This window comes from Streptomyces sp. NPDC045701, assembly GCF_056432045.1.
This window is the reverse complement of sequence record NZ_JBWKJV010000015.1, coordinates 81,226-138,896: the sequence shown is the minus strand read 5'-3', so window position 1 is coordinate 138,896 and position 57,671 is coordinate 81,226. Positions and strand designations below refer to the sequence as shown.

Genomic DNA, 57,671 nt, shown 5'->3' with positions numbered 1-57,671 from the left:
TGTCCGGGCGGTACGACTCCGAGGTGTACGCCATCGACACCGCCACCGGCAGGCAACTGGCCCGCATCCCGGTCGGCGGCGGCCCGCACGGCCTCGCCGTCTATCCCCAGCCGGGCCGCTACTCGCTCGGCCACACCGGCGTCTTCCGCTGACCCCCGGTGGGCCCCCGCGCGCCGAGCCCCGCGCGACCGCCCCCGGTCGCGGCCCCGCGGGCACCCCGGCTGACACGCCGCCGATCGGGTGAAGAAACACCATGCGGCGGGAGGCGGACGCCAGGGTGAGCGCCGTGATCACTTCTCGCCCGCGCCGCCGCGCCGCCGCGCTCGCCCTGTCATTCGCCGCCCTCCTCGTACCCGCCGCCGCCACCGAGGCCGCCCCCGCCGCCGCGACCCCGGCCGCCGCCGCCCCCGCCGCCGCCTTCGTCCCGGGGGCCGCGGCGAGCTGCCCGGTCGTCGAGGACCGGCTGTACCCGGCGGCCGACCGCCGGGTCGACCCCGACCGGATCACGCCCGCCCCCTCCTGGCGGAGCGACTGCAAGCAGCTCTACCGCGCCGACAACCGCCCGCCGTCGGTCGTCTTCGAGCAGGGCTTCCACCCCAGGGCCCCGCTGGACGGCCAGTACGACATCGAGAAGTACGTCATGGTCAACCAGGGCTCGCCGTACGTCTCGACGACGTACGACCACGACCTCTACAAGAAGTGGAAGAGCGGCTTCAACTACTACCTGGACGCCCCCAAGGGCGTGGACGTCAACAGGACCATCGGCGACACCCACAAGTACGCCGACCAGGAGGAGGTCGCCTTCCCCGGCGGCATCGCCCGCAAGCACATCGTCGGCGTCTGCCCGGTCGACCTGGCGAAGAAGATCGAGATCATGGCGGAGTGCGAGGACAACCCGCACTACGAGCCCTGGCGCCGCTGACCCCGCCGCCGCTCGTCCGAGGCGCCCGGAGGCCCCCGGATCCGGGGCACCGTCCCTCCCGATAATCTGACCGCCGTCAGTTATGCACCAAGAAGGGGTGGACCAGTGGCGGACATCGAGGCGGCGCGCAAGGCGTTCGAGCGGTACGACGTGAACGGGGACGGGCTCATCACGGCGGCCGAGTACAAGAGCGTCATGGCGCAGCTGGGCGACTTCAACGTCACGGAGACCGTTGCCCAGGCCGTGATCAACGCGCAGGACGGCAACGGTGACGGGCTGCTCACCTTCGACGAGTTCTGGGCGCACCTGAACAAGGCGTGACCACCCGGATCAACGGCGCCGCCCGGACCACCGGGCGGCGCCGTACGCGTGCCGCGCTCGTCACCGGCGCGCTCGCGGTGCCGGCCGTGGCGGTGCTCGGCGCGAGCCTCGCCGCGCGCGGCACCGGCGAGCTGCGCATCCCCGCACCCGGCACCACCACCGTGCTGCGCGCGGCCGTGTTCGCCGCCCTCGCCGTGCACCTCGGCGAACTCGCCGGTGCCCGGCTCGCCGGACCCGGCCCCGCGCCCCGCCCCTGGGCCCTGTGGGCCGCCCTCGGCGGGGCCGCCGCGTCGGCCGGGCAGATCGTCCTGCTGGCCGGCGTCAGCGACCTGGACATCACCGCCACCTACGGGACGAGGGACGGCGGGCTGCTGCTGGCCATGGCCAACGGGTTCGCCCTGGCCGCCGGGTGCGTGGCGCTCGGCCGCCCCGGGTGGGCGGCCGGCCCGCTCGCGCTGGTGGTGGGGGCGGAGGCGCTGCGGGCGCACCCCGAGCCGTACACCCCCGAGCTGGGGACCGCCCTCACCGTGATCCACCTGACGGCCGCCTCGCTGTGGGTGGGCGGGCTGCTGTACGTGCTGCGCACCACGTGGCTGCGCGGCGGCGGCCAGGAGGCGCTGGCCCGGTACGCCCGGCTCGCCGGGTGGCTGTACGTCGCGCTCGCCGTCACCGGCACCTGCTCGACGCTGCGCCGCCTCCCCACCGACGTGGTGCTCACCACCGCGTACGGCAGGGTGCTGATCGCCAAGCTGGCGCTGCTCGCGGTGGTGAGCGCGCTGGCCGTGGCCGCCCGCCGCGGGCTGCGCCGGGGCGGGGACGCGACGGCCCCCGCCCGTACCGAGCTGGCGGTGCTGGCGGCGGTCGTCGTGGTGTCGGCGGTGCTGACCGTGGTGCCCGACCCGCACTGGCTGAGCCTGCGCTCGGCGGTGCTCAGGTGACCGCCGAGGCCAGCACCGAGGCCGCCCGGGCCACCAGGAGGTCGTCCGCGGCGGCCTCCTGCGCCGGCTTGGTCGTCAGGACCGTGAGGACCACGGGGGTGCCGTCGGGCGTCCAGGCGACACCGGCGTCGTTGTTCGTCCCGTAGGCGCCGCCGCCCGTCTTGTCGGCCAGGCGCCAGTCCTCGGGCAGCCCGGCGCGGAACCGGTGCGTACTGGTGGTGTTGCCCAGCAGCCAGCCGGTCAGCCGCTCGCGGTCGGCGCCGTGCAGCGCGGTGCCCAGGACCAGCTTCTCGTAGGTGGCCGAGAGGGCGGCGGGTGTGGTGGTGTCCTCGACGCGCCAGGGCTCGCAGCTGTTCAGCTCGGGCTCCCAGCGGTCGAGCCGGGTGGCGCCGTCCCCGAGGGACCGGCAGAACCGGGTGACGGCGCCGGGGCCGCCCAGCTCGCGCAGGAGCAGGTTCGCGGCCGTGTTGTCGCTGTAGCGGACGGCCGCGTCGCACAGCTCGGCCACGGTCATGCCGGTGGCCAGGTTCTCCTCGCACTTCCTGGAGTTCGCTACGAGGTCGTCCTCGGTGTAGCGGATGCGCTTCGCCAGCACCTCGCCGTGCCGGTCGAGGTCCCGCAGCACGGCCGCCACCGCGAGGGTCTTGAACGTCGAGCACATGGGGAAGCGCTCCGCGGCCCGGTAGAGCACCGTCGCGCCGGTCACCGTGTTGCGGGCGACCGCGCCCAGCCGGGCCCCGTGCCGCCGCTCCAGCGCCCGCAGCCGCCCCACGGCCGCCGCCCGGCCGGCGGCGGCATCCGGCCGCCCGGCGGGAGGGGGCGCGGCGGAGGCGCCGGCCGCGCCGGTCGTGAGCAGGGCGGCGGCGCCGGCCGCGGCGGTCAGCAGGGCGCGGCGCGTGGTGCCGTCGCGTGACGTCCGTACCGTCTCGTTCTCCGTCATGGGCCGAGCCCATCACGGGCGGGGCGGCGGAGGGAAACGTTCCGGCGGCGTGTCAGCGGCGTGTCGGCGCCGGGCCCGTCAGCACTCGATGATGTTCACCGCGAGCCCGCCCCGCGCGGTCTCCTTGTACTTCACGCTCATGTCGGCGCCCGTCTCCTTCATGGTCTTGATGACCTTGTCCAGGGAGACCTTGTGGCTGCCGTCGCCGCGCATGGCCATGCGCGCCGCCGTGACCGCCTTGACCGCCGCCATGCCGTTGCGCTCGATGCACGGGATCTGCACCAGGCCGCCCACCGGGTCGCAGGTCAGGCCCAGGTTGTGCTCCATGCCGATCTCGGCGGCGTTCTCCACCTGCTCGGGGCTGCCGCCCAGCACCTCGGCGAGCGCGCCCGCCGCCATCGAGCAGGCCGAGCCGACCTCGCCCTGGCAGCCGACCTCGGCACCCGAGATGGAGGCGTTCTCCTTGAAGAGCATGCCGATCGCGCCCGCGGCCAGCAGGAAACGGACCACACCCTCCTCGTCGGCGCCGGGCACGAAGTTCATGTAGTAGTGCAGGACCGCCGGGATGATGCCGGCGGCGCCGTTCGTGGGGGCGGTGACGACCCGCCCGCCGGCGGCGTTCTCCTCGTTCACGGCCATGGCGTAGAGCGTGATCCACTCCATGGACAGGGCCAGCGGGTCACCCTCGCTGCGCAGCTTGCGCGCGGTGTTCGCGGCGCGGCGGCGGACCTTCAGGCCGCCCGGCAGGATGCCCTCGCGGGACATGCCGCGGTCCACGCACGCCTGCATGACGCGCCAGATGTCGAGGAGGCCCTGGCGGATCTCCTCCTCGGTGCGCCACGCCTTCTCGTTCTCCAGCATCAGCGCGGAGATCGACAGCCCGGTCTCCCGGGTCAGGCGCAGCAGCTCGTCACCGGTGCGGAAGGGGTACTTCAGCACGGTGTCGTCGGGGACGATCGGGTTCTCGCCCTGGACGGCGGCCTCGTCGACCACGAACCCGCCACCGACCGAGTAGTACGTCTTCTCCAGCAGGGTGGCGCCGTCGGCGTCGTACGCCCACAGGGTCATGCCGTTGGCGTGGTACGGCAGCGCCTTGCGGCGGTGCAGGACCAGGTCCTCGTCGAAGTCGAAGCCGATCTCGTGCGCGCCGAGCAGGTTGATGCGCTTGTCCGTCTTGATCCGCTCGACCTTGTCGTCGGCGGTCTCCACATCGACCGTGCGGGGCGAGTCGCCCTCCAGGCCGAGGAGGACGGCCTTGGGGGTGCCGTGGCCGTGGCCGGTGGCTCCCAGCGAGCCGTAGAGCTCGGCGCGTATCGAGGCGGTCGGGGCCAGCAGGCCCTCGTTCTTCAGCCGGCGCGCGAACATCCGGGCGGCGCGCATCGGGCCGACCGTGTGGGAGCTGGACGGGCCGATGCCGATCGAGAACAGGTCGAAGACCGAGATGGCCACGGGGGAACTCCTTGGTGGGAAGACGTCGCTGTCTGCCGGGGTGGTGCAGGGACAACGGGGGTGGTGCGGGGACAACGGGGGTGGTGCGGGGACAACGGGGGTGGTGCGGGACAAAGCGGCGTTGCGGGGGCAAGACACGGGGCACCGCACTCACCTCCAGTGTGCGCGGTGCCCCGCAGATCAGTCTGTTACGTACGTAACGCCGTAAGGGCTACAGACCAGGGTAAAGCGGGTGCTTCGCGGCGAGGGCCGACACCCGGGCCTTGAGGGCGTCCGCGTCGTACGCCGGCTTCAGCGCCTCGGCGATGATGTCGGCGACCTCGGCGAAGTCCTCGGCCTGGAAGCCGCGGGTGGCCAGGGCCGGGGTGCCGATCCGCAGGCCCGAGGTGACCATCGGGGGCCGCGGGTCGTTCGGGATCGCGTTGCGGTTGACGGTGATGCCGACCTCGTGGAGCCGGTCCTCGGCCTGCTGGCCGTCCAGCTCGCTGTTGCGCAGGTCCACCAGGACCAGGTGCACGTCGGTGCCCCCGGACAGCACGGACACGCCGTGCTCCCTGACGTCGTCCCTGACCAGGCGCTCGGCCAGGATGCGGGCGCCGTCCAGGGTGCGCTGCTGGCGCTCCTTGAACTCCTCGCTCGCCGCGACCTTGAACGAGACCGCCTTGGCGGCGATCACGTGCTCCAGCGGGCCGCCCTGCTGGCCGGGGAAGACCGCCGAGTTGATCTTCTTGGCGAGCTCGGCCGTGGACAGGATGACGCCGCCGCGCGGGCCGCCCAGCGTCTTGTGGGTCGTGGTGGTGACCACATGGGCGTGCGGCACCGGGTTGGGGTGCAGCCCGGCCGCGACCAGGCCCGCGAAGTGGGCCATGTCGACCATCAGGTACGCGCCGACCTCGTCCGCGATGCGGCGGAAGGCGGCGAAGTCCAGCTGACGGGGGTAGGCGGACCAGCCGGCGACGATCAGCTTCGGCTTGGACTCCTTGGCCAGGCGCTCGACCTCGGCCATGTCGACCTGGCCGGTCGCGTCGTCGACGTGGTACGGGACGACGTTGTAGAGCTTGCCCGAGAAGTTGATCTTCATGCCGTGGGTCAGGTGCCCGCCGTGGGCGAGGTTCAGACCCATGATCGTGTCGCCCGGCTTCAGCAGCGCGAACATCGCGGCGGCGTTGGCCTGGGCGCCCGAGTGCGGCTGGACGTTGGCGTGCTCGGCGCCGAACAGCGCCTTGATGCGGTCGATCGCGATCTGCTCGACGACGTCGACGTGCTCGCAGCCGCCGTAGTACCGGCGGCCGGGGTAGCCCTCGGCGTACTTGTTGGTCAGGACGGAGCCCTGGGCCTCCATGACCGCCACCGGAGCGAAGTTCTCCGAGGCGATCATCTCGAGGGTGGACTGCTGGCGGTGGAGCTCGGCGTCGACGGCGGCGGCGACGTCCGGGTCCAGCTCGTGGAGAGGGGTGTTCAGAAGCGACATCGGGGAGGGTCCTTAGCTGCCGGAGAACTCGGTGTACTCGTCGGCGGAGAGCAGGTCCTTCGGCTCGTCCGCGACGCGTACCTTGAACAGCCAGCCGCCCTCGAACGGGGCGGTGTTCACCAGCGACGGGTCGTCGACGACGTCCTGGTTCGCCTCGACGACCTCACCGGTCACCGGCGAGTACAGGTCGCTGACGGACTTGGTCGACTCCAGCTCACCACAGGTCTCGCCCGCGGTCACCGTGTCGCCGACCGCCGGGAGCTGGACGTACACGACGTCGCCGAGGGCGTTCGCCGCGTGCTCCGTGATGCCGACCGTCGAGACGCCGTCCTCGGCGGCCGACAGCCACTCGTGCTCCTTGCTGTAGCGCAGCTGCTGGGGGTTGCTCATGACTGGAATTCTCCTGTACGCGGGGGAGTGCTGGTGAACGGGGGAGTGCTGGGTGTGGTGCGGGTGGTCACTTCTGGCGCTTGTAGAAGGGCAGCGCCACGACCTCGTACGGCTCATGGGTACCGCGGATGTCGACTCCGACCCCCGCGGAGCCCGGTTCGGCGTGCGCCGCGTCCACGTACGCCATGGCGATCGGCCTGCCCAGCGTCGGCGACGGGGCGCCGGAGGTGATCTCGCCGACGACCTCGCCCCCGGCGACCACGGACATGCCGGCGCGCGGGACGCGGCGGCCCTCGGCGACCAGGCCCACGAGCTTGCGCGGCGGGGCGGTCCCGGCCCGCTCGGCGGCGTCCGTCAGCGCCTCGCGGCCCACGAAGTCGCCTTCCTTCTCGAACTTGACGACCCGGCCCAGGCCCGCGTCGAACGGGGTGAGGGACGTCGTCAGCTCGTGCCCGTACAGCGGCATGCCCGCCTCCAGGCGCAGCGTGTCGCGGCAGGACAGCCCGCACGGGATCAGGCCCACGGGGGCGCCCGCCTCCAGCAGCGCCTGCCACAGCTTCTCCGCGTACCGCGGCTCCACGAACAGCTCGAAGCCGTCCTCGCCCGTGTAGCCGGTACGGGCGATCAGCGCGGGCACGCCCGCGACGGTGCCCGGCAGGCCCGCGTAGTACTTCAGCCCGTCCAGGTCGGCGTCGGTGAGCGACTTCAGGATGCCGGGGGACTCCGGGCCCTGGACGGCGAGCAGCGCGTACGCGTCGCGGTCGTCCCGTACGACGGCGTCGAAACCGGCGGCGCGGGCGGTGAGCGCGTCCAGGACGACCTGCGCGTTGGAGGCGTTGGCGACGACCATGTACTCCCGCTCCTGGAGCCGGTACACGATCAGGTCGTCGAGGATGCCGCCGTCCTCGCGGCAGATCATCGTGTAGCGGGCGCGGCCGACACCGACGCTGCCGATGTTGCCGACGAGCGCGAAGTCCAGGAAGTCCGCGGCCTGCGGACCGGTGACGGTGATCTCACCCATGTGGGAGAGGTCGAACAGTCCGGCCTTGGTACGGACGGCGTTGTGCTCGTCGCGCTCACTCCCGTACCGCAGCGGCATGTCCCAGCCCGCGAAGTCGGTCATGGTCGCGCCCAGCGCGCGATGCGCGGCATCGAGGGCGGTCAGGCGGGGGGCAGTGCTCATGGATGTGACTCCCAGGTCCCAGGACGGGCATGGCTCGAAGACGATCCTCCCCATCTGTCATCGGAACCTGAGAGGTTCACCGTGACCGCGCGGGGACGGCCTTCGGCTTGCACCTTGGGTGGAGCCGCCACGGCGGCCCGCTTTTCAGATCTGCCTCATCCACGCGGTACGGGGCCTGAGAGATTCAAGGGAGGAACTTGCTCCTTCGGCGCCCGGGCGGGACCCGGGACTCTCCCGCGCGGATTCAAGCGGCCGGTATGCGGTTGTGCGCGCAACGGTGTGCGTCGGCGCGCACATCATTGCACGAGGCATCTCCTCGGCAAATCGCTTGTGGCTTATTACCCTTTCTTTACACTTCTTGGGCAAGGGTCGGGTCAGCCGACCCAGGGACCCGACAGGGTCCGAGCAGGGGGAGTAGCGATGACGTTGCAGCGGAGCGGGGCGTACGCGACGACCGCGGGCGTGCCCGCCCAGCCGGGCCTGCCCGCGCGGGGCCGTGCGGCGGCCGGCGCGTTGCCGGTCGTGCGCGACCTGCGGGACAGGCACGGCCGGGTACCCCGGACGCTGACCTTCGCGGCCGGTGACCTGGTGGTGGTCTCGGGGCTGCCGGGCAGCGGCAAGTCCACGCTGATCGCCCGGACGGCCCAGGACCGCGGCATCGACTCGCAGGACGCCCGCGAGCGGTGGGAGCACCGGGTGCCGGGGCCACTGCCGTACGCGGTCTACCGCCCCCTCGTCCGGATCGCGCACTACGCGGGGCTGCGGCGGGCGCTGCGCTCGGGGCGGAGCGTCGTCGTCCACGACTGCGGTACGCAGGCCTGGGTGCGGCGCTGGCTGGCCCGGGAGGCCGCCCGGCGCGGCAGATCCCTGCACCTGCTCCTGCTGGACGTCCCGCCCGGCACCGCGCGGGAGGGCCAGCGCGAGCGGGGCCGCGGCGTGTCCGGGTACGCCTTCGGGCGGCACCGCAGGGCGGTGGGGCGGCTGGTGCGGGACGCGGAGCGGGGCGTGGTGCCGCGCGGGTGCGCGTCCGCCGTGCTGATGGACCGGCCCGCGGCGTCGGCGCTGACCCGGATCACGTTCGGCTGACCCGGAGCACGTTCCGCCGACCGGGATCGCGTCCGCGCCGGCCCCCGCACGTCCGCGCCGGCCCCCGCACGTCCGCGCCGGCCCGGAGCACGTTCCGCCGGTCCGCCGCCCGGGTGCCCCGCGTTAGGGTGCTGCGGGCAGCGACACGCACGCGCGGGAAGGACCAGGAGCACCAGTGGACACTGCATGGCCGGGCAACGAACTGGAAGAGGTGCTCGCCGCCTCGCTCGGCAACCCCGCGGCCGGAGGGCGGATCGTCGAGGTACTGGGCCGCAGCCACGTCTGGGTGCCCCTGCCGGGCGGCGGCTCGCCCGACAGCCCGAACCTGGACCTGCCGACCCTGGAGATCGACGGCCAGGCGTACGTGCCGGTCTTCAGCTCCGAGGCGCAGTTCGCCCAGTGCGTCGGCGCCCACATGGCGTACGCCGTCGCCCCGGCGGTCGAGTTCGCGCGCGGCCTGCCGCCCCAGCTCGGCATCGCGGTGAACCCGGGCGGTGCCGTCGGCGCGCCCCTGCCGCCGCCCGCCGTCGCCGAGCTGTGCCGGACCGGCCGCACCCCGCTGGACGGGCCGGCGAGCGGCGCCCGCGTACGCCTGTTCGAGCCGGACTGGCAGGAGGACCCGGTCGACTTCCTGGCGGCCGCGGCCGCCGAGTTCGACGCGACCGCCACGGTCCTGACCGCCCGCCGCTGCCTGGCCAGCATCGAGGGCGACAGCCCGACCCTGTTCGTCGGCGTACAGCTCTCCTCCTGGGAGGGCGCCGACCGTAACGTACCGATGGACGCCCTCGGCCGGGCGCTCGGCCGGACACCGGTGCCGTGGCCGGTCAACCTGGTCCTGCTCGACATAGCGCAGGACCCGGTGGGCGACTGGATGCTGGAGAAGATACGACCCTTCTACCGGCGCGGGCACGCATAAGCTGGTCGGGTGGACGGAAGAGGGGCGGGACCCAGGGTGAGCGCGTCAGGCACCGCGGCGGCCGGGCAGGTCGAGCACATGCTGAGCCAGGTGACGCCCGGGCGCTACGACGCGTACGAGCGGCTCCTGCACGCCCTCGCCGACGGCCGGCTGTGGATGCTGCTCTGGCACGGCCAGGCCGGCTCGCCCGACGCCCAGTACGGCAACATGGAGGTCGACGGCCTCGGGTACGCCCCGTGCGTCACCTCCGCCCAGGAGCTCGCCGTCTCCGGCTGGAACCGCGCCCACGAGGTCATCGGCGGCCGCGACATCGCCCGCGCCCTCTACCCCGACCGCTGGGGCATCTGGCTCAACCCGCACGCGCCGGGCGGCGGCGTCGGCATCCCGTGGCCCGACCTGCGCCGTATCGCCACCGGCCTCGACCGGATGCCCGCCGGCCCGCTGAAGCTGTCCGAGCCGGGCATCCAGATCCCGCAGTTCTACGCCCTGCTCACCCAGAACGCCCACCGCACCCCCGCCGTCCGCTCGCTGCGCCGCGCCTGGGTCCAGCCGGCCCTCGGCACCCCGTACCTCGCGATCGGCCTGGACCTGTACGACACCGGCCAGGCGTCCGTCGACGCGGTGCGCGCGATGATGCAGCAGTCCATCGCCGCCGTCCCCGACGGCCTGCCCGTCTCCACGGTCGCGATGTCCGACGAGTACGACCCGGTGACGATGTGGCTGCGGGCCAACGCCCGACCCTTCTACGACCGCGAGGCGCACGCCACCGCCCCCGTCGTACCCGCCACCGGCTACGGCTACCCGCCCCGGGCCTGACCGCGGAACTGGTCCGTCCCGCCTGTCCGTTTCGGTGGATTAGCGGCCGAGTTGGTCCGCTGAGGCGATCACCTCGTCCGGATAACGGAAGCCGCCGACCCGCATCACGGTTGCGCAAACATTCCCCGTGAGGTCTGGCGGGTGATCGTGAACCCATTGAAGACTCCCCCCAACCAGGGGTGGTCGCACATGCGTGCAGCGCGTTCGCGCATCCCTGGAACGGACCGTGCCGCAGACCCGGGCGGTCCGTCGAGCACTGTCGGCGACCGTCGGCACGGCGAGCACGAGGGACGATGACCGCACCCATTGAGACCACCGGATCACAGGCCGAGGCGGCGCCTGAGGCCGTACTTGACGGCGTCAAGTCCAAGGAGATCGAAGGTCGTTCACTCGGGCAGATCGCCTGGACCCGCTTCAAGCGGGACAAGCTGGCGGTGACCGGCGGAGTCGTCGTCATCCTGCTCATCCTGATCGCCCTGCTGTCCCGGCCGCTCCAGTCGCTGCTGGGCCTGGACCCGAACGCCTTCCAGCAGGACCTGGTCGACCCCAACACCTCGCTCCCCAAGGGGGGTTTCGGCGGGATGAGCTGGGACCACCCGCTGGGCGTCGACCCCAAGTTCGGCCGCGACATCCTCGCCCGCATCCTCGAAGGCTCCTGGGTCTCGCTGGTCGTCGCCTTCGGCGCGACGATCCTGTCCAACGCCATCGGCGTGGTCCTCGGCCTGATCGCCGGGTACTACGGCGGCCGGGTGGACACCGTCGTCAGCCGGCTGATGGACACGTTCCTGGCGTTCCCGCTGCTGCTGTTCGCCATCGCCATCTCGGCGACGCTCCAGGGTGGTGCCTTCGGCCTGGAGGGCCTGCCCCTGCACATCGGGGTGCTGATCTTCGTCATCGGGTTCTTCAACTGGCCCTACATGGCCCGTATCGTGCGCGGTCAGACCCTGGCCCTGCGGGAGCGGGAGTTCATCGACGCCTCGCGCGGGATGGGAGCCCGGGGTCCGTACATCCTCTTCCGCGAGCTGCTCCCGAACCTCGTGGGGCCGATCACCGTCTACGCGACGCTGCTCATTCCGACCAACATCATCTTCGAGGCGTCGCTCAGCTTCCTCGGCGTCGGAATCCAGCCACCGCAGGCTTCGTGGGGCGGCATGCTGAGGGAGGCGGTCAACTTCTTCCAGGTCGACCCGCAGTTCATGCTCGTCCCCGGCCTCGCGATCTTCATCACCGTACTGGCCTTCAACCTGCTCGGTGATGGCCTTCGGGACGCCCTCGACCCGCGCAGCCGCTGACGTCTGCCACGTCATCCCGGCGGCCGCGCCACCGGTCAGGAACGTACCGACAATTTTCCGAATAAAAAGGGGAGTTCGACGCATATGCGAAGGTCAGCAGTGGCCGCCATCGCGGTCGTCAGCAGTGCCAGCCTGCTCCTCGCGGGCTGCAGCAAGGCGGACGACGGCGACTCGAGTGCCAAGGGCAATGCCAAGGCGAACGCCGCGACGACCGGTGTCGTCAACGTCTCGGACAAGAAGGGCGGCACGGTCACCTACGCGATGGCCGACGCCCCCGAGTCGTTCGACCCGGGCAACACGTACTACTCGTTCCTCTACAACTTCAGCCGCCTGTACGCGCGCCCGCTGACCACCTTCAAGCCGGGCCCCGGCGAGAAGGGCAACGAGCTCGTCGCCGACCTCGCCGAGGGCATGGGTGTCCCCAGCGACGGCGGCAAGACCTGGACGTACAAGATCCGCAAGGGTGTCAAGTACGACGACGGCACGCCGGTCACGGCCAAGGACGTCAAGTACGCCGTCGAGCGCTCCAACTTCGCGCGTGACGTGCTGTCCAACGGTCCGAACTACTTCCAGCAGCTCCTCGCCGACCCGGCCAAGTACAAGGGTCCGTACAAGGACAAGAGCGACAAGGGCCTCGCGTCCATCCAGACGCCGGACGACCACACCATCGTCTTCAAGCTCAACAAGCCGTTCGCGGACTTCGACTACCTGGTCAGCGCCCCGCAGACCGCCCCGGTGCCGAAGGCCAAGGACAAGGGCTCGGACTACACCAAGTCCGTCGCCTCCTCGGGCTCCTACAAGTTCGAGACGTACCAGGACGGCAAGCAGGTCGTCCTCGTCCGCAACGAGCACTGGGACGCCAAGACCGACCCGCTGCGCAAGCAGTACCCGGACAAGATCGTCCTGAACCTGAAGGTCAACCAGGCCACCATCGACAAGGACCTGATGTCCGGCGACATCGTCGCCGACCTCAAGGGCGGTGGCGTCGACGCCCAGACCCAGGCCCAGATCCTGTCCAAGGAAGACCTCAAGGCCAACACCGACAACACCTACGGCGGCCGGCTCGTCTACACGGCGATCAACACCAAGGTGAAGCCGTTCGACAACGTCGAGTGCCGCAAGGCCGTGCAGTACGCCATCGACAAGGTCTCCGTGCAGACCTCGATGGGCGGCCCGATCCGAGGTGACATCGCCAGCACGGTGATGCCGAACGACCTCCCCGGCCACGAGAAGTTCGACCTGTACGCGACCGAGGGCAACAAGGGCGACGTCGCCAAGGCCAAGCAGCACCTGAAGGCCTGCGGCCAGGAGAAGATCTCCACCTTCATCTCCGCGCGCAGCGACCGCCAGACCGAGGTCGACGCCGCCACCGCCGTCGTCGCGTCGCTGAAGAAGGTCGGCATCGACGCCAAGATCAAGCAGTACCCCTCGTCGAAGTACTTCTCCGACTACGCCGGTGTCCCGTCCTTCACCAAGAAGGAGAACATCGGCCTGATGATGATGCAGTGGGGTGCCGACTGGCCGACCGGCTACGGCTTCCTCCAGCAGGTCGTCCACGGCAAGGCCATCGGCCAGTCCGGCAACACCAACCTGTCGGAGCTGAACGACCCGGCGATCAACAAGCTGCTGGACGACGCCATCGCCAACACGGACGAGAGCGCCCGCAAGGCGGCGTACGTCCAGGTCGACAAGAAGGTCATGGAGCAGGCGGCCATCGTCCCGCTGTCGTACTTCAAGGTCCTGAACTACCGCTCGCCGCACGGCACCAACATGACCGCCTCGGCGGCCTGGAGCGGTCAGTACGACTACCTCAACATCGGTACCACGAAGAAGTAGCCCCGGAAGGCAGGTGAAGGCATTGGTGCCCGCGGGCCTCCGCGTTCAGCGCGACGCGGCCCGCGGGCATCGGCGCCGGTCCCCGTGATCTCGTACATCATCCGCCGTCTGATCGCGGCAGTGATCCTGCTGCTGGTCGTCACGGCGGTCACCTTCGGCATCTTCTTCATCCTGCCGAAGCTGGCCGGCCAGACGGTCGATCAGCTGGCCCAGCAGTACATCGGCAAGAACCCCACGCCCGCGGACATCGCAGCGGTCAAGCGGAACCTTGGCCTCGACGAACCGGTATACGTCCAGTACTGGGACTTCATCAGGGGGATCGTCTCCGGCGCCACCTACGAGCGGGGCCCCAGCACCGTCCGGTGCGACATGCCCTGCTTCGGCTACTCCTTCAAGACCAACCTGGAGGTCTGGCCCGAGCTGGTCGACCGTCTGCCGGTCACCATCTCCCTCGCCGTCGGCGCGGCCGTGCTGTGGCTGGTCTCCGGCATCGTCGTCGGTGTCATCTCCGCCCTCAAGCCCGGCTCGTTCTTCGACCGGGCCGCCATGGGCGGCGCGCTCGCCGGCGTCTCGCTGCCGATCTTCTTCACCGCCCAGCTCTTCCTCCTGCTGTTCAGCTACGAGCTGGAGATCTTCGGGCGGACGTACGTCCCGTTCACCGAGAACCCGTCGCAGTGGGCCAACACCCTCTTCCTGCCGTGGTGCTCGCTCGCCCTGCTGTACGCGGCGATCTACGCCCGTCTCACCCGGTCGGGGATGCTGGAGGCGATGAGCGAGGACTTCATCCGCACCGCCCGCGCCAAGGGCATGCGGGAGCGCCGGGTCGTCGCCAAGCACGGCCTGCGGGCCGCGCTCACCCCGATCGTCACCGTCTTCGGCATGGACATCGGCCTGCTGCTCGGCGGCGCCGTCATCACCGAGTCGGTGTACTCGCTGCACGGCATCGGCGAGTACGCGGTGCAGTCGATCGTCGCCAACGACCTGCCGCCGATCCTCGGCGTCACACTCCTCGCGGCGTTCTTCGTCGTCTTCCTCAACCTCGTGGTTGACCTTCTGTACGCCGTCGTCGACCCGCGCGTGAGGGTGTCATGACCGAACTGTCCAAGACCGGCGCCGTGGTGGAGGACCGCCCCGGCTCCTCCGAGCCGCGTGCCTTCCTCGACGTACGCGACCTGAAGGTGCACTTCCCGACCGACGACGGTCTGGTGAAGTCCGTGGACGGGCTCTCCTTCCAGCTGGAGAAGGGCAAGACCCTCGGCGTCGTCGGCGAGTCCGGCTCCGGCAAGTCCGTCACATCGCTCGCCATCATGGGCCTGCACCGGCTCGGCGCGCGCGGCAAGAACGTGCGGATGAGCGGCGAGATCTGGCTCGACGGCAAGGAACTGGTGAGCGCCGACCCCGACGAGGTGCGGCGGCTGCGGGGCCGCGACATGGCGATGATCTTCCAGGACCCGCTGTCCGCGATGCACCCGTACTACACGATCGGCAACCAGATCGTGGAGGCGTACCGCATCCACAACAAGGTGACCAAGAAGGTCGCCCGGGCCCGCGCCATCGAGCTGCTGGACCGCGTCGGCATTCCCGAGCCCGGCAAGCGCGTCGACGCCTACCCGCACGAGTTCTCCGGCGGTATGCGCCAGCGCGCGATGATCGCCATGGCGCTGGTCAACAACCCCGAGCTGCTGATCGCCGACGAGCCGACGACCGCGCTGGACGTCACCGTCCAGGCGCAGATCCTCGACCTCATCCGCGACCTCCAGAAGGAGTTCGGCTCGGCGGTCGTCATCATCACGCACGACCTCGGCGTGGTGGCCGAGATCGCCGACGACATCCTGGTGATGTACGGCGGCCGGTGCGTGGAGCGCGGCCCGGTCGAGAGGATCTTCTACGAGCCGCAGCACCCCTACACCTGGGGCCTCCTCGGCTCGATGCCCCGCATCGACCGCGAGCAGACCGACCGGCTCATCCCGGTCAAGGGTCAGCCGCCGTCCCTGATCAACGTGCCGGGCGGCTGCGCGTTCAACCCGCGCTGTCCGTACGCGGACGTGCCCAAGGACGGGATCACCCGCACCGAGCGTCCGGAACTGCGTGAGGTGGGCTCCGGCCACTTCTCGGCCTGCCACATGGACCAGGCGGAGCGCACGCGGATCTGGACCGAAGAGATTGCGCCGAAGCTGTGACCAACGAACCGACGCGTACCGACTCCGGCCCCCTGCTCAAGGTCGAGGGCCTGGTCAAACACTTCCCCATCAAGAAGGGCCTGCTCCAGCGGCAGGTCGGCGCCGTCAAGGCGGTCGACGGCATCGACTTCGAGGTGCGCCGGGGCGAGACCCTCGGCGTGGTCGGCGAGTCCGGCTGCGGAAAGTCGACGATGGGCCGGCTGATCACCCGGCTGCTGGAGCCCAGCGGCGGGAAGGTCGAGTTCGACGGCACCGACATCACGCACCTGAGCACCGGTGGGATGCGGCCGCTGCGGCGCGACATCCAGATGATCTTCCAGGACCCGTACGGTTCGCTGAACCCCCGGCACACCATCGGCTCGATCGTCTCCGCGCCGTTCCGGCTCCAGGGCGTCGAGCCCGAGGGCGGGGTCAAGAAGGAGGTCCAGGGGCTCCTGGAGCGGGTGGGGCTCAGCCCCGAGCACTACAACCGCTACCCGCACGAGTTCTCCGGCGGTCAGCGCCAGCGCATCGGGATCGCCCGTGCTCTCGCCCTCAAGCCGCGGCTCGTCGTCGCGGACGAGCCGGTCTCGGCGCTGGACGTGTCGATCCAGGCGCAGGTGGTGAACCTGCTGGACGACCTCCAGGACGAGCTGGGCCTCACCTACGTGATCATCGCGCACGACCTGTCGGTCATCCGGCACGTGTCGGACCGGATCGCGGTGATGTACCTGGGCAAGATCGTGGAGCTGGCGGACCGCACCTCGCTGTACGAGGCGCCGATGCACCCGTACACCAAGGCGCTGATGTCGGCGGTTCCGGTGCCGGACCCGAGGCGCCGGGGCGCCAAGAGCGAGCGGATCCTCCTCAAGGGCGACGTGCCGTCGCCGATCTCGCCGCCCAGCGGGTGCCGGTTCCACACCCGGTGCTGGAAGGCGACGCAGGTCTGCACGACGCAGGAGCCGCCGCTGCTGGAGCTGGCCCCGGGCCGCCGGGTGGCGTGCCATCACCCGGAGAACGCCCCGGACCAGGTGCCGGGCGACACCGCGCTGGCCTCGGCGGGCGAGGCGATCGAGATCGTCGCCGCCACGAAGGTCCCGACGGCGGAGCCCGCGGCCGCGGTGGCGGAGCCCGACGCTCCGGTGGCGTCCGTGAAGCCCGAGACTCCGGTGGTCCCGGCCCCGGCGACGGAGCCGTCCACGGAGGACGAGGGCCCGAAGAAGCTCTGACCCGCGCCGGGGTGGCCCGTGGGGGCCACGCCGCCGGGCGTCGGTTGCCGCTGGGGGCCGCTCCGTGAGGGGGTGCCCCGGGCCCCCGCCGCAGGCCCCGCCACCCGGCCCGCACCAGCGGCGCGAGCCCGCACCGGCCAACGCTCACCGGCCAACGCTCACCGGCCAACGCTCACCGGTCCCCGGCGCCGGCCCGCACCACCGGCGCGGCGCCGCCGCCGGGCCCGGCCACCGCCCATCGGCGGGGCGCCGGGCGACGCGCGCGGGGGTAGCCGTCCGGCGGGGGCGGAGCCGCCGGTGGGGAACCGGCACAATTGGGCGGTGCTCCAGGAATTCTTCACCCCCTCCGTGCAACACGCGCTCGACCTCGCCGGCATTTTCGTGTTCGCCATCTCCGGCGCCCTGCTCGCCGTGCGCAAGAACTTCGACGTCTTCGGCATCGCCGTCCTCGCCGAGGTCACCGCGCTGGGCGGAGGGCTGTTCCGGGACCTGGTCATCGGCGCCGTACCGCCCGCCGCGTTCACCGATCTGGGGTACTTCGTCATGCCCCTCGTAGCCACCGTGCTCGTCTTCTTTCTGCACCCGGTGGTCGAGCGGACCCAGGCGGCCGTGAACGTGTTCGACGCCGCCGGGCTGGGGCTCTTCTGCGTCGCGGGCACGACCAAGGCGTACGAGCACGGCCTCGGGCTCACGTTCTCCGCGGTGCTCGGCCTGGCCACCGGCGTCGGCGGGGGCGTCCTGCGCGACGTCCTGGCCAACGAGGTGCCGTCCCTGCTCCGGTGGGACCGCGACCTGTACGCGGTGCCGGCGATCGTGGGCGCCACCATGGTCGCGCTCTGCATCCGCTTCGAGATGCTGAACCCTTTCACCAGCGCGCTCGCCGTCGTGACCACGTTCCTGCTGCGTCTGCTGGCCATGCGCTTCCACTGGCGCGCCCCCCGTGCCTGGAACCGGCGTTCGACGGCCAGGGAGGAGCGGCTCCCCGAGAAAGCTACCGCTTAGTAATTTCCTGTTGTACTGTGCCGCCATGGACAGCGAGTTCGACCGCGACACCGCGGTGACCCTCCGCGAGCCCGGCGTCTACGACGCCGAGCTCTCCGCCGGCTGGACGATCATCCAGGCCGTCAACGGCGGCTACCTCCTCGCGCTGCTCGGCCGCGCCCTCGGTGACGCCCTGCCGCACCCCCACCCGTTCACGATCTCGGCGCACTACCTGACGCCGTCCGTGCCGGGCCCCGCGGTCGTACGGACGGAGACGGTCCGCGCCGGCCGCACCCTCTCCACCGGCCAGGCCTCGCTCTTCCAGTACGCGCAGGACGGCACCGAGGTCGAGCGCATCCGGGTCCTCGCCTCCTACGGCGATCTGGACGCCCTGCCGGACGACGTACGCACGACGGCGAAGCCGCCCGCCATCCCGCCGCGCGAGCACTGCCTGGGCCCGTCCGACGGACCGGCGCCCATCCCCGGCTCCTCCGCCATCACCGAGCGCCTGGACATCAAGCTCGACCCCACCACCCTGGGCTGGGCCGTCGGGGCCCCGTCCGGCAAGGGTGAGATGCGTGCCTGGTTCGGCCTGGCCGACGGCCGCGAGCCCGACCCGCTCTCCCTGTTGCTCACCGTCGACGCCCTGCCCCCGACCTCCTTCGAACTCGGCCTCACCGGCTGGACACCCACCGTCGAGCTCACCACCCACATACGCTGCCGCCCCGCCCCGGGCCCGCTCCGGGTCTCCATCATCACCCGCAACCTCGCCGGCGGCTTCCTGGAGGAGGACGCCGAGGTATGGGACAGCGCCGACCGGCTCGTCGCCCAGTCCCGCCAGCTGGCTCGCGCGCCCCGGGGCTGACGACCCGGGCCGACGCCTCCTCCGATCCCCCGACGCGAAAGCGCCTCGACTTCCCCGTGCCTGCCATCCACCGGGACGTCGAGGCGCTTTGGTGTGGGCGCCCGGAGCGCGTGGCCGGGTGCGCCGCCGGGCTGGCCGCCCGGCGGGTGACGGTCAGTCCAGCCAGTGGCGGCGCCCCAGGCCGACCAGGCGCAGCCGGCGCCGGGCCGTCCGCGCCACCCGGTCCCAGTCGGCCTCTGGTGTGACCAGGAACTCGGAGGCGGTCATCACCATGTGGTCGACGTACAGTCCGGCGAGCATCAGCAGGTCGTCGTGCTCCCACCCCTCGCTCTCGGGGTGCTTGGCCAGCTCGTCGGCCACCTCCCGGACGAACAGCCCGAGTTGGCCGCCGATCGCCTCGCGCACGGCCGCCACGCCGCCGTGTCGTTCGCGCGCGATGAATCGGACGTGAGCGGGGTACCCGCGTACGAGTCCGGCGATCAACTCGACGGTGGCGGCGATCCGTTCGTCGCTGTCGCCGGTGGTCGCCAGGGTCGTACGGATCATGCCGTGCAGGCTGTCCAGGGCCTCGTCGACAAGGGCGACGCCGAGGTCCGCGGTGTCGCGGAAGTGCCGGTAGAAGGCCGCCGGGGCGACGCCGATCGCGCGGGTCACCTCGCGCAGACCGAGGCTGCTCAGGCTCTGCTCCTCCAGCAGGCGGAGGGCGGCGTCCAGGAGCGCCTGACGGGTCTTCTGTTTCTGGGCCTGCCGGATCCCGGAGGTGTGACTCATGCCATTCAGTAAACAACCGTTCTCCGGGGCGTCCAGTGATGAGTCTCGCTAGACTGGGTAGTCAGTGAACAAGTGTTCATCTTTCAACCCCTTCGAGGGAGGTCCACCGATGTTCTTCATCGTCGCCGCCCTGCTGATGCTGGGTGTCGTCCTCGGGACCGTGGCCCACGTGCCCGTCCCGGTCACTCTCGTCGCCGCCACCGTCATCGGCGTCTGGCTTCTGGTATTCGCCGTACGCGAACGACAGCACCGCTGAGGAGGCCGCCATGTCACTCACCGCACACGGATCCCGCACCACCGCCGACGGCGGCACCCGCGCGCGTGGCCGCGTACGCGACCGCGTCCGTGACGCCGACGGGATGGCCGTCGCCGCGTTCGTCCTGGGCCTGATGGGCCTGCTGGTGATGAACATCCTGCTGGGGCCCGTCGCCATCGGCCTCGCCGTCCTCGCCCTCCGGCGCGGCACCACGCGCAGGGGGCGGGCGCTGCTCGGCCTCGGTCTCGGCGTCGCCGACCTCGTGGTGCTCGCCGCGCTGGTCACCCTGGACGGCACCGTGTCCTGGAGCATCGCCTGACGCGACCGAGCGTGACGCGGCGCGGTGGGGCCGGCCGGGCTTCCCGCCGGAGAAGGCCGGTACGGCGCCGACCGCGCGCCGCCGGGCTCGTAGAATCGTCGCACCATGGCTTACCTCGACCACGCCGCGACCACTCCGATGCTGCCGGAGGCGATCGAGGCGATGACCGCCCAGCTCGCCGTGACGGGCAACGCGTCCTCGCTGCACGCCGCCGGCCGCCGGGCCCGCCGTACCGTCGAGGAGGCCCGCGAGGCCCTCGCCGAGGCGCTCGGAGCCCGTCCCAGCGAAGTCGTCCTGACCTCCGGTGGCACGGAGGCGGACAACCTCGCCGTCAAGGGCCTGTACTGGGCCCGCCGGGACGCCGATCCGCGCCGCGTCCGGGTGCTGACCTCACCGGTCGAGCACCACGCCGTGCTCGACGCCGTGCACTGGCTGGGCGAGCACGAGGGCGCCACCGTCGAGTACCTGCCCGTCGACGGACACGGGCGCGTGCACCCCGAGGCGCTCCGCGAGGCCATCGAGCGCGACCCGGCGAGCGTCGCCCTCGCCACCGTGATGTGGGCCAACAACGAGATCGGCACTCTCATGCCGGTACGCGAACTGGCCGCAGTCGCCCGCGAGTTCGACGTCCCGCTGCACTCCGACGCCGTCCAGGCGTTCGGCCAGGTCCCGGTCGGCTTCGCGGACTCCGGTCTCGCCGCCATGACCGTGTCCAGCCACAAGATCGGCGGTCCCTACGGCATCGGGGCGCTGCTCCTCGGCCGCGAGTACAGCCCCGTCCCGGTGCTGCACGGCGGCGGGCAGGAGCGCCACGTCCGCTCCGGCACCCTCGACGTCCCGGCCGTCGCCGCCTTCGCGGTCGCGGGACGGCTGGCGGCCGAGCGCCGCGAGTCGTACGCCCGCGAGATCGGCGCCCTGCGCGACGAACTGGCCGCGGCCGTCCTCGCGGCCGTCCCGGACGCGGTGCTCGGCGGCGACCCGGCACCGGCGGGCCGCCTGCCCGCCAACGCCCACTTCTCCTTCCCCGGCTGCGAGGGCGACTCGCTGCTGCTGCTCCTCGACGCCCAGGGCATCGAGTGCTCCACGGGCTCCGCCTGCACGGCGGGCGTCGCCCAGCCGAGCCACGTCCTGCTGGCCACCGGCACCGACCCGGACCTGGCGCGCGGGACCCTCCGCTTCACGCTCGGCCACACCTCGACCCGCGCCGACGTCGAGGCGGTCGCCAAGGCCATCGGCCCGGCGGTGGACCGGGCCCGCACGGCGGGCCTCAGCTAGCCGCCGTGCGCCGGGCCCCCGAGGCCGCCCGTACCAGCCTCAGGTAACGGTCCCAGTCCCAGTGCGGACCGGGGTCGGTGTGGTCGGTGCCCCGCACCTCCACATGGCCGATGATGTGCTCACGGTCCACCGGTATCCCGTACCGCGCGCATATCCCCGCCGTGAGCCGCGCCGACGACGCGTACATCGCCGCCGTGAAGTCCTGCGGACGGTCCACGAACCCCTCGTGCTCGATGCCGACGCTGCGCTCGTTCATGTCCCGGGCGCCCGCGTGGAAGGCCACGTCCAACTCGCGGATCATCTGCGCGACGTGCCCGTCCTTGCGTACGACGTAATGCGCCGCCGCACCGTGGCCCGGGTCCTTGAACACCTTCAGAGCGGTCGGGAAGCTGCCCTGGACGACATGGATCACGACCCGGTCGATGGTGAAGTCGTCCGGCCGGTCCGCCCGCCGCCAGTTGGCCCGCGACGCCGCCGTCCACTCCGCGCCCGCGTGGTCCAGCTCCCCCTCCACCCGGTCCTTCTCCACCCCGGGCACCCGGTACCAGGCCCGCCGCAGCTCGTCCCGTGCCAGCACCGCCGCGCCCACGACGGCGGCCCCGCCGCCGATCAGCACGGCGCGACGGCCCACCGCGCCCGGCTTCTTCTCTCCCATGTGAGCGTGAACGCATACGCACGCGACCATGGTTCCCGGGGCCCGTACCCTGGTAGGGCTATGACTCAGACTCCCCAGCGTCCCCTCCGCGTGCTCGCCGCCATGTCCGGCGGCGTGGACTCCGCCGTCGCCGCCGCCCGTGCCGCCGAGGCCGGCCACGACGTCACCGGCGTGCACCTCGCCCTGTCCGCGAACCCGCAGTCCTTCCGCACCGGTGCCCGGGGCTGCTGCACCATCGAGGACTCGCGCGACGCCCGCCGCGCGGCCGACGTCATCGGCATCCCGTTCTACGTGTGGGACCTGGCGGAGCGGTTCCGCGAGGACGTCGTCGACGACTTCGTCGCCGAGTACGAGGCCGGCCGCACCCCCAACCCGTGCCTGCGCTGCAACGAGAAGATCAAGTTCGCGGCGCTGCTGGACAAGGCGCTCGCCCTCGGCTTCGACGCGGTCTGCACCGGCCACTACGCCACCGTCGTCACCCGCGAGGACGGCACCCGGGAGCTCCACCGCGCCTCGGACATGGCCAAGGACCAGTCGTACGTCCTCGGCGTCCTGGACGAGAAGCAGCTCGCGCACGCCATGTTCCCGCTGGGCGACACCCTCACCACCAAGGACGAGATCCGCGCCGAGGCGGAGCGGCGGGGCCTGGCCGTGGCGAAGAAGCCCGACAGCCACGACATCTGCTTCATCGCGGACGGCGACACCCAGGGGTTCCTGGCGTCCCGCCTGGGCAAGGCCGAGGGCGACATCGTCGACGAGTCCGGCACCAAGGTCGGCAGCCACGAGGGCGCGTACGGCTTCACCATCGGCCAGCGCAAGGGCCTGCGCATCGGCCGCCCCGCCCCGGACGGCAAGCCCCGTTACGTCCTGGACATCTCGCCCGTGAACAACACCGTGACGGTGGGCCCCGCCGAGGCCCTCGACGTCACCGCCCTGACCGCCATCAAGCCCCGCTGGTGCGGCACGGCCCCCTCGGGTCCCGGCGCCTACACGGCCCAGCTCCGCGCCCACGGCGACGAGACCCCGGTCACGGCGACCCTGGAGGACGGCGAGCTGCGCGTGACGTTCGAGAAGCCCGTCCGGGGTGTCGCCCCCGGCCAGGCGATCGTCCTCTACGACGGCACCCGCGTGGTCGGCTCGGCCACCATCGCCGCCACGACCCGCCGCACGGCGGTCAGCGCCTGACGTACGGGCGTCAACCTCGCCTGACCGGGCTGCCCCGGGCGGCCCCCGACCGTGCCGGGCCTGTCGCGGCCTGCGCTAACGTCGCCGCGCGCACAGCGTGTCGCTGTGCGTGACCATCGACGTGCGGGGGATGGCGTACGTGACGTACACACAGCGCTGGCAGGAACTGCTCGACCTCGCGCCGGGACCCGGCGCGCTCAAGCACAGCGGCGGACCCTGGACCGGCGCGTCCGGCACCGCGGACGAACTGCGCGTACGGGCGGAGGGCGGTCGCCGCTCGCTCGGTACCGGCCACGAGGGCGTCGGGGCCGCGGGGGCGGGGCTGGCGTCCGTGGCCTCGTTACGGGCCGTGCTGACCTCCTGGGAGGAACGCCTCGCCGCCGTACGGGACGAGTGCGCGCTCCTGACCGGCGCCCTGTCGAAGGTCGCCAAGGAGCTGGGCGAGACCGACACGGCGGTCGGGCACTCCTTCGGCGGCGCCCGGACGGACGGGGGGCACCGGTGACCGGCACCACCCTCACATGGCGCGCCCTGCGTGACCTGAGGCCGGCCGCGCTGGAGGGCGCGGGCGACGCGTGGCACGAGGTGTCCGCCCGGTCCGGTGCGGACCGCGTCCGCGTGGACCGCCTGATGGCGGCGCGGCTGCGGGAGACCCAGGACAGCCGGTCCGCCGCGGCGGCCCTCGCCCGCCTCCGGCGGCTGAGCCGCAACTACCAGTACCTGCACACCGAGTGCGGTCTCGTCCGGACCACCCTGAACGCCCTGGCTGCCGATCTGGCGGAGCCGCAGCGGCAGTTGCGGCAGGCGCTGGAGGAGGCCGCCGAACTGCGGTTCACCGTCCACGAGGACGGCTCCGTCAGCTTCCCGCCCGCCACCGCGGCCACCCTTGCGGGTGAGACCCCCACCCCGGGCGGCCACGCCCGCGGCGACGGGCGCCTCCCCCTGGACCGGGCACCGGATCTGGCCGGGCCACCCCCGGCCGTCCGGCCGCTCAACCCGCACGCGGAGAAGGCCCAGGCCATCGCCGACCGCATCGCGCGAGCCGTCCGGGCCGCTGCGGAGATCGACCGCAGGTACGCCACGACGCTGAACCGGCTCAAGGCGGCGAAGGGCCTCGACGTCACCGCGGCCACCCTCGCGGACGCCGCCCGCGACACCGCGAGCGTCCGCACCGCGGCGGGCCGGCACCTCGGCGACGCCGTCCCCGCGGACGCCTCCCCGGCCGAGCTGAAGGCCTGGTGGGACGGCCTCCCCGAGGAGCAGCGCCGGGAGTACATCGACGTGGCCCCTGACCTGATCGGCGGCCTCGACGGCATCCCGGCCGCCGCACGCGACGAGGCGAACCGCACCTACCTGCCGCTGCTCGCCGACGAGCTGTCGAGGCGGCACGACGACGACTCGCGCACGAAGCTGGAGGCGCTGCGCATGATCCAGGACAAACTCCGGGAGCCGAGCGTCCCTCCCATGTACCTGCTGGGCATCGGCGACGAGGGCAACGGCCGCGCGATCATCTCCTACGGCAACCCCGACACCGCGCGGAACGTGTCGGCGTACGTGCCGGGCCTGGGCACGAAGCTGAACGGCGAGTTCGTCGACGACACGATGAAGCGCGCCGAGGACACCGCGCTCGGGGCCCGAAGGGTGGATCCGTCCAGCGCGTCCGTCATCTGGCTGGGCTACGACGCCCCTCAGCTCGCCGACGTCGCGGCGGCCGGCGACGCGGAACGGGGAGCCCCCGCGTACAACCGGTTCATGGCGGGACTTGAGGCGACGAACACCAACCAGGACCCTCACCTGACGGCCATCGGCCACTCCTACGGCTCGTACACCGTGGGCACGGCGGCCAAACAGTCCGGCGGCATCCCGGGCGTCGACGACGTCATCCTGCTCGGCAGCCCTGGCGTGGGGGTGGACAAGGCGGACGACCTCGGTGTCGACGGAAGCCACGTCTTCGTCGGCGCGGCCGACAACGACCTGGTCACCAGGGCCCCGACGAAGGGCGAAATGGCTTTCGCCGGTCCGGTCGGATCGCTCCTCTACGGCGACGTCTTCGACCGGGGGAACGACGACAACTACTTCGGCAAGGACCCGGCGAGTGCGGCCTTCGGCGCCCAGCGCTTCAAGGTGGATCCTGGGCCCCCGTTTATGGGCGTCAGTGCGCAGGAAGGGGTGGAGCTGGGGCTGATGAATGCACATTCCCAGTACTTCACTCCCAAGAAGGACCAAGTGTCCGCAGACAACATCGCCACGATCGTTGCAGGTCGGCCCCAGGATGTTGTTAGGGAGGAGCACCGGTGAAGCGAGTCGGCGGGGTAATCCGGATGTCATTCGCGATCGTCATGTCAGGTGTCCTCTTGGGGGCATGCACGTCTCCGAGCATGGAACGAGGAATGGGACCGACCGGAATGGACATGCAGGGTGCGGCGGAACGTGCGGACGCGATGCTGGACGCGACAATAAGCGCGGTCGTGCCGGCAATTCAGTGGGCCCATGACACGACGACGGCTGGTAGCTGCGATGTGTCGCGCCGTCGCACGGTGACAACCGTTATCTCCGCCGAGCGGAGAGGTAACTTCCTTGGCGTAATTCAGCAATTCTGGAGGGCGAGCGGTTACGAGATCACGACTGTGCATCCCAGTAAGGAGCGCCCCAGAATGTACGCCCGGTCTCCGGAGGGATTCGGGATCAGCCTGGTATTCGGCTACAAGGGCCAAGCCTTCTTCGAAGTCGCAACCCCCTGCGTACACAAGTCCGACGTCGCCCCGCCCACATCGGAACCCAACGGCCCCGCCTACCCGCCGGGGCAGATCCCCACCCCCAACGTCCGTTCCGCGTTCTGGTCCGCCGAGGCGCCCCTCCCGTCCTCCAGGCCGGCGGCGCGGTGAGTTCGCGGGTCGCCGTCACACCACCTGCGTCCCGTAGAAGCAGAGGTGGTTCCTGATCTCGGCGACCTCCGGCTTGGGGTCGGGGTAGGCCCATACCGCGTCCTTCGTCCCGGGCAGGGACCAGTAGGACGCGGTTCCCTTGAACGGGCAGTACGTGTGGGTGTCGGACGCCGACAGCAGCTCCGTGCGGACGTCCTCGGCGGGCAGGTAGTAGCGCACGGGGCAGCCCGTCTCGCGCAGCACGAGCGGCCGCCGGCTCTCGGCGATCAGGTGCCCGTCGTGCACGACGCGTACGTGGTCGGTGCCCTGCTCGATGGTGATGCGGTGTCCCGTCATGGCCGGTACAACGGGCGGGCCGCGTGGGCGATTCCCCGTACGGTTGAGCCATGAACATCTGTGTCTTCCTCTCCGCCGCCGACCTCGACGAGCGGTACACCGTCCCCGCCCGCGAGTTCGCCGAGCTGCTCGGCAAGGGGGGCCACTGCCTGGTGTGGGGCGGCAGCGACACCGGTCTGATGAAGGTCGTGGCGGACGGCGTGGAGAAGGCGGGCGGGCGGCTCGTCGGCGTGTCCGTGGACTTCCTGGCCGCCAAGGCGCGGGCCGGTGCCGACGAGATGGTGTTCGCCCGGGACCTCGCCGAGCGGAAGGCACTGATGCTGGCCAGGTCCGACGCCGTGGTGATCATGGTGGGCGGTACCGGCACCCTCGACGAGGCCACCGAGATCCTGGAGCTGAAGAAGCACGGCAAGCACACCAAGCCCGTGGTGCTGCTCAACGCGGCCGGCTTCTACGACGGGCTCAAGGAGCAGTTCCGGCGCATGGAGGCCGAGGGGTTCCTGCCCCTGCCGCTCACCGACCTGGTGTTCTTCGCGGAGGACGGGGTGTCGGCCCTCGCCTACCTGGAGGAGAGCGCCGGGATCCGGTAGCCGCCGTCCGGATGCGAGCATGGCCCGTATGGCTACACACATGATCACCGGGGCGGGTTCCGGCATCGGCGCGGCCGTCGCCCGCCGCCTGCACGAGCGGGGCGACGAACTCGTCCTGCTGGCCCGTGACGCCGGGCGCGCGAAGGAACTGGCCGGCACCTACCCGGGTGCCCGCACCCTCGTCGGCGACCTCGCCAATCCCGACCGGCTCTCCTGGGCCTTCTCCCACCAGACCCTGCCCGACCGGCTCGACTCGCTGCTGCACGTCGCGGGCGTCGTCGACCTCGGGCGGGTCGGCGACCTCACCACCAAGGCGTGGCGGAGCCAGCTGGAGGTCAACCTCATCGCCCCCGCCGAACTGACCCGCCTCGTCCTGCCGCAGCTGCGGGTCTCCCAGGGGCACGTGGTGTTCGTCAACTCCGGCGCCGGGCTGAACGCGCACGCCGAATGGTCGGCGTACGCCGCCTCCAAGCACGGCCTCAAGGCGCTGGCCGACTCGCTGCGCCACGAGGAGCACGCGGCCGGAGTGCGCGTGACGTCCGTGTACCCGGGCCGCACGGCCAGCCCCATGCAGGCCAAGGTGCACCAGCAGGAGGGCAAGGAGTACGACGCCTCCCGCTGGATCGACCCGGAGTCGGTCGCCACGGCGATCCTGACGGCCATCGACCTGCCGCGCGACGCGGAGATCAACGACCTGACGGTGCGGCCCGGACGATGAGCGACGACGACTTCAGCTGGGGCCCGGCCACCGGGATCGGATCCATGCCGGGCGGCGACGCGCGGGAGGCCGCCAGGACCGTCACCGGCAGCTTCGAGGACTTCCCGTACCTCGCCGAGCTGCCCGCGCGCGGCCCGGGCGCCGACATGATCGGGCGGACCATCGGGCTGCTCGTGGAGATGTACGCGCACGTGGAGCCGAGCGGCTGGCGGATCAGCGACCGGCCGGGCCGCGACACCCGTCGGGCCCGGTCGTGGATGAGGGAGGACCTCGACGCCCTGGAGGAGTACACCCAGGGGTACGAGGGGCTGCTGAAGGTCCAGGCCGTGGGGCCCTGGACGCTGGCCGCCGCGCTGGAGCTGCGCGGTGGCGAGGCGGCCCTCGGCGACCCGGGCGCCACCCGGGACCTGGCGGCCTCGCTGGCGGAGGGGCTGCGCGCCCACCTCGCGGAGGTGCGGCGCCGGGTGCCGGGCGCGCGGGTGGCGCTCCAGCTCGACGAGCCGTCCCTCACCGCCGTACTGCGCGGGCAGGTGCGGACCGCGAGCGGCTACCGCACGTACCGGGCGGTGGACCGGCAGCTCGTGGAGGGCACGCTGCGGGACGTCGTCGCGGTGAACGAGGGCCACGGGCCGGTGATCGTGCACTCGTGCGCCCCGGACGTGCCGTTCGCGCTGCTGCGGCGCGCCGGTGCGGAGGGCATCTCGTTCGATTTCGGCTTGCTCACCGAGCGTGACGAGGAGCAGATCGGGGAAGCGGTCGAGGGAGGCACGAGGCTGTTGGTGGGCGTCGTCGAGTCGACCGACGTTCCATTGTCAGACCCTGCCGGTAGCGTCATGGGTGTCAGGACGCTGTGGCGCAGGCTGGGGCTGAATCCGGGGACTCTCGCCGAGTCGCTGGTGATCACCCCGTCGTGCGGGCTGGCGGGTGCGTCACCCGCGTACGCCCGCGCCGCGCTCGCCCACTGCGCCAAGGCGGCGAGATCGCTCGCGGACAACCCTGAGTGACGTCAGTAACGGGAGGAATGACGGTGGCTGTCGAACAGCAGGACGTCGTGCCGGCGGAGGCACGGGACAAGCACGCGCAGCTGGCCGAGCAGGTCGAGGAGCACCGCTTCCGGTACTACGTGAAGGACCAGCCGGTCGTCAGCGACGCCGAGTTCGACAGGCTGCTGCGCTCGCTGGAGGCCCTGGAGGAGGAGTACCCGGAGCTCCGTACGCCGGACTCGCCGACCCAGAAGGTCGCGGGGTCCTATGCGACGGAGTTCACGGCCGTCCAGCACCGCGAGCGGATGCTGTCGCTGGACAACGCCTTCGACGACGAGGAGCTGGCCGGCTGGGCGGACCGGGTCGCCAAGGACGTCGGCACCTCGGAGTACCACTTCCTGTGCGAGCTGAAGGTCGACGGCCTCGCCGTCAACCTGACGTACGAGAAGGGGCGCCTGACCCGTGCGGCCACCCGGGGCGACGGCCGCACGGGTGAGGACATCACGCCGAACGTCCGCACGATCTCGGACGTGCCCGACCGGCTGAAGGGCGACCGGATCCCGGACCTCGTCGAGATCCGCGGGGAGGTCTACTTCCCGATGGAGAAGTTCGAGGAGCTGAACGCCCGCCTGGTGGAAGCCGGTGACAAGCCCTTCGCCAACCCGCGCAACGCGGCGGCCGGATCGCTGCGCCAGAAGGACCCGAAGGTGACCGCCACCCGGCCGCTGCACATGGTGGTGCACGGCATCGGCGCGCGCGACGGCCTGGAGATCGGCCGGCTGTCGGAGGCGTACGAGCTGCTGCGCGAGTGGGGCCTGCCGACGGCCGGGCACAACAAGGTGGTCGACGACATCGCCGGCGTACGGGAGTTCATCGCGTACTTCGGCGAGAACCGCCATTCGGTGGAGCACGAGATCGACGGCGTGGTCGTCAAGCTCGACGAGATCCCGCTCCAGGGACGGCTCGGCTCCACCTCGCGGGCGCCGCGCTGGGCGATCGCGTGGAAGTACGCGCCGGAGGAGGTCAACACCAAGCTGGTCAACATCCGGGTGGGTGTGGGCCGCACCGGCCGGGTGACGCCCTACGCGCAGGTGGAGCCGGTCACGGTGGCGGGCTCGGAGGTCGAGTTCGCGACGCTGCACAACCAGGACGTGGTGAAGGCCAAGGGCGTCCTCATCGGGGACACGGTGGTGCTGCGCAAGGCCGGTGACGTGATCCCGGAGATCCTCGGGCCGGTCGCCGACCTGCGGGACGGCACGGAGCGGGAGTTCGTCATGCCCGCCGAGTGCCCCGAGTGCGGGACGCCACTGCGGCCGATGAAGGAGGGCGACGTCGACCTCCGCTGCCCGAACGGCCGTACCTGCCCCGCACAGCTGCGTGAGCGGCTCTTCTACCTCGCCGGGCGCAAGTGCCTGGACATCGAGAACTTCGGCTATGTGGCGGCGGCCGCGCTGACCAAGCCCCTGGAGCCCGCCGAGGCGCCGCTGGTGGACGAGGGCGACCTGTTCGACCTGACCATCGAGCAGTTGCTGCCCATCAAGGCGTACGTCCTCGACCAGGACAGCGGTCTGCCCAAGCGTGACCCTAAGACGGGCGAGGAGAAGATCGTCACGATCTTCGCCAACCAGCAGGGCGAGCCGCGCAAGAACGCGCTGGCGATGCTGGAGAACATCGCGGCGGCCAAGGAGAGGCCGCTGGCCCGGATCATCACCGGGCTGTCGATCCGTCACGTCGGGCCGGTGGCGGCGGAGGCGCTGGCGCGCGAGTTCCGTTCGATCGACCGGATCGAGCAGGCGGGCGAGGAGGAGCTGGCGGCCGTCGAGGGGGTGGGCCCCACCATCGCGGCCTCCCTCAAGCAGTGGTTCGAGGTGGACTGGCACCGGGAGATCCTGCGCAAGTGGCGGGCGGCCGGGGTACGGATGGAGGAGGAGAGCTCGGGAGAGGAGGAGGGGCCGCGTCCGCTGGAGGGGCTGACGGTCGTGGTGACCGGCACCCTCCAGGACCACACCAGGGATGGCGCAAAAGAGGCCCTCCAGAGCCGCGGAGCGAAAGTGACCGGTTCCGTTTCGAAGAAGACCGCTTTCGTAGTTGTCGGTGACAACCCCGGTTCCAAATACGACAAGGCGATGCAGTTGAAGGTTCCGGTCCTGAACGAGGACGGCTTCCGTGTGCTGCTCGAACAGGGTGCGGACGCGGCGCGCGAGGTGGCCGTTCCGCTCGAACAGTAGGCCGGGGAACGCCCGAAAAAGGTCACCCGTTCAGCGCATACCAGATGGATAAGGGTGGCCGGGTCGCATTCGGGCAAGACCAGTAGAGCGCTGCCCGTCGAAGCCCTCAGCGGCCTACTGTTGAGACGGCGCCCGTCGTGCCCGGCCGGGGGGTTGGATCCGGCCGTGCCGACGTGGCTACGGGCCAACGCGTGGCAACGGCACCGCCGGCTGTGAGAGGGACGGAATGAAACCGACCGAGAGTGCCGCCCCGGTCTCACGGCCGCGGGCGTACGCGGCCCGCGCGGGCATCGCCTCCAGGCTCCCGAACGTCGTCGTGGCCGTCGCCGCCCTCGTCCTCGCGGCCGGTCTGTACGGTGCCGTGAGCGGCGGCCACGCCCTCTTCCCCGGCTCCACGGCCGGCTGGTCGCTCGCCGTGCTCACCGGCATCATCGTCGGCCACCTCGTCGCGCTCGGCCGCGACCGCTGGTGGGGCGGCACGGGCTCGGGCGCCGCGCTGACCCTGGCCGTCCTGCTGCTGTACGGCTGGGTGCCGGCCGGACTGGTCAGCCTCGCCGTCGTCGTCCTGGTCGGCGCGGCGCGGCGGCACCGCTGGCGGCAGGGCCTGCTGCACGGCGCGGCGGACATCCTCGGCATCGGGGCGGCGGCCCTCGTCCTCGCCGCGTTCGGGGACGTACCGACGGTCGAACAGCCGTGGCGGCCCCTCGAATGGGGGATCGGGGACGTGCCGGAGGTCGCGCTGGCGGCCGCCGCGTATCTGGTGGTGACCCGCCTGCTGCTGTGGTACACGCTCGCCCCGCAGAGCGCCGGGCTGCCCACCGCCGCCCGGACGGCGCTGCTGCGGCAGGGGCTCGTGGCGGTCGCGCTGCTCGGCATCGCGCCGCTGATCTGCGTCGTCGCCGTCTCGCTGCCGGTCATGCTGCCGCTGTTCGCCGTGCCGCTGATCGCCCTGGACTCCACTCTCTGGATCGCCCGCGCGCGGGCGGAGGAACAACTGCGCGACCCGCTGACCGGACTGCCCAACCGCCAGTGGCTGCTGGAACGCACCTGGTCCGCGCTGGAGGAGGCCGAGGGCGAAGGGGTCAGGGCGGCCCTGGTGCTGATCGACCTCGATCGCTTCCGGTCGGTGAACGACACACTCGGACACCTGGCGGGGGACCGGCTGCTGCTCCAGATCGCCGACCGGCTGCGGCTGGCGCTGCCGCGCGGCGCGGAGGCCGCCCGGCTCGGCGGCGACGAGTTCGCCGTACTCCTGCCGGTCGCCGACTCCACCACCAGCGCCCAGCGGGTGGCCCGGCAGCTCGCCGCCGAACTGTCCTCGCCGCTCGACCTGGACGGGCTGACGCTGGTGCTGGAGGCCAGCGCCGGCGTCGCCGTCTTCCCCGACCACGCGCGGGACGCGGAAGGGCTGCTCCAGCGCGCGGACGTCGCCATGTACCAGGCGAAGCGCGACCGCACCGGCGTCGAGGTGTACGAGTCGAAGCGCGACTCCAACACCCCCGACCGGCTCGGCCTCCTCGGCGACCTGCGCCGCGCCCTGGACGCCGGCGACGTGGAGCTGCACTACCAGCCGAAGGTCCGGTTCGACGGACACGTCGCCGGGCTGGAGGCGCTGGTGCGCTGGATGCATCCGGAGCGCGGCAAGGTCCCGCCCGACGAGTTCATCGCCATCGCCGAGTCCTCCGGACTGATGCCGCACCTCACGGAGTACGTCCTGGAGACGGCGCTCGGCCAGGTCGCCAAGTGGCGCGCCCAGGGGCTGTACGTCCCGGTCGCCGTGAACGTCTCCCCCCGTGACGTCCACACCCCCGGCTTCGCGGGCGCGGTCGCCGCGCGCCTGGCCCGCCACGGGGTGCCTCCGGGCGCCCTCCAGCTGGAGATAACGGAACACGTCCTGCTGGAGGACCCGGAGCGCGCCGCCGACACCCTGGCCGGGCTCACCGCGCACGGGGTGAAGATGTCCCTCGACGACTTCGGCACCGGCTACTCGTCGCTGGTCCACCTCAGGCGCCTGCCGGTGAGCGAGCTGAAGATCGACCGCTCGTTCGTGGCGCGGCTGGCCGTCGACAACGAGGACGCCGAGATCGTCCGCTGCACCGTCGACCTGGCCCACTCGCTGGGCCTGCTCGTGGTCGCCGAGGGCGTGGAGGACGACGAGACCTGGGAGCGCCTGAGGGACCTCGGCTGTGACGCGGTCCAGGGCTGGCTGGTCGCCGCGGCGATGCCGCCGGCCGAGACGACGGCCTGGCTCCGCGCCCGCGGCGAAGCGGGCTGGCACCGCCCGTCCCGTGAACTCCCGCCGCCGCCCCCGGCCCCCCCGGCCCCGCAGGACGCCGACCAGGTGGTGCAGTAGCCCCGCCGGACGGGGCCCCCACCCGCGCGGGGGCGGCGCCCCGCCCGGCGGCCGGCCGCCGGGTGCCCGTGCCGCGTCCGGTCACCGCGGGGACGTCCAGGCACGTCGCCCGCACGGCCCTCCGCACGTCGCCCGCCCGGCCCGGTACGGCCCTCCGCACGCCCCGGGCAGCCCTCCGCACGGCCCCCGCGGGGCGGCCGCGCACGGCTCCGCGGTGCGCCCGGGGCAAACCGTTTAACGGGCAGGGGGCCCCGCCCCATAGGATTGGGCCAAAACCATCACACTCACCCTGAGGATCGCTGCATGCCTGGCATCACGCGCGAGGAGGTCGCCCACCTCGCCCGGCTGGCACGTCTTGAGCTGAAGGACGAAGAGCTCGACCACTTCGCCGGACAGCTCGACGACATCATCGGCGCGGTCGCCCGCGTCTCCGAGGTCGCCGACCAAGACGTACCCCCGACCTCCCACCCGCTGCCGCTGACCAACGTCATGCGCGCGGACGAGGTCCGTCCCTCGCTCACCCCCGAGCAGGCGCTCTCCGGCGCGCCCGCCCAGGAGCAGCAGCGTTTCAAGGTGCCGCAGATCCTGGGGGAGGACTGACATGACGGCCAAGAACACAATCGAGAGCTGCATCAAGCTCACCGCCGCCGAGATCGCCGAGAAGATCGCGTCCGGCGAGCTCACGGCCGTCGAGGTCACCGAGGCCCACCTGGCCCGGATCGAGGCCGTCGACGAGAAGGTGCACGCCTTCCTGCACGTCGACCGGGAGGGCGCACTCGCCCAGGCCCGCGCCGTGGACGAGAAGCGGGCCAAGGGCGAGAAGCTCGGCCCGCTCGCGGGCGTACCGCTCGCGCTCAAGGACATCTTCACCACCCGGGACATGCCGACGACCGTCGGTTCGAAGATCCTGGAGGGCTGGATCCCGCCCTACGACGCGACGCTCGTGCGGAAGCTGCGCGACGCCGACGTCGTCATCCTCGGCAAGACCAACATGGACGAGTTCGCCATGGGGTCGTCGACCGAGAACAGCGCCTACGGCCCGACCGGCAACCCGTGGGACCTGACCCGGATCCCGGGCGGGTCGGGAGGCGGCTCCAGCGCGGCGCTCGCCTCCTACGAGGCGCCGCTCGCCATCGGCACCGACACCGGCGGCTCCATCCGCCAGCCCGCCTCCGTCACCGGCACGGTGGGCGTCAAGCCGACGTACGGCGGTGTCTCCCGCTACGGCATGGTGGCGTTCTCCAGCAGCCTCGACCAGGGCGGGCCCTGTGCGCGGACCGTGCTGGACGCGGCGCTGCTGCACGAGGCCATCGCGGGCCACGACCCGATGGACTCGACGTCCATCGACGCGCCGGTACCGCCGGTCGTCGAGGCCGCGCGCAACGGCTCGGTGCGGGGCATGCGCGTGGGTGTCGTCAAGCAGTTCCGCGGCGAGGGCTACCAGGCAGGAGTCGTCCAGCGGTTCGACGAGTCCGTCGGGCTGCTGAAGGAGCTGGGCGCCGAGATCGTCGAGCTGGACTGCCCGTCCTTCGACCTGGCGCTGTCGGCGTACTACCTGATCGCCCCGTCGGAGTGCTCCTCCAACCTCGCCCGGTTCGACGGCCTGCGTTACGGCCTGCGGGTCGGCGACGACGGCACGAAGTCCGCCGAGGACGTCACCGCGCTCACCCGTGAGGCCGGCTTCGGCGACGAGGTCAAGCGGCGGATCATGCTCGGCACGTACGCGCTCAGCTCCGGCTACTACGACGCGTACTACGGCAGCGCGCAGAAGGTGCGGACGCTGATCACGCGTGACTTCGAGAAGGCCTTCGAGCAGGTCGACGTGATCGTCTCGCCGACGACGCCGACCACCGCCTTCCCGATCGGCGAGCGTGCCGACGACCCGATGGCGATGTACCTCGCCGACCTCTGCACCATCCCGACCAACCTGGCCGGCAACGCCGCCATGTCGCTGCCCTGCGGCCTGGCCCCCGAGGACGGCCTGCCGGTCGGTCTGCAGATCATCGCCCCCGCCATGAAGGACGACCGGCTGTACAAGGTCGGCGCGGCCGTCGAGGCCGCCTTCGTGGCACGCTGGGGCCACCCGCTGCTGGAGGAGGCTCCCTCGCTGTGAGCACACTGACCAAGGCCAAGGGCTTCAAGAAGTCCCGCGCCGGAACGTATCTGTCCATCGGCACCACCGCCTTCGGCGTGCTCAGCGTGTTCAAGCAGGCGCGCAAGGCGCGTGGCGAGAGCGACACGCTGTTGCTGATCGACGCCGTCGTGTCCGCCGCCGCCATCGCGACCGGCCTCGCCATCCTGGTGCGCGAGCTGAAGCGCGTCGGTGACGACGACGTCCTGTTCGGCTGAGAGGGAAAGTTTTCCGTGACCGTCATCACTGAGCTGGTGTCGTACGAGGACGCCCTCGCCGCCTACGACCCCGTCATGGGGCTCGAGGTGCACGTCGAGCTCGGCACCAAGACCAAGATGTTCTGCGGGTGTTCGACCGAGCTGGGCGCCGAGCCCAACTCGCAGACCTGCCCCACCTGCCTCGGCATGCCCGGCTCGCTCCCGGTCGTCAACGCGGTCGGCGTCGAGTCCGCCATCAAGATCGGCCTCGCGCTCAACTGCGAGATCGCCGAGTGGTGCCGTTTCGCCCGGAAGAACTACTTCTATCCGGACATGCCGAAGAACTTCCAGACCTCGCAGTACGACGAGCCGATCGCCTTCAACGGCTATCTGGACGTCCAGCTGGAGGACGGCGAGGTCTTCCGCGTGGAGATCGAGCGCGCCCACATGGAGGAGGACACCGGCAAGTCCACCCACGTGGGCGGTGCCACCGGCCGGATCCACGGTGCCTCGCACTCGCTGCTGGACTACAACCGGGCCGGCATCCCGCTGATCGAGATCGTCACCAAGCCGATCACCGGCGCCGGTGAGCGCGCCCCCGAGGTCGCCAAGGCGTACGTGGCCGAGCTGCGCGAGCTCATCAGGGCGCTCGGCGTCTCCGAGGCCCGCATGGAGATGGGCCAGATGCGCTGCGACGTGAACCTGTCGCTGCGCCCGCACGGCACCGAGAAGTTCGGTACGCGTTCGGAGACGAAGAACGTCAACTCGCTCCGGTCGGTGGAGCGGGCCGTGCGGTACGAGATCAGCCGCCACGCGGGCGTGCTGAACGCGGGCGGCACGATCATCCAGGAGACCCGTCACTTCCACGAGGACGACGGCTCCACCACGTCCGGCCGGGTGAAGGAGGAGGCCGAGGACTACCGGTACTTCCCGGAGCCCGACCTCGTCCCCGTGGCCCCGTCCCGCGAGTGGGTCGAGGAGCTGCGTCAGCAGCTGCCCGAGCTGCCGCGCGTGCGCCGCAACCGGCTGCGCGAGGAGTGGGGCGTCTCCGAGCACGACATGCAGTCCATCCTCAACGCGGGCGCGGTCGACCTGATCGTCGCCACCACCGAGGCGGGCGCCCCGGCCGACCAGGCCCGCAAGTGGTGGATGGGCGAGCTGGCCCGCAACGCCAACGAGTCGGGTACGTCGCTCGACGCGCTGCCCATCACCCCGGCGCAGGTGGCCCGGGTGACCGAGCTCGTCGCGTCCGGCGACCTCAACGACAAGCTGGCCCGCCAGGTCATCGAGGGCGTCCTCGCCGGCGAGGGCGACCCGGACACGGTCGTGGAGAAGCGCGGCCTGAAGGTCGTCTCCGACGAGGGCGCGCTGGGTACGGCCGTGGACGAGGCGATCGCCGCCAACGCCGCCATCGCGGACAAGATCCGCGGGGGCAAGGTGGCCGCGGCCGGCGCGCTGGTCGGTGCGGTCATGAAGGCCACCCGGGGCCAGGCGGACGCGGCCCGCGTGCGCGAACTGATCCTGGAGAAGCTCGGCGTCGAGGGCTGACGCCGCCCCGGACCGCAGCGCTCGGCCCCCGCACCCGGACGGGTGCGGGGGCCGAGCCGTGGACCGGCGCTCCCGCCACCGGGGGGGGGAGGGTGGCGGGGGCCGGGAGTCGTCCCGTGGGGGGAGCGTTGGTGCTTCTGCCCCCGGTTCCGTGGCTCATGCCCCTCTGGCGTCCACCAGCCATGACAATCCCGCCGGCAATTCCGGTCACGCGGGGCGAAGGGTGACAGAAGGCTTGGACTCTCCGCCCCGCCCCTTGGACATTCACCACGCCGTCGTCGCGAGGTCTTTCCGTCGACACCCGCTCTCATTACCGTCCCGCCGTACCACCCAATGGATCGCAGGCGAACCATTGGGACGTCGACGGGAGGTCGAGCTTGTCACCGGACACTTCGCGGCAGCAGGACATGTCGCGCCGAAGGATGCTCGCGCTGGGTGGAGGCGCTCTGGGCGCCGCCGCGGCCGGATCGCTGCTGCCACCCTCGCTGCGGGCGGCGATGGCCGCCGCTCCGCCCGCCGGAGGGCTGCGGGCGGTCAGGCACGTGGTGGTCCTGATGCAGGAGAATCGTTCCTTCGACCACTACTTCGGCACTCTGCGCGGCGTACGCGGGTTCGGCGACCGCAACGCCGTGGAACTGCCCTCCGGCAGGCCGGTGTTCGAGCAGCCCGGGCCGCTCGGCCGCACCGTCCTGCCCTTCCCGGTCCGTGACGCCGCCGAGGCGCAGAAGAAGGACCTCCAGTACATCGGCGACCTCGACCACTCCTGGGGCGGCGGCGCCAAGGCCTGGCGCGACGGCTGGATGGACGGCTGGGTCTCCGCGAAGACGGCCGCGACCATGGCGTACTACGACCGCCGCGACCTCCCGCTGCACTACGAGCTGGCGGACACGTTCACCGTCTGCGACGCCTACCACTCGTCGATCCACACCTCCACCAGCCCCAACCGCAACCACCTGTGGAGCGGCTGGACCGGGTACGAGGCCGACGGCAGCCGTGCCGTCACCAACGCCGCGTACGCGGAGGGCACCCACCCCGGCTACCCGTGGCCGACCTACGCCGAGCGCCTGGAGCGGGCGGGCCGGACGTGGAAGACCTACACGGAGTGGGAGAACTTCACCGACAACAACATCGAGTTCTTCACCAGCTTCAAGCACATCGCCCGCAAGGCCCTGGCCAGGACCGGCGGCCACACCTACATGGAGTCCTTCTACGCGGCCGTCCGCGACACCGCGGACGCCGCCGAGCGGGCCCGGCTCCTCGCCGCCCTGGAGGACGGGGTCGCCACGCTCACCGGCCAGGAGCGCTCGCTGTTCGAGCGGGGCCTGCGCCGGGTCGAGTCGGGCACCCTCGCCGACGCCTTCCGGGCGGACGTCGCCGCCGGGACCCTGCCCGAGGTCTCGTACCTCGTGCCCTCCGCTATCGACTCCGAGCACCCCGGAGCGTCCTCCCCGATCGCCTCGGCCACCCTGGTCTACAAGGTGCTGGATGCCCTGGGCTCGCACCCCGACGTCTGGCGGCACACCGTCGTCCTGATCAACTACGACGAGAACGACGGCTTCTTCGACCACGTCCCGCCGCCGGTGCCGCCCGCCGCCGACACCGACGAGCGGTGGAAGGGGCTGCCCACGGGGCTGGGGATCCGTGTGCCGCTGCTCGTCGTCTCGCCGTGGACCGTCGGCGGCTACGTCTGCTCCGAGGTCTTCGACCACACCTCGGTGATCCGCTTCCTGGAGACCTGGACCGGTGTCCGGGAGCCCAACATCACGCCGTGGCGGCGCCGGGTCACCGGCGACCTGACATCGGCGTTCGACTTCCGGCGCGGCCGCTCGCAGCCGCGGGTGGAGCGTCCCGCCGCCGTCCCGCCGTTCACCGGCCGCTGGCGCCCGCAGCCGCCGCGGGTGCAGAGCATGCCCGTCCAGGAGCCCGGAACCCGGCCCGCGCGGCCCCTGCCCTACCAGACCGACGCGCACGGGCACCTCCGGGAGGGCGCCGTGACCGTCATCCTCAGCAACACCGGCACGGCGCACGCGCCCTTCGCGCTGTACCCGTACGCCGGCGAGTTCGCCGCCCCCCAGCACCTGGACGTAAGGGGCACCGCCCACTGGAGGGTGCCCCTCACCGGCGACGCGTACCGCTTCACGATCACCGGCCCGAACGGCTTCCGCCGCGAGTTCGCCGGCCGGGCGGCGGGCGGCGCCCAGGTGGCCTCCCGCATCGATCCGCACCGGCGCGACCTGCACCTCACGCTGGCGGCCGGCGAGGACGGCCCGGCCACCTTCACCGTCCGGCCCCTCGGCTACATCGCCGGGGCCGACCCCGCCGGCCGCACCCGGGAGGTGACGGTCGAGGCCGGCCGCAGCCGCACGGTGGCGTACTCCGCCGCGGACGCGCACGGCTGGTACGACCTGGAGGTCACCGGTCCCGACGGCTTTCGCCGCCGGCTGATGGGCCACATCGAGAACGGGCGCCCCAGCGTCTCCGGCTGAGCCGCCGCGGGTGCGCGGGAGCCCGAGCCCTGGCCCGAGCTTCCGCGCACCGTGTCCGTACCGCTGTGAGTATCGCCACGAAACGGACAAAGGATCTCTTTGGGCTGCCAGAGTGGCGGCACGTAGGTCATGTGTTCTTCACGGGAATCGCCGATGAGGACCACGAACCACTCAGGGAGCACACCCATTGGCAGCCCTCGCCCGATGGTGCGTCACGCACCGCCTCGCCGCCGTCCTGCTCTGGCTGCTCGCCCTGGTCGGCGTCGCGGCGGCCTCCGGCATCGCCGGTTCCGCGTACTCCAACGACTACGAGGTCCCGGGCACCGAGTCCGGCCGGGCGACCGCACTCCTGGAAGAGGGCTTCCGCGGCCAGGGCGGTGACGGCGACACCGTCGTCTGGCACACCGCCGAGGGCGGCGTCCGCGCGCCCGCCGTCCAGGACCGCATGAGCGAGATGCTCGACGACATCGCCGAGCTGCCCGGCGTCGCGTCCGTCACCGGCCCGTACGACCCCGGCGGCCCCCCGGCCGCGGCGGGCACCGCCGCCCCGCACCACGCCTCCGGCTCCGCCTCCGCGGGGGGACCCGGCCCTTCCGGCCCGGTCTTCGAACCCGGCCGGATCAGCGACGACGGGCACACCGCCTACGCCACGGTCGCCTTCGACCGGCCCGCCGACGAGATCCCGCCCGACCGGATCCAAGCCGTCGTCGACACCGCCCGCGCCGCGGCGAGCGACGCCGTCCAGGTGGAGCTCGGCGGCAGCGCCGTCGCGGTCACCGAGGAACCGGCCTCCCACACCGCCGAGATCGTCGGTGTCGCCGTCGCCGCCGTGGTGCTCTTCCTCGCCTTCGGCTCCCTCGCCGCCAGCCTCCTGCCCATCGCCACCGCCCTCGTCGGCGTCGGCACCGCCTACGCGGGCATCGGACTGCTGGGCCATGTGATGACCGTCGCCGACTTCGCGCCCATGCTGGGCCTGCTCATCGGCCTCGGCGTCGGCATCGACTACGCGCTGTTCATCGTGACCCGGCACCGCAAGGGCCTCAAACGCGGCCTCCCGGTCGACGAGGCGGTGCGCAACGCCGTCGCCACCACCGGCCGGGCCGTCGTCTTCGCCGGCGCCACGGTCTGCGTCGCGCTGCTGGGCATGCTGATACTGCGACTCGGCTTCCTCAACGGCGTCGCCGTCGCGGCCTCCCTCACCGTCGTCCTCACGGTCGCCGCGTCCGTGACCCTGCTGCCCGCGCTGCTGTCGTTCATCGGCATGCGGGCCCTGTCGCGCCGCGAGCGCGCCCGGCTCGTCGAGCACGGGCCGGAGCCCGAGCTGCCGACCGGGTTCGCCGCCCGCTGGTCCGCGTTCGTCGAGCGCCACCCCAAGCTGCTCGGCGCCGTCGCCGCCGTGGTCATGCTGGTCCTCGCCCTGCCCACGCTCGGCCTCCACCTCGGCACCTCCGACCAGGGAAACAACCCGGCCGCCTCGACGACCCGCAAGGCGTACGACCTGCTCGCGGAGGGCTTCGGCCCCGGCGTCAACGGCCCCCTGACCCTGGTCGCCGAACTCGACGGCGCCGACGACCGGCTCGCCCTCGCCACGCTCCCCGGCGCCCTGCGCGCCACCAGCGGAGTGGACACGGTCGGCCCGGTCACCCACAGCGGCAGTGGCGACACCGCCGTGCTCACCGTCGTACCGGACTCCGCCCCGCAGTCGCGAGCGACCAGCGACCTCGTCGACCGGCTGCGGGACGACGTCCTGCCGACCGCCGGGCAGGGCACCTCCCTCGAGGTGTACGTCGGCGGCGTCACCGCCGGCTACGACGACTTCGCGCACATCATCGTCGGCAAGCTGCCGCTGTTCGTCGGCGTCGTCGTCGCCCTGGGCTCCCTGCTCCTCCTGCTCGCCTTCCGCTCGATCGGGATCCCGCTCAAGGCGGCCCTGATGAACGTGGCCGCCGTCGCGTCCGCCTTCGGCGTGGTCGTCGCCATCTTCCAGTGGGGGATGGGCAGCGAACTGCTCGGGCTCGGCCGGGCGGGGCCCATCGAACCGTTCCTGCCGGTGATCATGGTGTCCGTGCTCTTCGGGCTCTCCATGGACTACCAGGTCTTCCTGGTCAGCCGGATGTACGAGGAGTGGCTGGAGACCGGGGACAACCGGCGGGCCGTCCGGGTGGGCCTCGCCGAGACCAGCCGGGTCATCAACTCCGCCGCCGTCATCATGATCGCCGTCTTCCTGGCGTTCGTCCTCTCCGGCGACCGCGTGATCGCGATGTTCGGCATCGGCCTGGCGGCCGCCGTGGCCCTCGACGCGTTCGTCCTCCGTACGCTCCTGGTCCCGGCGCTCATGCACATGCTCGGGGGCGCCAACTGGTGGCTGCCCGCGTGGCTCGACCGGGTCCTGCCGCGCATCAGCATCGAGAATCCCGAGTGCCGCGATTCCAGTCGTGCGAAGATCCCTTGGCAGCGCGCGAGCGACGACGGACAGCTCGTGCCGTAGTGGTGGAGGGGCACGACGGTGTTCGCGATATCCCTGGGTGACGACGGAGCCGAACTGGGCCCCCTCGAACCGTGGCAGGCCGAGGAGTTCCTGGCCCACATGGACCGGGGTAGGGAGTACATCGGGCGGTACGTCGCGCTCCCGACCGTCTGCGCCGACCTGCCCTCGGCGCGGGCCTTCCTCCAGGCGTACGCCGACAAGACCGCCGCCGACAAGGGACGGATCCTCGGCATCCGGCTGGACGGCACCCTCGTCGGCGGAGTCATGCTGCGGCTCATGGACACCACCGACGGCACCTGCGAGGCGGGCTGCTGGCTGGAACCGTCGGTGTCCGGCCGCGGACTGGTCACCCGCGCGGTCCGCGTCCTGATCGACTGGGCGGTGTACGAGCGCGGCCTGCACCGCGTCGAATGGCAGGTCTCCTCGGCGAACACCGCGAGCATCAAGGTCGCCGAGCGGCTGGGCATGACCAAGGAGGGCGTGCTCCGCGAGAGCTACCCCTACCAGGGCGTGCGGCACGACATGGAGATCTGGTCCGTCCTGGCCCCGGAGTGGCGCGCGGCACCCCGAGAGGCGCGCTGAGGGCCTCTCGCACACGGCGCCCGGCGTGCCGGACGGCAATCCACGACGCCCATGACGCCCCGGCCGTGCGCGGGCACCCGCGCCCACCCGTTCCTCCCGCTGCCCGGCACGGGCTCCTGAGGTGTCCCCGGGACGCGTCCGCGCCGGCCTGAGGACCTCGCGGGCGTGCCTAAGGACCCCCCGCGCGCCAAGATGCGGCAGTCGCCCGATGCGGTCCGACCCCCTGGGGGACGAGAGTCGAGGCATTCACCGAACGCCCCGACCCACCAGGGAGAACCCGATGTTCGCCTACGAACTCCAGCAGGCCCGTCACGCCGACCTCCTCCGCGAGGCCGACGCCCAGCGGCTGGCCGGCGTCGCCAGGGCCGCCCGCAAGGCCCGTCGTTCCCTCGTCCGCCGATCAGGCGGCCACGCCTCCGAAGGGCAGGTGAACACCGACCACGGCCGGTTCGCGACGGCCGCGTGACGGCCGCGGGACGGACGGAGGACGCCCGGGCATGGCCGTCGCACCGATATCCAGTGCCGCGTCGTCGCAGGTCTGTGCGATGCTCGGCGACGTGGAGACCAGGTCCGTCAGTCCGGTGTTCGTCGGCCGAGCCGGTGAGTTGACCGCCCTCACCGAAGCGCTCTCCCGCGCCACCGCGGGAGAGCCGCAGGCGTTGCTCGTCGGCGGTGAGGCGGGCGTCGGCAAGACGCGCCTGCTGGAGGAGTTCCTGGGCGAGGCGTGCGCCCGGGGCGCCGTCGTCGCCGTCGGGGGCTGCGTCGAGATCGGCGCGGACGGGCTGCCGTTCGCCCCGTTCTCCACCGCGCTGCGCGCCCTGCGCCGCACCCTTCCCGAGGAGCTCGCCGCCGCTGCGCGGGGTCAGGAGGGCGAACTGGCCCGACTCCTGCCCGAATTGGGGGACGCCGCCGGCCCCGAACCGTACAACGAGGACAGCACCGCCCGGCTCTTCGAGCTGACCGTCCGCCTCCTGGAGCGCATCGCCGCCGACCGTACGGTCGTCCTCGCCCTGGAGGACCTGCACTGGGCCGACACCTCCACCCGCCACCTGCTCGCCTACCTCTTCCGCACCCTGCGCCGGGGCCGGCTCGTCGTCATCGCCACCTACCGCGCCGACGACATCCACCGCCGCCACCCGCTGAGGCCCCTGCTCGCCGAGCTGGACCGGCTGCGGACCGTGCGCCGCATCGAACTGCCCCGGTTCACCCGCACGGAGGTCCACCGTCAGCTGACCGGCATCCTGGCCGCCGAGCCCGCGGCCGCCCTCGTCGACGACGTCTTCCGCCGCTCCGACGGCAACGCCTTCTTCGTCGAGGAACTCGTGGTCTGCCAGGAGAACGACTGCGGACCCGGTGCGCTCAGCGATTCCCTCCGCGACCTGCTGCTGGTGCGGGTGGAACGGCTCTCCGAGGATGCCCAGAAGGTCGCCAGGATCGTCGCCGAGGGCGGCTCCACCGTGGAGTACGGCCTGCTCGCCGCCGTCGCCCGGCTGCCCGAGGACGACCTCATCGAGGCGCTCCGCGCCGCCGTCAACGCCAACATCCTGCAAGCAGTGCCCGACGGCGAGGGCTACCGCTTCCGCCACTCCCTGGTGCGCGAGGCCGTCAGCGACGACCTGCTGCCCGGCGAGCGCTCCCGCCTCAACCGGCGCTACGCCGAGGCGCTGGAGGCCGACCCCGGTCTCGTACGGGCCGACGAGCGCACCACCCGCCTGGCCAGCTACTGGTACCACGCGCATGACGCCGCCAACGCGCTGCCCGTCGTCCTCCGCGCCGCCGTCGAGGCCCGCAAGCGCCACGCCCACGCCGAGCAGCTGCGCCTGCTGGAGCGCGGCATGGAGCTGTGGGACGACGTGCCCGAGGACGTACGCGCCTCCCTGCGGCCCATCGACTACGCCGAGGCGTACCCGGCCTGCGGCTGTCCCGACACGACCCCCCTGCGCTACCTCGACCTGCTGGCCGAGGCGGCCGTGGCCGCGCGGCTCTGCGGCGAGCGGGAACGGGCCCTGAAGATCGTGAAGCGGGCTCTGCGGCTCCTCGACGACGAGAGCGACCCGGCCGGCCGTTCCGGCGGCGAGGACCCCCAGCGCGCCGCCTGGTTCTGGACCGAGCGGTCCCGGCTGATGTCGAACCTCGGGCGCGGCGACGGCTGGTCCGAGATCGCCACCGCCCAGGAGCTGGTCCGCGGCCTGCCGCCGTCCGCCGTCCACGCGAAGGTCCTCGCCGTCGCCGCCGGCTGGGGCATGCTGCACGCGCCCGGCCCGGAGAGCCTCGCCGCGGCCGAGCGGGCGGTCGAGTACGCCCGCCTGGTCAAGGCCGAGCCGGTCGAGCTGAACGCCCGCCTCACACTGGGCGGTCTGATGGTCGACGCGGGCGACATCGAGGCCGGCCTGGCGGAGATGCACGCCGTCCTCGACCGCGCCCGCGAGCTGTGCGTGCGCAACGAGGCCGGACGTGCCTACGTCAACATCCCCTCCTGCCTGGAGTCCGTCGGGCGCTCCCGGGAGGCGGTCCGCGTCGCGGCGGAAGGACTGGCGTTCTCCCGCGAGTGCGGCCTGCGCGACAACGAGGGCTGGGTGCTGAGCAACCTCGTCGAGTCGCGGATGTCGCTGGGCCACTGGGATGAGGCGAGCGAGGGCGCGCACCGGCTCCAGCGCATCGCCTACAGCACCAAGCCGCGCGGCGGGGCGCACCTGAGGCGTGCCCAGCTCGCCTGGCTGCGCGGCGAACCGGCCGTCGCCGCCGAGCACTTGGCGCTCGCCCGTGACGCCTACGGCCGGCACGACCCGATGATGCAGTACCTGCTGCCGCTGGCCCAGGTCGAGCTGGGCGTCGCGGCGGCGCGGGGCCGCATCGCCGACGTACGGGACGGGCTGGCCGCGGCGGCGCGTGACGGCTTCCCGGTCGGCAGCCAGCGGTACGCGTGGCCGCTGCTGCTGGTCGCCGCCACGGCCGAGGCGGAGGCGCGCGGGCTGCCCGCCGCGGAGGAGGGCCGCACCGAGGCACTGGCGCTGATCCGCGCGCACGCCAAGCGGCTCGCCACCCCGGTCCCGGTGTGGCACGCGCACGCGCTGTTCGTCGCCGCCGAGCTGGCCCGCGCCGAGGGCCGCGACGACGCCGACCGCTGGGCGGAGGTCGTGGCCGCCCTGGATCCCCTGGAACGCCCCTACGAGCTGGCGCGCGCCCGGTACCGCTGGGCGGACGCGCTGCTCGCCCGGGGCGGCCACCGCGACCGGGCCGCCGAACTGGTCCGCGAGGCCCACCTCGTCGCCGGGCACCTGGGCGCCCGCCCGCTGCGCGAGGACCTGGAACTGCTCGCCGCCCGCGCCCGCCTGTCCCTGGGGGCCCCGAGGGCCGCCGCCCCGGAGCCGGAGGGCGAGGGGTTCGGGCTCACGCCCCGGGAGCAGGACGTCCTGCGCCTGGTCGCGGCGGGCCGCACCAACCGCCAGATAGCCGAGGAGCTGTACATCTCCCCGAAGACGGCGAGCGTGCACGTCTCCAACATCCTGGCCAAGCTCGGCGTCTCGGGCCGCGGCGAAGCCGCCGCCCTGGCCCACCGCCTGCGGCTCCTCCCCGAAGTCCCGGCCTGACGGCCACGCCGCCTGTCACCGGCCCGCCGGGGGCTCAGGCGTCCGGGACCCGGGGGACGCGGATGGTGACGGTGCCGGAGGCGAGGTCCATCGGGCCACGCGCCGGGTCACCGTCGCCCGCGTCCTCGCGCGTCAGCTCCAGCCGCCGGCGCTCGTCGTCCGCGTGCTTCCGACCTGACCCGAAGAGTGCCTCCATGAGGTCGAACACCGGCTTCTGCCCCTCACTTCACCTCCAGCTGGAGGATCCTGTCGTCGGCCGCCTCCGGCGTGCCCCGGCCGTCCGTCTCGCTGGTCACCAGCCAGACCTTGTTGCCGCCCGCCGCCAGCACCGTGCGCAGCCGGCCGTACCGCTCCGCCAGGAACGGCTGGGGGGCCGCCGAAGGTTCCGCCCCGGCCAGCGGGACGCGCCACAGCCGCTCGCCGCGCAGCCCGGCCACCCACACCGAGCCCGCGGCGACGGCGATGCCGCTCGGGGAGGCGTCGGAGGTCCTCCACTGGGCGACCGGGTCGACGAAGCCGGTGCGGCCGCCCTTCCCCTCCGTACGGGGCCAGCCGTAGTTCCTGCCGGGCTCGATCAGGTTCAGCTCGTCCCAGGTGTTCTGCCCGAACTCGGCCGCCCACAGGCGCTTGTCCGCGTCCCAGGCCAGCCCCTGCACATTGCGGTGCCCGTACGAGTAGACGACCGAGTCCTCGGACGGGTTGCCGTGCACCGGCTGTCCGTCGGGCGTCATGCGCAGGATCTTCCCGGCCAGCGAGTCCTCGTCCTGGGCCAGCCCGGTGTCACCGGTCTCGCCGGTGCCCGCGTACAGCATCTTGTCCGGGCCGAACGCGATCCGCCCGCCGTTGTGGACGGTGCCCTTGGGGATGCCCCGCAGCACCGTGTCCGGTGCGCCGAGCTGCCGGCCGGCCGGCCTCCGCTCGTCGTACAGCATGCGGGCGATGCGGTTGTCCGACTCGGTGGTGAAATAGGCGTACACCAGGTGGTCCGAGGCGTACGCCGGTGAGACCGCCAGCCCCAGCAGGCCGCCCTCGCCCCCCGGAGCGACCCCCGGCACCGAGCCCAGCACGGTCTTGGCGCCGGTCTCCGCGTCGACCCGGGTGATCGTCCCCTCGTCGCGCGAGGAGACCAGGAGGTCGCCGTCCGGCAGGGCGGCCAGGCCCCACGGCGACTTCAGCCCCTCGGTGAGCGTGGACACCACCGCCACCGCGCCCTTCGCGGGCGGTGCGGGCGGCCCCGGGGGAGACGGCGAGCCCGACGGCGGGGCGGAGGCGGCCGGCGGCGATCCGGCACTCCGGCCGGCCGCGGGGTGACCGCCGGGGCCGGACGAGCACCCGGCCGCGAGGAGCAGGGCGGCAGCGGCCAACACGGCCGTCACAGCTGGACGTTGCACAGTCGAGATCCCTTCAACGGCGGTGTGAGCCGCGTGTCCACCCTTGATACACCGCCGGCGCCGGGGATTCAGTCCCACGACCCCCTCGCCGGCGGAAGTGCCGCGATCTCCGCCAGGTCCTCCGCCGTCAGCGACAACCCGGCCGCCCGCGCGTTCTCCACCGCCCACCGCTCGTGCTTCGTCCCCGGCACCGGTACGACGTGCCGGCCCCGTCCCAGTACCCACGCCAGCGCCACCTGTGCCGGGGTGACCCCGGCCGCCTCGCCGCCGTGCCGCTCCGCCACCCGCCGCAGCCCCACCACGATCGGCTGGTTCGCGGCCATCATCTCGGCCGTGAACCGGGGGTGCCGTGCCCGCAGGTCCTCGGGCTCGAACCCGCCGCCCGGCGTCAGGGTGCCGGTCAGGAAGCCGTTGCCGAGCGGCATCGCCGCCAGGAACCCCACGCCCCGCGAGGCGCACCACGGCAGCAGCCGCCGCAGCGCCTCCGGCGACCACACGGACAGCTCGGCCTGCACCGCGCTCACCGGGAAGACCTGCTGCACCCGCTCCAGCTGCCGAATCGTTCCCTCGTACCGATCCGCCCGGGACGCCCCCGCCGCGCCCCGGCGCGGGGACCGCACGGCCATCGCGCACAACCCGAGCGCCCGTACCTTCCCGGCCGTCACCAGCTCAGCCATCGCACCCCAGGTCTCCTCGACGGGCACCTCGGGATCGGCGCGGTGCAGCTGGTACAGGTCGATGACGTCGGTCTGGAGCCGCCGCAGCGAGGCGTCGCACGCCCGCCGCACGTACCCGGGCCGGCCATTGGCCACGATGTGCTGGTCGCCGACCAGCAGCCCGCACTTCGTCGACACGAAGGCCTCCGCCCGGCGCTCCTTGAGGACCCGCCCCAGCAGCAGCTCATTGGTGAACGGCCCGTACATGTCGGCCGTGTCCAGCAGCGTCACCCCGGCGTCGAGCGCGGCGTGCACGGTGCGCACCGAGCGGTCGCCGCGCTGTCGTGAGGCACTGTAGGCCCAGCTCATCGGCATGCAGCCGAGGCCGATCGCCCCCACTTCGAGCGCCGTCGCCCCGATCGTCCTGCGCTCCAACTCCCCGTACCCCTCCTCGTGCCGCCCCCCAAACTAACCTCCTGACCATGACTGCTGACGTGTGGCTCCCCATTCCCGCCGACGAGATCGATGGGCTTCCCGCCCCCGCCGGGTCCGGCCTGACCTACCGCTTCTGGGACGGCGGCCCGGACTTCCCGGCCGACCCGGCCGACTGCGTGTTCTACGTCGTGCCCTACATGAAGGGCAGCGACATAGCGGTGCGCCCGATGGCCGGGATGACCTCGCTGCGGGTCGTCCAGACGCTCTCGGCGGGCACCGACCACGTGACCCCGGGGCTCGGCCTGCTGCCGCCCGGCGTGGCGCTGTGCAACGCCAAGGGCGTCCACGAGGCCAGTACCGCCGAGCTGACCCTCGCGCTGGTCCTCGCGTCGCTGCGCGGCCTCCCCGGCTTCGTGCGCGGCCAGGACCGCGAGGAGTGGCGGGCCGGTTTCTACCCGGCGCTCGCCGACAAGTCCGTCCTGATCGTCGGGTACGGATCGATCGGCGCCGCCATCGAGGACCGGCTCGCGCCCTTCGAGTGCGCGCGGGTGGCGCGCGTCGCGCGCTCCGCGCGCACCACAGAGCGCGGTCCCGTGCGGGCGCTCGCCGATCTGCCCGCCCTCCTCCCCGAGGCGGACGTCGTCATCCTGTCCACGCCCCTGACCCCCGACACCCACCACCTCGCGGACGCCGGATTCCTGGCGCGGATGAAGGACGGCGCCCTGCTGGTGAACGTCGCCCGCGGCCCCGTCGTCGACACCGAGGCGCTCCTGGCCGAACTGGCCGGCGGCCGGATCAACGCCGCCCTCGACGTCACCGACCCCGAACCGCTGCCCCAGGGGCACCCCCTGTGGCACGCCCCGGGCGTCCTGATCAGTCCGCACGTGGGCGGTTCCACGTCGGCGTTCATGCCCCGCGCCAAGCGCCTGATCGCCGGCCAGCTCACCCGTTTCGCCGAGCGCGCGCCGGTGCGGAACATCGTCCTCACCACCTCCTGACCACGCTCCGGAGCGATATCGGCGCCGTCCGTGCCCATAACACTGATGATCGTCACGGAGCGTAGAGCACCCCTGTCCCTGAGTGACGATCCTGGTGTATCGTCCCGATCTGGGGGCCGCACCGAGCACCAACCGGCGCGGGGGAGCGACGTGATGACCGATCAGAATCCGAGGGGGGCGACGGGCGATGCACGGTCGATGGGCGTACGAACCGACGCGACGGGGCAGCCGACTGCGACCCCCGACCGCGTCCCGGCCGACGAGGCCGGAGCCGAAGCGAGAGCCGGAGCGGGAGGCGGAGCCCGCCCTCGGGTCGCGGCCGGGGCCGGTGGCCGATCCGCACCCGGCGGCACCGTCCCGGCGCCCGTACCGTCCCGAGCCGCTCGCGGGGGTGACCCCGTGAGCGCCCCGGGCGTGCTCATCGAGCGGCGCCCGCCGGTCACCGGCGACGCCGGGGACGCCAAGGGCGGCGGCGCCCCGACCGGCGCGGGCAGCTCCGGCCGCCCGCTCTGCCAAGCGCTCCTGGGCGTGCTGTGCGCAGGTTATGCCGCCGGGGCGGCCGTCGGCTGGGGTTCCGAGGAAATGGCTCTGATCATGGGGGACTTCGGCCTCAGCGCCGCCGCCCTGGTCGCCGCCGTCTCGTGCTTCGTGTACGCACGCAGGCGTGGCAGCCGCTTCCGGCCCGCCTGGATGCTGTTCGCGTTCTCCTCCGCGATGGCGGCCGGCGGCAACAGCGTCTGGGGGTGGTACGAGGTCGTGCTCGACCGCGCGGTGCCCCAGCCCTCCGTCGCCGACCTGTTCTTCCTGCTGTTCGCGCCGCCCGCCATCGTCGGGCTGCTCGTCCTCGCCAAGCGGCCGGTCACCAGGGCCGGCTGGATCTGCCTCGGCCTGGACTCCTGGCTGATCGGCGGTTCGCTGCTCACCCTGTCCTGGAGCCTCGCCCTCGCCCACACGGCCCGCTTCGAGGGCGAGAGCGTCGCGCGGGCGGCGCTCTCCCTGGCGTACCCGCTGCTGGACATCGTGCTGGTCAGCATGGTCCTCGCACTGCACTTCCGGCGCTCCCAGGCCAACCGCTCGGCCGTCCACACCGCCATCGCCGCGCTCGCCCTGACCGTCCTGTGCGACGCGCTGTTCACCTCGCCCCTGCTGCGTGACCACTACCGGTCCGGCCAGCTCCTCGACGCGGGCTGGTTCGCCGGCTCACTGCTCCTGGCGTACGCCCCCTGGGGCGCCAACCGCGCCCACGACCACCCCGCCCCGCCGCGCGGGCCCCGTCCGCACAGCCGACCCATCGCCGGGTCGCTGGCCGCCCTCACGCCCTACCTGGCGGCCGCGGTCTGCACGCTCGGCATCCTCTACAACGTCATCGAGGACCGCACGGTGGACCGCGTCGTCGTCTTCACCGGATGCACGGTCGTGCTCGCCCTGGTGGTACGCCAGGGGATCATGCTCCTCGACAACATCGCCCTCACGCACGAACTGGCCCAGAAGGAGAACCACTTCCGGTCCCTGGTGCAGGGGTCGAGCGACGTGATCATGATCGCCGCCCCCGACGGGGTGCTGCGCTACGTCAGTCCGGCCGCGTCCGGCGTGTACGGGCGGGAGGCGGACGAGCTCATCGGTTCCGAACTGGCCTCCCTCATCCACCCCGAGGACCTGGGAGGAGTCGTCCACGAGGTGCGGCGGTTCCTCGCCGCGCCCCCGTCGCAGGAGCCCACGACCCGGATCGAATGCCGCTTCCGGTCCGGCACCGGCGACTGGCTGAACGTCGAGTCCACCGTCAACCGCCACCAGGGCGGCCTGATCTTCAACAGCCGGGACGTCACCGAGCGGGTCCGCCTCCAGGCGCAGCTCCAGCACAACGCGGAGCACGACCCGCTCACCGACCTGCCCAACCGCGCCCTGTTCACCCAGCGCGTCCGCCAGGCGCTCGGCGGGCGCCGCGCGGGCGACGCCGGCACCGCCGTGCTCTTCATCGACCTGGACGGCTTCAAGGGCGTCAACGACCGGCTCGGCCACCAGGTGGGGGACGAGCTGCTCATCCAGGCCGCCCGCCGGCTCCAGGACTCGGTACGGGCCGGGGACACCGCCGCCCGCCTCGGCGGCGACGAGTTCGCCGCCCTGATCCTCGGTGACGGCAACCGCGACCCGTCCGCCCGTGAGCCGCAGGTCCTGGAGATCGCCGACCGGCTGCGGCTGACGCTCTCGCAGCCGTACCGGATCGAGGGCCGGGAGGTGCGGGTCGCCGCGTCCATCGGCGTCGCCTTCGCCGAGGCCGGCATCAACGCCGGGGACCTCCTGCGCAACGCCGACCTCGCCATGTACCGCGCCAAGGCGGGCGGGAAGAACCGCGTCGAGCTCTACGCGCCCCAGATGCAGGCCGACGTCGTACGCCGTACGGAACTGGCCACCCCCGAGCGCACCGCCACCCGGGACGGCGAGTTCGTGCTCCTGCACCAGCCGGTGGTGGACCTTGCGACCGGCCGGATCACCGCCGTCGCGGCCCAGGCCCGCTGGCGCTCCGCCAAGGGCGTCCTGTACACCCCGGCCGAGTACCTCCGGGTCGCGGAGGACTCCGAGCGCACCGCCGAATTCGACGCCAGGCTGCTCGAAGAGGCCGTCGCGCAGGCGGCCGAGCGTGGCGGGCTCGGCCACCACGTACCCGTCTCGGTCCGCTTCCCGGCGCGCAAGCTGGTCGACAGGTCCATGCCGCTCGGCACCATCGAGGCACTGCTGACCAAGCACCAGCTCCCCTCCGGGTCCCTGATCATCGAGCTGTCGGACAGCGACCCGCGGATCTCCTTCGACGAGCTGGAGCAGCGCCTGGCCTCCCTGCGCAGGCTCGGCGTACGCGTCGCGCTCGACGGATTCGGCAGCGGATATGCCGCGATCAACGCGCTCAGGCGGCTGCCGGTCGACATACTGAAACTGGACAGGGGCCTGGTCGAGGGCGTCGTCGAATCGGCCCGGCTTCACAAGATCACCAGTGGGCTGCTCCGCATCGCCCGCGACCTCGGCCTGCAGTCCGTGGCCGACGGGGTGGACGTACCGGAGCAGGTCCTGGCGCTACGCGCGATGGGGTGCACCCATGGGCAGGGAGCGGCCTTCTCGGGCCCCCTGGACGAGCACCGGCTCCGCCGCGCCCTGGCGCGGGGCGGGTACCCGGTGCCCGGTGGCTCCGTGCTGCCCGCCTTCACCGCGAACGCCCGCTCCGGCGTCCTGCCCGGTGCCCTTCCGGCCACCTTCACCGGCACCCTGCCGGGTGCCCGTTCCGGCACCGCCCTCCCGAGCGGCGTCCCGAGCCCCGCGTCGCACGCCGCCTCCGACCCGGCACCCCGCCCCCTGTCCGGGCCTGTCCCCGGCACCGGCCCGGGCGCCGGTCTGGGCTCCACCGCGCACGGCGGCGCCCCCGGCGCCCCGCCCGGCCCCGGAGCGGCCCCCACCCTCGGCTCCGCCGGCCGTGGCATCCCGCCCGGCGGGGGCCGCCGTACCGGCTCCGGTGCGCCCCCGGCCGGCGCCCGGCCGGGCGCGCCCTCCGGCGCCGGACCAGGCGCCGCCCCCGACGACCCGCCGGCCGCCCCGCCCGGCCACCGACCCGGCACCGCACCCGACAGCACTCCAGGCACCCGGCCCGCCGGCACCCCACCAGCCACACCACCCACACCTGCCGCACCGGGCCTGTTCACCCCAGCCGTCCGCGCCGCCATCGCGCCGGACACCGTCCCGCCCGGCGCCCCTACCGCCCTGCGGGCCGACCGCCCGGGACGGGCGCCCGAACGACCCCGCCGCGCCCCGGCCGACGCGCTCCCCGGCAGCCCGGGCGCTCCGCCCGCCCGGCCGGAAGCCGCGTACGGGGCGACCGGGAGCGGCCGCGGGGCGCTGCCCGGCGGGCTCGCCGACACCGTGCCCAACGGCGTTCCCGCCGCCCTTCCGAGTGCCCTCCCGGGCATGCGTTCGCCCTACCCGCTTCGCTCACATAGTGAGACTCGCGTCCCACCCACTTGACACTGACGGTGCGCCGGAGGGAGGGTCATTGCCATGCGCACCCGAATTCTCGTACTTGGAAAGCGCGTCGGCTGAGCACGGCCCGATGACGGCCCTGCGGACCCACACCGGCGCGCTCCCCTCGCTTGCCTCACGGCACGAGGGGTTTTTTGTTGCACTGGCTCCCCGCCACACCAGCTAAACCTCGCGAAAACCCTCAGCTTCGAGAAGAGAATGCCGATGACCGAGCAGGCCACCGGGGCCCACCATCCGCAGCCGCGGGCCCGTACCGGCGGACAGTCCACCGCCACCGTTGAGCACGTCACGGGTGCGCAGTCCCTCATCCGTTCTCTCGAGGAAGTGGGCGCCGAGACGGTGTTCGGCATCCCCGGCGGTGCCATCCTCCCCGCGTACGACCCGATGATGGACTCCACCCGGGTCCGGCACATCCTCGTCCGCCACGAGCAGGGCGCCGGTCACGCGGCGACCGGTTACGCCCAGGCGACCGGCAAGGTCGGCGTCTGCATGGCCACTTCCGGCCCCGGCGCCACCAACCTGGTCACTCCGATCGCCGACGCGCACATGGACTCCGTCCCGCTGGTCGCGATCACCGGTCAGGTCGCCTCCAAGGCCATCGGCACGGACGCCTTCCAGGAGGCGGACATCTGCGGCATCACCATGCCGATCACCAAGCACAACTTCCTGGTCACCAAGGCCGAGGACATCCCCAGGACGATCGCCGAGGCGTTCCACATCGCCTCCACCGGCCGCCCGGGCCCGGTCCTGGTCGACATCGCCAAGGACGCCCTCCAGGCCAGGACCACCTTCAGCTGGCCGCCGCAGCTCGACCTGCCCGGCTACCGCCCGGTGACCAAGCCGCACGCCAAGCAGATCCGCGAGGCCGCCAAGCTGATCACCCAGGCCAAGCGCCCCGTCCTGTACGTCGGCGGCGGGGTCCTCAAGGCCGGCGCCACCGCCGAGCTGAAGGTCCTGGCCGAGCTGACGCAGGCCCCGGTCACCACCACGCTGATGGCGCTGGGCGCGTTCCCCGACAGCCACCCGCTGCACGTCGGCATGCCCGGCATGCACGGCGCCGTCACCGCCGTCACGGCGCTCCAGAAGGCCGACCTGATCGTCGCCCTGGGCGCCCGCTTCGACGACCGCGTCACCGGCAAGCTGGACAGCTTCGCGCCGTTCGCCAAGATCGTCCACGCCGACATCGACCCGGCCGAGATCGGCAAGAACCGCGCCGCCGACGTGCCGATCGTCGGTGACGCCCGCGAGGTGATCGCCGACCTGGTCCAGGCCGTCCAGGCGGAGCACACCGAGGGCAACACCGGCGACTACAGCGCCTGGTGGAAGGACCTCAGCCGCTGGCGCGACACGTACCCCCTCGGCTACGACCAGCCCGAGGACGGCAGCCTGTCGCCGCAGCAGGTCATCCAGCGCATCGGGCAGCTCGCCCCCGAGGGCACCATCTACGCGGCCGGCGTCGGCCAGCACCAGATGTGGGCCGCCCACTTCATCGACTACGAGCAGCCCGCCACCTGGCTGAACTCCGGCGGCGCCGGAACCATGGGCTACGCGGTGCCGGCCGCCATGGGCGCCAAGGCCGGCATGCCGGACCGGACGGTCTGGGCGATCGACGGCGACGGCTGCTTCCAGATGACCAACCAGGAACTGGTCACCTGCGCGCTGAACAACATCCCGATCAAGGTCGCGATCATCAACAACGGCGCGCTCGGGATGGTCCGCCAGTGGCAGACCCTCTTCTACAACCAGCGCTACTCCAACACGGTGCTGCACTCCGGCCCCGGCGCGGACGGCAAGCAGCCCAGCGCCGGCACCCGCGTCCCGGACTTCGTCAAGCTGTCCGAGGCCATGGGCTGTGTGGCGATCCGCTGCGAGCGCCCGGAGGACCTGGACAAGGTCATCCAGGAGGCGAACGCCATCAACGACCGCCCGGTCGTCATCGACTTCATCGTCCACGAGGACGCCCAGGTCTGGCCGATGGTGGCCGCCGGCACCTCCAACGACGAGGTCATGGCCGCCCGCGGCGTCCGCCCCGACTTCGGCGACAACGAAGACGACTGAGAGAGAGCTGAGTCAGAAACATGTCCAAGCACACGCTCTCCGTCCTGGTGGAGAACACGCCCGGCATCCTCGCCCGGATCGCCGCCCTGTTCTCCCGCCGCGGCTTCAACATCGACTCGCTCGCCGTCGGTGTCACCGAGCACCCCGACATCTCCCGCATCACCATCGTGGTCAATGTCGAGGACCTGCCGCTGGAGCAGGTGACCAAGCAGCTCAACAAGCTGGTCAACGTCCTGAAGATCGTCGAACTGGAGCCCGGCGCGGCGATCCAGCGCGAACTCGTCCTGGTGAAGGTCCGCGCCGACAACGAGACCCGTTCCCAGATCGTCGAGATCGTCCAGCTCTTCCGCGCCAAGACCGTGGACGTCTCGCCCGAGGCGGTCACCATCGAGGCAACAGGATCGAGTGACAAGCTGGACGCCATGCTGAAGATGCTGGAGCAGTTCGGCATCAAGGAGCTCGTCCAGTCCGGAACGATCGCCATAGGGCGTGGCGCCCGGTCCATCACGGACCGCTCGCTCCGGGCCCTGGACCGTTCCGCGTAGCGAGACCCCTCGACTTCCACATCCCTCCCCGCCGTACGGTGGGACGCAACATCAGCACACCAAGGAGAAGACCCAGTGGCCGAGCTGTTCTACGACGACGACGCCGACCTGTCCATCATCCAGGGCCGCAAGGTCGCGGTGATCGGCTACGGCAGCCAGGGCCACGCCCACGCGCTGTCGCTCCGTGACTCGGGTGTCGACGTCCGCGTCGGTCTGCACGAGGGCTCCAAGTCCAAGGCGAAGGCCGAGGAGCAGGGCCTGCGCGTGGTTACGCCCGCCGAGGCCGCCGCCGAGGCCGACGTCATCATGATCCTGATCCCGGACCCGATCCAGGCCCAGGTCTACGAGGAGTCCGTCAAGGGCAACCTGAAGGACGGCGACGCGCTGTTCTTCGCCCACGGCTTCAACGTCCGCTTCGGCTTCATCAAGCCCCCGGCCGGCGTCGACGTCGCCCTGGTCGCCCCCAAGGGCCCGGGTCACCTGGTCCGCCGTCAGTACGAGGAGGGCCGCGGCGTTCCGGCGATCGCCGCGGTCGAGCAGGACGCCACCGGCAACGCGTTCCCGCTGGCGCTCTCGTACGCGAAGGCCATCGGCGGCACCCGCGCGGGTGTCATCAAGACGACCTTCACCGAGGAGACCGAGACCGACCTGTTCGGCGAGCAGGCCGTGCTGTGCGGCGGCACCTCCGCCCTGGTCAAGGCGGGCTTCGAGACCCTGGTCGAGGCCGGCTACCAGCCGGAGATCGCCTACTTCGAGTGCCTGCACGAGCTGAAGCTGATCGTCGACCTCATGTACGAGGGCGGCCTGGAGAAGATGCGCTGGTCGGTCTCCGAGACCGCCGAGTGGGGCGACTACGTCACCGGCCCGCGGATCATCACCGACGCCACCAAGGCCGAGATGAAGAAGGTCCTCGCCGAGATCCAGGACGGCACGTTCGCCAAGAACTGGATGGACGAGTACCACGGCGGTCTGAAGAAGTACGACGAGTACAAGACGCAGGACTCCGAGCACCTGCTGGAGACCACCGGCAAGGAGCTGCGCAAGCTCATGAGCTGGGTGGACAACGAGGAGGCGTAGGCCTCGCGGGGCGGGGGGGGGGGGAAGGGGATGGTGGGGGGGCTCTCCCCTTGCGGGGCGGTGCCGACCACCCCATTTGTGTTTCCCCTCCCCTCGGGAAAAAGGTGGCCCCCCCACCACC

Annotated in this window: 49 protein-coding genes, 1 pseudogene and 1 riboswitch (1 of these 51 running past the window's edge); of the genes and pseudogenes, 39 read left to right on the top strand and 11 right to left on the bottom strand. The window is 72.2% G+C overall.

Going from position 1 to position 57,671, the window contains the following annotated elements; all coding sequences use genetic code 11:
- From AC07DW_RS18465 to AC07DW_RS18450, 4 genes are all read left to right on the top strand, one after another.
- Positions 1-152: the end of a YncE family protein gene (locus AC07DW_RS18465; protein WP_478858716.1), read on the top strand. The gene continues 1,036 nt to the left of window position 1, outside the view; 152 of the gene's 1,188 nt are visible here — the last part of the coding sequence; its start codon lies off the left edge, out of view; its stop codon occupies positions 150-152.
- A gap of 134 nt (positions 153-286) precedes the next feature.
- Entirely contained in the window at positions 287-922 is a 636-nt protein-coding gene (locus AC07DW_RS18460; protein ID WP_478858700.1) for an ADP-ribosyltransferase, read from the top strand.
- 105 nt (positions 923-1,027) lie between these two features.
- Positions 1,028-1,243 carry an EF-hand domain-containing protein gene (locus AC07DW_RS18455; RefSeq protein ID WP_064071744.1) on the top strand — a complete coding sequence of 72 codons (216 nt, stop codon included), beginning with the start codon at positions 1,028-1,030 and terminating at the stop codon, positions 1,241-1,243.
- A complete protein-coding gene (locus AC07DW_RS18450; RefSeq protein ID WP_478858715.1) occupies positions 1,219-2,181 on the top strand; it encodes a CopD family protein in 963 nt (320 codons plus the stop codon). The genes AC07DW_RS18455 and AC07DW_RS18450 overlap by 25 nt, the downstream gene beginning before the upstream one ends.
- Here AC07DW_RS18450 and bla read toward each other — a convergent pair.
- The 5 genes from bla to gcvT form a co-directional block, all read right to left on the bottom strand.
- Positions 2,174-3,121 (bottom strand): class A beta-lactamase, encoded by a 948-nt coding sequence (bla, locus tag AC07DW_RS18445; RefSeq protein WP_478858699.1) that lies wholly within the window; start codon positions 3,119-3,121, stop codon positions 2,174-2,176. The two genes, AC07DW_RS18450 and bla, sit on opposite strands and share 8 nt — an antisense overlap.
- 78 nt (positions 3,122-3,199) lie before the next feature.
- Entirely contained in the window at positions 3,200-4,570 is a 1,371-nt protein-coding gene (locus AC07DW_RS18440; protein ID WP_478858698.1) for an L-serine ammonia-lyase, read from the bottom strand.
- A gap of 211 nt (positions 4,571-4,781) precedes the next feature.
- Positions 4,782-6,041, bottom strand: a complete 1,260-nt coding sequence (gene glyA / locus AC07DW_RS18435) for a serine hydroxymethyltransferase (protein ID WP_478858697.1) — start codon at positions 6,039-6,041, stop codon at positions 4,782-4,784.
- Between the two features lie 12 nt (positions 6,042-6,053).
- The gene (gene gcvH, locus AC07DW_RS18430; RefSeq protein WP_469236765.1) at positions 6,054-6,431 is read right to left on the bottom strand and encodes a glycine cleavage system protein GcvH; all 378 of its coding nucleotides are present in this window, start codon (positions 6,429-6,431) and stop codon (positions 6,054-6,056) included.
- A 67-nt stretch (positions 6,432-6,498) separates the two neighbouring features.
- The gene (gene gcvT, locus AC07DW_RS18425; protein WP_478858696.1) at positions 6,499-7,614 is read right to left on the bottom strand and encodes a glycine cleavage system aminomethyltransferase GcvT; all 1,116 of its coding nucleotides are present in this window, start codon (positions 7,612-7,614) and stop codon (positions 6,499-6,501) included.
- 154 nt (positions 7,615-7,768) lie between these two features.
- Positions 7,769-7,861: riboswitch (glycine riboswitch) on the bottom strand.
- A 173-nt stretch (positions 7,862-8,034) separates the two neighbouring features.
- Between gcvT and AC07DW_RS18420 the strand changes: the two genes are divergently transcribed.
- The 10 genes from AC07DW_RS18420 to AC07DW_RS18375 all read left to right on the top strand — a co-directional run bounded on the left by AC07DW_RS18420 (position 8,035) and on the right by AC07DW_RS18375 (position 18,794).
- Complete coding sequence (locus AC07DW_RS18420) at positions 8,035-8,700, top strand: AAA family ATPase (RefSeq protein ID WP_478858695.1); 666 nt, start codon at positions 8,035-8,037, stop codon at positions 8,698-8,700.
- A 175-nt stretch (positions 8,701-8,875) separates the two neighbouring features.
- Entirely contained in the window at positions 8,876-9,616 is a 741-nt protein-coding gene (locus tag AC07DW_RS18415) for an enhanced serine sensitivity protein SseB (RefSeq protein WP_478858694.1), read from the top strand.
- Between the two features lie 36 nt (positions 9,617-9,652).
- Complete coding sequence (locus tag AC07DW_RS18410; RefSeq protein WP_478858693.1) at positions 9,653-10,432, top strand: enhanced serine sensitivity protein SseB C-terminal domain-containing protein; 780 nt, start codon at positions 9,653-9,655, stop codon at positions 10,430-10,432.
- A gap of 293 nt (positions 10,433-10,725) precedes the next feature.
- Positions 10,726-11,724 (top strand): ABC transporter permease, encoded by a 999-nt coding sequence (locus AC07DW_RS18405; RefSeq protein ID WP_478858692.1) that lies wholly within the window; start codon positions 10,726-10,728, stop codon positions 11,722-11,724.
- Between the two features lie 84 nt (positions 11,725-11,808).
- On the top strand, positions 11,809-13,560 hold the full coding sequence (locus AC07DW_RS18400; protein WP_478858691.1) for an ABC transporter substrate-binding protein: 1,752 nt from the start codon (positions 11,809-11,811) through the stop codon (positions 13,558-13,560).
- A gap of 84 nt (positions 13,561-13,644) precedes the next feature.
- Positions 13,645-14,652, top strand: coding sequence for an ABC transporter permease (locus tag AC07DW_RS18395; protein ID WP_478858690.1), 1,008 nt, complete (start codon positions 13,645-13,647; stop codon positions 14,650-14,652).
- A complete protein-coding gene (locus tag AC07DW_RS18390; protein ID WP_478858689.1) occupies positions 14,649-15,740 on the top strand; it encodes an ABC transporter ATP-binding protein in 1,092 nt (363 codons plus the stop codon). Before AC07DW_RS18395 ends, AC07DW_RS18390 begins: the two co-directional genes overlap by 4 nt.
- A complete protein-coding gene (locus AC07DW_RS18385; RefSeq protein WP_478858688.1) occupies positions 15,737-16,948 on the top strand; it encodes an ABC transporter ATP-binding protein in 1,212 nt (403 codons plus the stop codon). The genes AC07DW_RS18390 and AC07DW_RS18385 overlap by 4 nt, the downstream gene beginning before the upstream one ends.
- Positions 16,949-17,269: 321 nt before the next feature.
- A complete protein-coding gene (locus AC07DW_RS18380) occupies positions 17,270-17,950 on the top strand; it encodes a trimeric intracellular cation channel family protein (protein ID WP_478858687.1) in 681 nt (226 codons plus the stop codon).
- 25 nt (positions 17,951-17,975) lie between these two features.
- Positions 17,976-18,794 (top strand): thioesterase family protein, encoded by an 819-nt coding sequence (locus AC07DW_RS18375; protein ID WP_478858686.1) that lies wholly within the window; start codon positions 17,976-17,978, stop codon positions 18,792-18,794.
- A gap of 153 nt (positions 18,795-18,947) precedes the next feature.
- Here AC07DW_RS18375 and AC07DW_RS18370 read toward each other — a convergent pair whose 3' ends face one another.
- Entirely contained in the window at positions 18,948-19,565 is a 618-nt protein-coding gene (locus AC07DW_RS18370; RefSeq protein WP_478858685.1) for a TetR family transcriptional regulator, read from the bottom strand.
- A gap of 109 nt (positions 19,566-19,674) precedes the next feature.
- On the opposite strand from AC07DW_RS18370, the gene AC07DW_RS18365 reads away from it, so the two are divergent.
- The 3 genes from AC07DW_RS18365 (at position 19,675) to AC07DW_RS18355 (ending at position 21,415) form a co-directional block, all read left to right on the top strand.
- Positions 19,675-19,821: a hypothetical protein gene (locus tag AC07DW_RS18365; RefSeq protein ID WP_336318598.1), complete on the top strand. Its 147-nt coding sequence runs from the start codon at positions 19,675-19,677 to the stop codon at positions 19,819-19,821.
- Positions 19,822-19,831: 10 nt separating this feature from the next.
- Positions 19,832-20,140, top strand: a complete 309-nt coding sequence (locus AC07DW_RS18360; protein WP_478858684.1) for a DUF4190 domain-containing protein — start codon at positions 19,832-19,834, stop codon at positions 20,138-20,140.
- Positions 20,141-20,245: 105 nt separating this feature from the next.
- Positions 20,246-21,415 carry a cysteine desulfurase family protein gene (locus tag AC07DW_RS18355; RefSeq protein WP_478858683.1) on the top strand — a complete coding sequence of 390 codons (1,170 nt, stop codon included), beginning with the start codon at positions 20,246-20,248 and terminating at the stop codon, positions 21,413-21,415.
- Here the strand turns inward: AC07DW_RS18355 and AC07DW_RS18350 are convergent.
- Positions 21,408-22,070, bottom strand: coding sequence for an N-acetylmuramoyl-L-alanine amidase (locus AC07DW_RS18350; RefSeq protein WP_478858682.1), 663 nt, complete (start codon positions 22,068-22,070; stop codon positions 21,408-21,410). The genes AC07DW_RS18355 and AC07DW_RS18350 overlap by 8 nt on opposite strands.
- A gap of 60 nt (positions 22,071-22,130) precedes the next feature.
- Between AC07DW_RS18350 and mnmA the strand changes: the two genes are divergently transcribed.
- The 3 genes from mnmA to AC07DW_RS18335 all read left to right on the top strand — a co-directional run bounded on the left by mnmA (position 22,131) and on the right by AC07DW_RS18335 (position 25,553).
- Entirely contained in the window at positions 22,131-23,255 is a 1,125-nt protein-coding gene (mnmA, locus tag AC07DW_RS18345) for a tRNA 2-thiouridine(34) synthase MnmA (RefSeq protein ID WP_478858681.1), read from the top strand.
- 109 nt (positions 23,256-23,364) lie between these two features.
- Positions 23,365-23,760, top strand: coding sequence for a hypothetical protein (locus tag AC07DW_RS18340; protein WP_478858680.1), 396 nt, complete (start codon positions 23,365-23,367; stop codon positions 23,758-23,760).
- Positions 23,757-25,553, top strand: coding sequence for an alpha/beta hydrolase (locus tag AC07DW_RS18335; RefSeq protein ID WP_478858679.1), 1,797 nt, complete (start codon positions 23,757-23,759; stop codon positions 25,551-25,553). The genes AC07DW_RS18340 and AC07DW_RS18335 overlap by 4 nt, the downstream gene beginning before the upstream one ends.
- A 602-nt stretch (positions 25,554-26,155) precedes the next feature.
- Here the strand turns inward: AC07DW_RS18335 and AC07DW_RS18330 are convergent.
- Positions 26,156-26,476, bottom strand: a complete 321-nt coding sequence (locus AC07DW_RS18330; RefSeq protein ID WP_478858678.1) for a DUF427 domain-containing protein — start codon at positions 26,474-26,476, stop codon at positions 26,156-26,158.
- Between the two features lie 50 nt (positions 26,477-26,526).
- On the opposite strand from AC07DW_RS18330, the gene AC07DW_RS18325 reads away from it, so the two are divergent.
- The 14 genes from AC07DW_RS18325 (at position 26,527) to AC07DW_RS18260 (ending at position 46,370) form a co-directional block, all read left to right on the top strand.
- Complete coding sequence (locus AC07DW_RS18325) at positions 26,527-27,066, top strand: LOG family protein (RefSeq protein WP_478858677.1); 540 nt, start codon at positions 26,527-26,529, stop codon at positions 27,064-27,066.
- A gap of 19 nt (positions 27,067-27,085) precedes the next feature.
- Entirely contained in the window at positions 27,086-27,784 is a 699-nt protein-coding gene (locus AC07DW_RS18320; RefSeq protein ID WP_478858676.1) for an SDR family oxidoreductase, read from the top strand.
- On the top strand, positions 27,781-28,788 hold the full coding sequence (locus tag AC07DW_RS18315; RefSeq protein ID WP_478858675.1) for a methionine synthase: 1,008 nt from the start codon (positions 27,781-27,783) through the stop codon (positions 28,786-28,788). The genes AC07DW_RS18320 and AC07DW_RS18315 overlap by 4 nt, the downstream gene beginning before the upstream one ends.
- Before the next feature lie 17 nt (positions 28,789-28,805).
- Positions 28,806-30,995, top strand: coding sequence for an NAD-dependent DNA ligase LigA (ligA, locus tag AC07DW_RS18310; RefSeq protein ID WP_478858674.1), 2,190 nt, complete (start codon positions 28,806-28,808; stop codon positions 30,993-30,995).
- A 226-nt stretch (positions 30,996-31,221) separates the two neighbouring features.
- A complete protein-coding gene (locus AC07DW_RS18305) occupies positions 31,222-33,348 on the top strand; it encodes a putative bifunctional diguanylate cyclase/phosphodiesterase (RefSeq protein ID WP_478858673.1) in 2,127 nt (708 codons plus the stop codon).
- A 303-nt stretch (positions 33,349-33,651) separates the two neighbouring features.
- Entirely contained in the window at positions 33,652-33,948 is a 297-nt protein-coding gene (gene gatC, locus AC07DW_RS18300; RefSeq protein WP_016642027.1) for an Asp-tRNA(Asn)/Glu-tRNA(Gln) amidotransferase subunit GatC, read from the top strand.
- A gap of 1 nt (position 33,949) precedes the next feature.
- Positions 33,950-35,461 (top strand): Asp-tRNA(Asn)/Glu-tRNA(Gln) amidotransferase subunit GatA, encoded by a 1,512-nt coding sequence (gatA, locus tag AC07DW_RS18295; RefSeq protein WP_478858672.1) that lies wholly within the window; start codon positions 33,950-33,952, stop codon positions 35,459-35,461.
- Entirely contained in the window at positions 35,458-35,697 is a 240-nt protein-coding gene (locus AC07DW_RS18290; protein WP_478858671.1) for a hypothetical protein, read from the top strand. Before gatA ends, AC07DW_RS18290 begins: the two co-directional genes overlap by 4 nt.
- 15 nt (positions 35,698-35,712) lie before the next feature.
- The gene (gene gatB, locus AC07DW_RS18285) at positions 35,713-37,224 is read left to right on the top strand and encodes an Asp-tRNA(Asn)/Glu-tRNA(Gln) amidotransferase subunit GatB (protein WP_478858670.1); all 1,512 of its coding nucleotides are present in this window, start codon (positions 35,713-35,715) and stop codon (positions 37,222-37,224) included.
- 407 nt (positions 37,225-37,631) lie between these two features.
- Positions 37,632-39,710, top strand: a complete 2,079-nt coding sequence (locus AC07DW_RS18280; protein ID WP_478858669.1) for a phosphocholine-specific phospholipase C — start codon at positions 37,632-37,634, stop codon at positions 39,708-39,710.
- Positions 39,711-39,897: 187 nt separating this feature from the next.
- Complete coding sequence (locus tag AC07DW_RS18275) at positions 39,898-42,198, top strand: MMPL family transporter (protein ID WP_478858668.1); 2,301 nt, start codon at positions 39,898-39,900, stop codon at positions 42,196-42,198.
- Positions 42,199-42,216: 18 nt separating this feature from the next.
- Positions 42,217-42,780, top strand: coding sequence for a GNAT family N-acetyltransferase (locus AC07DW_RS18270; RefSeq protein WP_478858667.1), 564 nt, complete (start codon positions 42,217-42,219; stop codon positions 42,778-42,780).
- A gap of 280 nt (positions 42,781-43,060) precedes the next feature.
- Positions 43,061-43,246, top strand: coding sequence for a hypothetical protein (locus tag AC07DW_RS18265; RefSeq protein ID WP_478858666.1), 186 nt, complete (start codon positions 43,061-43,063; stop codon positions 43,244-43,246).
- Positions 43,247-43,277: 31 nt separating this feature from the next.
- Entirely contained in the window at positions 43,278-46,370 is a 3,093-nt protein-coding gene (locus AC07DW_RS18260) for a helix-turn-helix transcriptional regulator (RefSeq protein WP_478858665.1), read from the top strand.
- A 34-nt stretch (positions 46,371-46,404) separates the two neighbouring features.
- On the opposite strand, the gene AC07DW_RS18255 is transcribed toward AC07DW_RS18260, so the two are convergent.
- The 3 genes from AC07DW_RS18255 to AC07DW_RS18245 form a co-directional block, all read right to left on the bottom strand.
- The gene (locus tag AC07DW_RS18255) at positions 46,405-46,578 is read right to left on the bottom strand and encodes a DUF6191 domain-containing protein (protein ID WP_478858664.1); all 174 of its coding nucleotides are present in this window, start codon (positions 46,576-46,578) and stop codon (positions 46,405-46,407) included.
- Positions 46,579-46,591: 13 nt separating this feature from the next.
- Positions 46,592-47,746, bottom strand: a complete 1,155-nt coding sequence (locus AC07DW_RS18250; RefSeq protein ID WP_478858663.1) for a PQQ-dependent sugar dehydrogenase — start codon at positions 47,744-47,746, stop codon at positions 46,592-46,594.
- An 83-nt stretch (positions 47,747-47,829) separates the two neighbouring features.
- On the bottom strand, positions 47,830-48,852 hold the full coding sequence (locus AC07DW_RS18245; protein WP_478858662.1) for an aldo/keto reductase: 1,023 nt from the start codon (positions 48,850-48,852) through the stop codon (positions 47,830-47,832).
- Between the two features lie 47 nt (positions 48,853-48,899).
- Between AC07DW_RS18245 and AC07DW_RS18240 the strand changes: the two genes are divergently transcribed.
- The 5 genes and pseudogenes from AC07DW_RS18240 (at position 48,900) to ilvC (ending at position 57,550) form a co-directional block, all read left to right on the top strand.
- Positions 48,900-49,850: a 2-hydroxyacid dehydrogenase gene (locus AC07DW_RS18240; protein ID WP_478858661.1), complete on the top strand. Its 951-nt coding sequence runs from the start codon at positions 48,900-48,902 to the stop codon at positions 49,848-49,850.
- Between the two features lie 399 nt (positions 49,851-50,249).
- Positions 50,250-53,027 (top strand): annotated as a pseudogene (locus tag AC07DW_RS18235) (putative bifunctional diguanylate cyclase/phosphodiesterase); the annotation flags it as partial.
- 1,041 nt (positions 53,028-54,068) lie between these two features.
- Positions 54,069-55,928: an acetolactate synthase large subunit gene (locus AC07DW_RS18230; protein WP_478858660.1), complete on the top strand. Its 1,860-nt coding sequence runs from the start codon at positions 54,069-54,071 to the stop codon at positions 55,926-55,928.
- Positions 55,929-55,948: 20 nt separating this feature from the next.
- Positions 55,949-56,473, top strand: a complete 525-nt coding sequence (gene ilvN / locus AC07DW_RS18225) for an acetolactate synthase small subunit (protein WP_351223365.1) — start codon at positions 55,949-55,951, stop codon at positions 56,471-56,473.
- A 75-nt stretch (positions 56,474-56,548) separates the two neighbouring features.
- A complete protein-coding gene (gene ilvC, locus AC07DW_RS18220) occupies positions 56,549-57,550 on the top strand; it encodes a ketol-acid reductoisomerase (protein WP_478858659.1) in 1,002 nt (333 codons plus the stop codon).
- The last annotated feature ends 121 nt before the right edge of the window (positions 57,551-57,671 follow it).

Bases quoted from the DNA above. Each gene is read 5' to 3' on its own strand.
- AC07DW_RS18280 (WP_478858669.1), top strand. From the start codon at position 37,632: ATGTCGCGCCGAAGGATGCTCGCGCTGGGTGGAGGCGCTCTGGGCGCC.
- AC07DW_RS18400 (WP_478858691.1), top strand. From the start codon at position 11,809: ATGCGAAGGTCAGCAGTGGCCGCCATCGCGGTCGTCAGCAGTGCCAGC.
- mnmA (WP_478858681.1), top strand. From the start codon at position 22,131: ATGACTCAGACTCCCCAGCGTCCCCTCCGCGTGCTCGCCGCCATGTCC.
- AC07DW_RS18350 (WP_478858682.1), bottom strand. From the start codon at position 22,070: ATGGGAGAGAAGAAGCCGGGCGCGGTGGGCCGTCGCGCCGTGCTGATC.
- AC07DW_RS18360 (WP_478858684.1), top strand. From the start codon at position 19,832: ATGTCACTCACCGCACACGGATCCCGCACCACCGCCGACGGCGGCACC.
- gcvT (WP_478858696.1), bottom strand. From the start codon at position 7,614: ATGAGCACTGCCCCCCGCCTGACCGCCCTCGATGCCGCGCATCGCGCG.
- ligA (WP_478858674.1), top strand. From the start codon at position 28,806: ATGACGGTGGCTGTCGAACAGCAGGACGTCGTGCCGGCGGAGGCACGG.
- AC07DW_RS18325 (WP_478858677.1), top strand. From the start codon at position 26,527: ATGAACATCTGTGTCTTCCTCTCCGCCGCCGACCTCGACGAGCGGTAC.
- AC07DW_RS18240 (WP_478858661.1), top strand. From the start codon at position 48,900: ATGACTGCTGACGTGTGGCTCCCCATTCCCGCCGACGAGATCGATGGG.
- AC07DW_RS18355 (WP_478858683.1), top strand. From the start codon at position 20,246: ATGGCTTACCTCGACCACGCCGCGACCACTCCGATGCTGCCGGAGGCG.
- AC07DW_RS18260 (WP_478858665.1), top strand. From the start codon at position 43,278: ATGGCCGTCGCACCGATATCCAGTGCCGCGTCGTCGCAGGTCTGTGCG.
- AC07DW_RS18330 (WP_478858678.1), bottom strand. From the start codon at position 26,476: ATGACGGGACACCGCATCACCATCGAGCAGGGCACCGACCACGTACGC.
- AC07DW_RS18390 (WP_478858689.1), top strand. From the start codon at position 14,649: ATGACCGAACTGTCCAAGACCGGCGCCGTGGTGGAGGACCGCCCCGGC.
- AC07DW_RS18365 (WP_336318598.1), top strand. From the start codon at position 19,675: ATGTTCTTCATCGTCGCCGCCCTGCTGATGCTGGGTGTCGTCCTCGGG.
- AC07DW_RS18230 (WP_478858660.1), top strand. From the start codon at position 54,069: ATGCCGATGACCGAGCAGGCCACCGGGGCCCACCATCCGCAGCCGCGG.
- gatA (WP_478858672.1), top strand. From the start codon at position 33,950: ATGACGGCCAAGAACACAATCGAGAGCTGCATCAAGCTCACCGCCGCC.
- AC07DW_RS18375 (WP_478858686.1), top strand. From the start codon at position 17,976: ATGGACAGCGAGTTCGACCGCGACACCGCGGTGACCCTCCGCGAGCCC.
- AC07DW_RS18320 (WP_478858676.1), top strand. From the start codon at position 27,086: ATGGCCCGTATGGCTACACACATGATCACCGGGGCGGGTTCCGGCATC.
- AC07DW_RS18420 (WP_478858695.1), top strand. From the start codon at position 8,035: ATGACGTTGCAGCGGAGCGGGGCGTACGCGACGACCGCGGGCGTGCCC.
- AC07DW_RS18265 (WP_478858666.1), top strand. From the start codon at position 43,061: ATGTTCGCCTACGAACTCCAGCAGGCCCGTCACGCCGACCTCCTCCGC.
- gcvH (WP_469236765.1), bottom strand. From the start codon at position 6,431: ATGAGCAACCCCCAGCAGCTGCGCTACAGCAAGGAGCACGAGTGGCTG.
- glyA (WP_478858697.1), bottom strand. From the start codon at position 6,041: ATGTCGCTTCTGAACACCCCTCTCCACGAGCTGGACCCGGACGTCGCC.
- AC07DW_RS18315 (WP_478858675.1), top strand. From the start codon at position 27,781: ATGAGCGACGACGACTTCAGCTGGGGCCCGGCCACCGGGATCGGATCC.
- AC07DW_RS18370 (WP_478858685.1), bottom strand. From the start codon at position 19,565: ATGAGTCACACCTCCGGGATCCGGCAGGCCCAGAAACAGAAGACCCGT.
- bla (WP_478858699.1), bottom strand. From the start codon at position 3,121: ATGACGGAGAACGAGACGGTACGGACGTCACGCGACGGCACCACGCGC.
- AC07DW_RS18305 (WP_478858673.1), top strand. From the start codon at position 31,222: ATGAAACCGACCGAGAGTGCCGCCCCGGTCTCACGGCCGCGGGCGTAC.
- AC07DW_RS18405 (WP_478858692.1), top strand. From the start codon at position 10,726: ATGACCGCACCCATTGAGACCACCGGATCACAGGCCGAGGCGGCGCCT.
- ilvN (WP_351223365.1), top strand. From the start codon at position 55,949: ATGTCCAAGCACACGCTCTCCGTCCTGGTGGAGAACACGCCCGGCATC.
- gatC (WP_016642027.1), top strand. From the start codon at position 33,652: ATGCCTGGCATCACGCGCGAGGAGGTCGCCCACCTCGCCCGGCTGGCA.